Below are 57,456 nucleotides of genomic sequence, written 5' to 3'. Positions count from 1 at the left end.
ATTGATGTCCAGGGAGTCGTGATAGAACGCCGACAGGGCGCCGACTACGCCGCACATCACTGCCATGGGGTGAGCGTCGCGGCGGAAGCCGTTGAAGAAGGTCTTCAACTGCTCGTGAACCATGGTGTGGTTCTTGACGGTGCTGACGAACTGGGCCTTTTGCTCGGCATTCGGCAGTTCGCCATTGAGCAGCAGGTAGCAGGTTTCGAGGTAGTCGGACTGTTCGGCGAGTTGCTCGATCGGGTAGCCGCGGTGCAGCAGGATACCTTTGTCGCCGTCAATATAGGTGATCTTCGACTCGCACGAGGCAGTCGCCATGAAACCTGGGTCGAAGGTGAAGTGACCAGTGGCCCCTAACCCGCGGACGTCGATTACATCAGGACCAACGGTGCCGGTTAAAATGGGCAGCTCGACGGGGGCAGCGCCCTCGATGACCAACTGCGCTTTTTTGTCAGCCATGTGGCCTCCTATTAATGCTTGAAATCATCAGACAGACCCCCCACGCAGGGCCCGCACCACTATAGAGGGATAAATTCAGATGTCAATTTGCCTAAAGGCTTGTTGAATCAAGCATTCAAGCCTGATTTTTCCCGAAATTCTCGCCCATTTACGCCTTTTGTTCATTAAAGGCAATGCGCTATTTGGGCTACCCCGTCACGTTGTCATAAGCAGCCTAACTGTCTATACTCGGCACCCGACCGCCAGGGGCTTGCAAGCCCGAACTGCTGGGGGTCGCCGTTCCCTGGGTGGTGGGTACCTGACCAGTACACTTACCAACAACTTTGCCCTGATTCGCTAGGGGCTCTTCAGTGTGAAAAAAGCCGTGAAAAGCCAACGACCTGTAAACCTAGACCTAAGGACCATCAAGCTCCCCGTCACTGCGTACACGTCCATTCTGCACCGTATCTCCGGCGTCATCCTGTTCATCGGCCTTGCCATCATGCTTTATGCACTGGGCAAGTCGCTGGGTTCCGAGGAAGGCTTCGGTGAGGTGAAGGCGTGTCTGACCAGCCCGCTGGCCAAGTTCGTGACCTGGGGTCTGCTGTCCGCCCTGCTTTATCACCTCGTGGCAGGTGTTCGACACCTGATCATGGACATGGGTATCGGTGAGACGCTGGAAGGCGGCAAGCTGGGCTCGAAAATCGTGATCGTCATCTCCGTGGTGCTGATCGTTCTGGTGGGAGTTTGGGTATGGTAACCAATGTCACGAACCTGTCGCGTTCGGGCCTCTATGACTGGATGGCGCAGCGCGTTTCTGCGGTCGTTCTCGCGGCTTACTTCCTCTTCCTGATCGGCTACGTGGTCGCCCACCCAGGCATCGACTACACCCAGTGGCATGGTCTGTTCTCCAACAACGCGATGCGGATCTTCAGTCTGCTGGCCCTCGTTGCCCTGGGCGCTCACGCCTGGGTCGGCATGTGGACCATTGCAACCGACTACCTGACGCCTATGTCGTTCGGCAAGTCGGCAACTGCGATTCGTTTCCTGTTCCAGGCGGTATGCGGCGTTGCGATGTTCGCTTACTTCGTCTGGGGTGTGCAGATTCTCTGGGGTATCTGATCCATGGCTAGCATTCCAACCATTTCCTTCGACGCCATCATCATCGGTGGCGGCGGCGCCGGCATGCGCGCAGCGCTGCAACTGGCTCAAGGCGGCCACAAGACTGCCGTAGTCACCAAGGTCTTCCCGACCCGTTCGCACACCGTATCCGCCCAGGGCGGCATCACCTGCGCCATCGCTTCGGCCGACCCGAACGACGACTGGCGCTGGCACATGTACGATACCGTCAAGGGTTCCGACTACATCGGTGACCAGGACGCTATCGAATACATGTGTCAGGAAGGCCCGGCTGCGGTCTTCGAGCTGGATCACATGGGTCTGCCGTTCTCGCGCACCGAAACCGGCCGCATCTACCAGCGCCCGTTCGGCGGTCAGTCCAAGGACTTCGGTAAAGGTGGTCAGGCCGCCCGTACCTGTGCCGCTTCGGACCGTACCGGTCACGCGCTGCTGCACACCCTGTACCAGGGCAACCTGAAAGCTGGCACCACGTTCCTCAACGAGTACTACGCAGTTGACCTGGTGAAAAACCAGGACGGCGCATTCGTTGGTGTGATCGCCATCTGCATCGAAACCGGCGAAACCCTGTACATCAAGTCCAAGGCCACCGTGCTGGCCACTGGCGGTGCGGGCCGTATCTACGCTTCCACCACCAACGCCCTGATCAACACCGGTGACGGTATCGGCATGGCCCTGCGTGCAGGCGTGCCGGTGCAGGACATCGAAATGTGGCAGTTCCACCCGACCGGTATCGCCGGCGCTGGTGTACTGGTCACCGAGGGTTGCCGCGGTGAAGGTGGCTACCTGATCAACGCCCACGGCGAGCGCTTCATGGAGCGTTACGCGCCGAACGCCAAAGACCTGGCCGGCCGCGACGTGGTTGCCCGTTCCATGGTCAAGGAAATCATCGCCGGCAACGGCGTGGGCCCGAACAAGGACCACGTACTGCTGAAGCTGGACCACCTGGGCGAGGAAGTGCTGCACAGCCGCCTGCCAGGTATCTGCGAGCTGTCCAAGACCTTCGCCCACGTCGACCCTGTGGTCGCGCCGGTGCCGGTCGTGCCGACCTGCCACTACATGATGGGCGGCGTTGCCACCAACATTCATGGCCAGGCCATCACCATGGACGCCGACGGCCAGGATCACATCATCCCGGGCCTGTTCGCCGTAGGTGAAGTGGCGTGCGTATCGGTTCACGGTGCCAACCGCCTGGGCGGCAACTCGCTGCTCGACCTGGTGGTGTTCGGCCGTGCTGCCGGCCTGCACCTGGAGAAGGCGCTGAGCGAAGGCGTGGAATACCGCGACGCCAGCGACACCGACGTCGATGTTGCCCTGAACCGCCTGAACAAGCTCAACGAGCGTACCAGCGGTGAAGACGTTGCCAGCCTGAAGCGCGAGCTGCAGAGCTGCATGCAGAACTACTTCGGTGTATTCCGTACTGGCGAATACATGCAGAAGGGTATCGAGCAGCTGGCCGGTCTGCGTGACCGTATCGCCAACGTCAAGATCAACGACAAGTCCCAGGCCTTCAACACCGCGCGTATCGAAGCGCTGGAGCTGCAGAACCTGCTGGAAGTCGCCGAAGCTACCGCCATCGCGGCCGAAGCCCGTAAAGAGTCCCGCGGTGCTCACGCCCGTGAAGACTTCGAAGACCGTGACGACGAAAACTGGCTGTGCCACACCCTGTACTACCCGGGTGAGAAGCGCGTTGCCAAGCGCGGCGTCAACTTTGCGCCGAAGACTGTTCCAGCCTTCGAACCAAAAGTCCGGACTTACTAAGGGTGGCTGCTATGTTGAAAGTCGAAGTTTATCGTTACAACCCGGACACCGACTCGGCGCCGAAAATGGAGTCCTTCGACGTCGATACCGGCGGCAAGGACCTGATGGTGCTGGATGTATTGGCACTGATCAAGGAAAAGGACGAGGGTTTCTCGTATCGTCGCTCCTGCCGTGAAGGCGTCTGCGGTTCCGATGGCATGAACATGAACGGCAAGAACGGCCTGGCCTGCATCACCCCGTTGTCGGCGGTGGTGAAGGGCGGCAAGCTGGTTCTGCGTCCGCTGCCAGGCCTGCCAGTCATTCGTGACCTGGTGGTCGATATGAGCATCTTCTACAAGCAGTACGAGAAGGTGAAGCCGTTCCTGCAGAACGACACCCCGGCACCGGCCATCGAGCGCCTGCAGTCGCCGGAAGACCGTGACAAGCTGGACGGCCTGTACGAGTGCATCCTGTGCGCTTGCTGCTCGACTTCCTGCCCGTCGTTCTGGTGGAACCCGGACAAGTTCCTGGGCCCGGCAGCACTGCTGCAAGCTTACCGCTTCCTTGCCGACAGCCGCGATACCAAGACTCAGGAGCGCCTGGCGTCCCTGGATGACCCGTTCAGCGTATTCCGCTGCCGCGGGATCATGAACTGCGTAAACGTTTGCCCGAAAGGTCTCAACCCGACCAAGGCAATCGGTCACGTACGTAACATGCTGCTGCAAAGCGGCACCTGATACAAAGTGTTGTACCTGCAATAAGCCGAGGTGCGGGTGGTGAGCCCGCACTGAGGTAAAACCCGAACAAGGGCCCACAAAGCCCGCGTTCATTACCTATGAAGATATGAGACCAGCAGGGGCTTTCCGGGCTGGTACCCGGAAAATCAGCAGGATCCAGGTGGCGTGGTTCAGTCGCTGTTTTCGGACTTTTCCAGGTTTGCTGTGGCTCTCGCCGATCAGTCCCCTAATCGAGGGTGACCAAGCATGCAAGAAAGCGTGATGCAGCGCATGTGGGATAGCGCCCACCTTTCAGGTGGTAACGCTGCATATGTGGAAGAGCTCTACGAGCTCTACCTGCACGACCCTAACGCTGTGCCAGAAGAGTGGCGCACTTACTTCCAGAAGTTGCCAGCCGACGGCAGCACCGCTACTGATGTATCGCACTCGACAATCCGCGACCATTTCGTACTGCTGGCAAAGAACCAGCGCCGCGCCCAACCGGTTTCCGCCGGGAGCGTGAGCAGTGAACACGAGAAGAAGCAGGTTGAAGTTCTGCGACTGATCCAGGCCTATCGTATGCGCGGCCATCAGGCTGCCAAGCTCGACCCGTTGGGGTTGTGGCAGCGCCCTGCGCCAGTAGACCTGTCGATCAATCACTACGGCTTGACCAATGCCGATCTTGATACGACCTTCCGTGCCGGCGACCTGTTCATCGGCAAAGAGGAGGCGAGCCTACGCGACATCTTCGATGCACTCCAGAAGACATATTGTCGCACCATTGGCGCCGAATTCACCCACATCGTCGATTCCGAGCAGCGCAGCTGGTTCCAGCAGCGCCTTGAAAGCGTGCGCGGCCGTCCGGAGTTTTCCGCTGACGTGCAGGCCCACCTGCTTGAGCGCGTGACCGCCGGTGAGGGCCTGGAAAAGTACCTGGGCACCAAGTACCCGGGCACCAAGCGTTTCGGCCTTGAAGGCGGCGAGAGCCTGATTCCGATGCTGGATGAAATGATCCAGCGTTCCGGCTCTTACGGCGCCAAGGAGGTCGTGATCGGCATGGCCCACCGTGGCCGCCTGAACGTGCTGGTGAACACCTTCGGCAAGAACCCGCGCGAGCTGTTCGACGAGTTCGAAGGCAAGAAGATGAACGAGCTGGGCTCCGGTGACGTGAAGTATCACCAGGGCTTCTCCTCGAACGTGATGACCCCGGGTGGCGAAGTGCACCTGGCCATGGCGTTCAACCCGTCCCACCTGGAAATCGTTTCGCCGGTGGTCGAGGGTTCGGTGCGCGCCCGTCAGGACCGCCGCAACGACACCGTTGGCGACAAGGTGCTGCCGATCTCGATCCACGGCGACGCTGCGTTCGCTGGCCAGGGCGTGGTCATGGAAACCTTCCAGATGTCGCAGACCCGCGGTTTCAAGACCGGCGGAACCGTGCACATCGTGATCAACAACCAGGTTGGTTTCACCATCAGCAACCCGCTGGATGCGCGCTCCACCGAGTACGCGACCGACGTTGCCAAGATGATCCAGGCACCGATCCTGCACGTGAACGGCGATGACCCGGAAGCCGTGCTGTTCGTCACCCAGCTGGCCATCGACTATCGCATGCAGTTCAAGCGTGACGTGGTCATCGACCTGGTCTGCTACCGTCGCCGTGGCCACAACGAGGCTGACGAGCCTAACGGCACCCAGCCGCTGATGTACCAGCAAATCAGCAAGCAGCGCACTACCCGTGAGCTGTATGCCGAGCAACTGATCCAGGCCGGTCGCATCGACGCCGAGCGCGCTCAGGCCAAAATCGACGAGTACCGCAACGCGCTGGACAATGGCCTGCACGTGGTGAAGAGCCTGGTCAAGGAGCCGAACCGCGAGCTGTTCGTCGACTGGCGTCCGTACCTGGGCCATGCCTGGACCGCGCGTCACGACACCCGTTTCGACCTCAAGACCCTGCAGGATCTGTCGGCCAAGCTGCTCGAGCTGCCGGAAGGTTTCGTGGTCCAGCGTCAGGTGTCGAAGATCTACGAAGACCGTCAGAAGATGCAGGCCGGTGGCTTGCCGATCAACTGGGGTTATGCAGAGACCATGGCTTACGCCACCCTGCAGTTCGAAGGTCACCCGATCCGCATGACCGGCCAGGACATCGGCCGTGGCACCTTCTCGCACCGTCACGCGGTGCTGCACAACCAGAAGGACGCCAGCACCTACATTCCGTTGCAGAACCTGTTCCCGGGCCAGCCACGTTTCGACCTGTACGATTCGTTCCTGTCCGAGGAGGCGGTACTGGCCTTCGAATACGGCTACTCCACCACCATGCCGAACGCGCTGGTGATCTGGGAAGCCCAGTTCGGCGACTTCGCCAACGGTGCGCAAGTGGTGATCGACCAGTTCATCACCAGCGGTGAGCACAAGTGGGGTCGCCTGTGCGGTCTGACCATGCTGCTGCCACACGGCTATGAAGGGCAGGGGCCGGAGCACTCCTCCGCGCGTCTGGAGCGTTACCTTCAGCTGTGCGCCGAGCACAACATCCAGGTCTGCGTACCGACTACGCCAGCACAGATTTACCACCTGCTGCGTCGCCAGGTGATCCGCCCGCTGCGCAAGCCGCTGGTAGTCCTGACGCCGAAGTCGCTGCTGCGCCACAAACTGGCCATCTCGACTCTGGAAGACCTGGCAGAAGGCTCGTTCCAGACTGTGATCCCGGAAATCGACGCAATCGATCCGGCCAAGGTCGAGCGTCTGGTGCTGTGCAGCGGCAAGGTCTACTACGACCTGCTGGAAAAGCGCCGTGCCGAAGGCCGCGAAGACATTGCCATCCTGCGTATCGAGCAGCTGTATCCGTTCCCTGAGGACGATCTGGTCGAAATCCTCGCGCCTTACACCAACCTCAAGCATGCGGTCTGGTGTCAGGAAGAGCCGATGAACCAGGGCGCCTGGTACAGCAGCCAGCACCACATGCGCCGTATCCTGGGCCGCCACAACAAGGCACTGACCCTGGAATACGCCGGTCGCGACGCTTCTGCCGCGCCAGCCTGTGGTTACGCTTCGAAGCACGTCGAACAGCAGGAAAAACTGCTGCAAGACGCCTTCACTGTCTAACGCCTTCGCGCACCTGAAACCGAATTTAAGGAAACACAGATAATGGCTATCGAGATCAAAGCCCCAACCTTCCCGGAATCGGTTGCCGACGGCACCGTTGCCACCTGGCACAAGAAGCCGGGCGAAGCCGTCAAGCGTGACGAGCTGATCGTCGACATCGAGACTGACAAGGTTGTCCTGGAAGTACTGGCTACTGCCGATGGCGTGCTGGGTGACATCGTCAAGGGCGAGGGCGACACCGTCCTGTCCGACGAACTGCTGGGTTCGATCGTTGAAGGCGGTGCTGCCGCAGCACCAGCCGCGGCAGCCGCTCCTGCTGCTGCTCCGGCCGCTGCTGCCGCTGACGCCGGCGAAGATGACCCGATCGCTGCCCCGGCCGCGCGCAAGCTGGCTGAAGAAAACGGCATCGACCTGGCTACCGTGGCAGGTACCGGTAAAGGCGGTCGCGTCACCAAGGAAGACGTGGTTGCTGCTGTTGCCAACAAGAAGTCGGCACCTGCCGCTGCACCGGCTGCCAAGCCTGCCGCTGCTGCCGCTGCCCCGGTTGTCGTCGCCGCTGGCGACCGTACCGAGAAGCGCGTGCCGATGACCCGCCTGCGTGCCAAGATCGCCGAGCGTCTGGTCGAAGCCCAGTCCAACATGGCGATGCTGACCACCTTCAACGAAGTGGACATGACCGAAGTCATGGCCCTGCGCTCGAAGTACAAGGACCTGTTCGAGAAGACCCACAATGGCGTGCGCCTGGGCTTCATGTCGTTCTTCGTCAAGGCTGCTACCGAAGCGCTGAAGCGCTTCCCGGCCGTGAACGCCTCGATCGACGGCAACGACATCGTCTACCACGGCTTCGCCGACGTCGGTGTTGCCGTGTCCAGCGACCGTGGCCTGGTGGTGCCGGTGCTGCGTAACGCCGAGTCGATGAGCCTGGCTGAAATCGAGAACGGCATCGCTACCTTCGGCAAGAAGGCCCGTGACGGCAAACTGGCCATCGAAGAAATGACCGGTGGCACCTTCACCATCACCAACGGTGGTACCTTCGGTTCGATGATGTCGACCCCGATCGTCAACCCGCCGCAGGCCGCCATTCTCGGCATGCACAACATCATCCAGCGCCCGATGGCCATCAACGGCCAGGTCGTGATTCGCCCGATGATGTACCTGGCGCTGTCGTACGATCACCGCCTGATCGACGGCAAGGAAGCGGTAACCTTCCTGGTCACTATCAAGAACCTGCTGGAAGATCCGTCCCGCCTGCTGCTGGACATCTAATCGCGCAGCTGTAAGCTGCAAGCCGCAAGCTTCAAGCTGAAGCCTGCTGGTCTTGCGGCTTGCAGCTTGCCGCTTGAAGCTAAAAAGGAATCTTTTATGACCCAGAAATTCGACGTAGTGGTGATTGGTGCAGGTCCTGGCGGCTATGTAGCTGCCATCAAGGCTGCCCAACTTGGTCTGAAGACTGCCTGTATCGAGAAGTACACCGACGCCGAGGGCAAGCTGGCCCTGGGCGGCACCTGCCTGAACGTAGGTTGCATTCCTTCCAAGGCGCTGCTGGACAGCTCCTGGAAGTACAAGGAAGCCAAAGAGAGCTTCAACGTCCACGGTATCTCCACTGGCGAAGTGAAGATGGACGTCGCCGCGATGGTTGGCCGCAAGGCTGGCATCGTCAAGAACCTGACCGGTGGCGTTGCCACCCTGTTCAAGGCCAACGGCGTTACTTCGATCCAGGGCCACGGCAAGCTGCTGGCTGGCAAGAAGGTCGAAGTCACCAAGGCTGACGGCACCACCGAAATCATCGAAGCCGAGAACGTGATCCTGGCTTCCGGCTCGCGCCCGATCGACATTCCGCCGGCTCCGGTCGACCAGAACGTCATCGTCGACTCCACCGGCGCCCTGGAATTCCAGGCCGTACCGAAGCGCCTGGGCGTTATCGGTGCAGGCGTGATCGGCCTGGAGCTGGGCTCGGTATGGGCTCGCCTGGGTGCTGAAGTCACCGTGCTGGAAGCCCTGGACACCTTCCTGATGGCTGCCGACACCGCCGTGTCGAAAGAAGCCCAGAAGACCCTGACCAAGCAAGGCCTGGACATCAAGCTGGGCGCTCGCGTCACCGGCTCGAAAGTCAACGGCAATGAAGTCGAAGTGACCTACACCAACGCCGAAGGCGAGCAGAAGATCACCTTCGACAAGCTGATTGTCGCAGTCGGCCGTCGCCCGGTGACCACCGATCTGCTGGCTTCCGACAGCGGCGTGAACATCGACGAGCGTGGTTACATCTTCGTCGACGATTACTGCGCCACCAGCGTTCCGGGCGTGTACGCCATCGGTGACGTGGTACGCGGCATGATGCTGGCCCACAAGGCTTCGGAAGAGGGCATCATGGTCGTCGAGCGCATCAAGGGCCACAAGGCCCAGATGAACTACGACCTGATCCCGTCGGTCATCTACACCCACCCGGAAATCGCGTGGGTCGGCAAGACCGAACAGGCCTTGAAGGCCGAGGGCGTTGAGGTTAACGTGGGCACCTTCCCGTTCGCGGCCAGCGGCCGTGCGATGGCTGCCAACGACACCGGTGGTTTCGTCAAGGTCATCGCCGATGCCAAGACCGACCGCGTTCTGGGTGTTCACGTGATTGGCCCATCGGCTGCCGAACTGGTGCAGCAGGGCGCAATCGCAATGGAATTCGGCACCAGTGCCGAGGATCTGGGCATGATGGTCTTCAGCCATCCAACCCTGTCCGAAGCGTTGCATGAAGCAGCGCTGGCGGTGAATGGCGGCGCCATTCACGTGGCCAACCGTAAGAAGCGTTAATTATAAGAAACCACGGCGGGCTGCCCGTCGTGAGTCTTGCGTGCATGACTCACCGCGGAAAGTCCGCCGGACCGGATCACACGGGAAACCCGGGGTCAACGGTCACAGGTGGTGCGGCGCCACTGATGGCGCAGCGCCGAAGCGCAGTACCTAACGAAGACGGTAAAAAGCATGAATCTTCACGAGTATCAGGGTAAGCAGCTGTTCGCTGAATACGGCCTGCCAGTTTCCAAGGGTTTCGCAGTCGATACCCCTGAGCAAGCTGCAGAAGCCTGCGACAAGATCGGCGGGAACGAGTGGGTTGTAAAGGCCCAGGTTCACGCGGGTGGTCGCGGTAAAGCGGGCGGCGTAAAGCTGGTGCGCAGCAAGGAAGACGCCAAGGCGTTCGCTGCACAGTGGTTGGGCAAGAATCTGGTTACCTACCAGACCGATGCCAACGGTCAACCCGTCTCCAAGATTCTGGTCGAATCCTGCACTGACATCGCCAAAGAGCTGTACCTGGGCGCTGTAGTCGATCGTTCGAGCCGCCGTATCGTGTTCATGGCTTCCACCGAAGGTGGCGTGGACATCGAGAAAGTCGCTCACGAAACGCCTGAGAAAATCCTCAAGGCCACCATCGACCCACTGGTCGGCGCTCAGCCGTTCCAGGGTCGCGAGCTGGCATTCCAGCTGGGCCTGGAAGGCAAGCAAGTTCAACAGTTCGCCAAGATCTTCGTTGGCCTGGCCAAGCTGTTCAAGGACCACGACCTGGCGCTGCTGGAAGTGAACCCGCTGGTGATCAAGGCCGATGGCGACCTGCACTGCCTCGATGCCAAGATCAACATCGACGCCAACGCCATGTACCGTCAGCCGAAGCTGAAAACCTTCCACGACCCGTCGCAGGACGATGCCCGTGAAGCCCACGCTGCCAAGTTCGAACTGAACTACGTTGCCCTTGAAGGCAACATCGGCTGCATGGTCAACGGTGCCGGCCTGGCCATGGGTACCATGGACATCGTCAACCTGCACGGCGGCAAGCCGGCCAACTTCCTTGACGTTGGCGGTGGTGCTACCAAAGAGCGCGTAACCGAAGCGTTCAAGATCATTCTGTCCGACAGCAATGTCGCGGCCGTTCTGGTCAACATCTTCGGCGGCATCGTTCGCTGCGACATGATTGCCGAAGGCATCATTGGTGCAGTGAAAGAAGTCGGCGTCAAAGTTCCGGTCGTCGTTCGCCTCGAAGGCAACAACGCCGAACTGGGCGCTAAAGTACTGGCAGAAAGCGGTTTGAACATCATTGCGGCAACCAGCCTGACCGACGCTGCTCAACAAGTTGTCAAAGCTGCGGAGGGCAAGTAATGAGCGTCCTGATCAATAAAGACACCAAAGTCATCTGCCAGGGCTTCACCGGCTCGCAGGGTACTTTCCACTCCGAACAGGCCATTGCCTACGGCACCAAGATGGTCGGCGGCGTAACCCCAGGCAAGGGTGGCACCACCCACCTGGGCCTGCCGGTGTTCAACACCGTCAAGGAAGCCGTGGAAGCGACCGGCGCTGACGCTTCGGTCATCTATGTACCGGCTCCGTTCTGCAAAGACTCGATCCTGGAAGCGGCCTTCGGCGGCATCAAGCTGATCGTCTGCATCACCGAAGGCATTCCTACCCTGGACATGCTGGATGCCAAGGTCAAGTGCGACGAGCTGGGCGTTACCCTGATCGGCCCTAACTGCCCAGGTGTCATCACCCCGGGCGAGTGCAAGATCGGCATCATGCCAGGCCACATCCACCTGCCAGGCAAGGTCGGTATCGTTTCGCGTTCCGGCACCCTGACCTATGAAGCTGTGAAGCAGACCACCGACGCCGGCTTCGGCCAGTCGACCTGTGTCGGCATCGGCGGTGACCCGATCCCGGGCTCCAACTTCATCGACATCCTGAAGCTGTTCCAGGAAGACCCGAAGACCGAAGCGATCGTCATGATCGGTGAGATCGGCGGTTCGGCTGAAGAAGAAGCCGCGGCCTACATCAAGGCCCACGTCACCAAGCCTGTCGTTTCCTACATCGCCGGTGTTACTGCACCTGCGGGCAAGCGCATGGGCCACGCTGGCGCCATCATCTCCGGCGGCAAGGGTACTGCGGACGAGAAGTTCGCCGCCCTGCAGGACGCGGGTGTGAAGACCGTGCGTTCCCTGGCTGACATTGGCAAGGCCCTGGCCGAGCTGACTGGCTGGGAAGCCAAGAAGTAATACTGCTACACCCCCCACGCGCACAGAGGCCACCTTCGGGTGGCCTTTGTCGTATGTGGGGTTCGTAGGAGCGGGTTTACCCGCGAAGAGGCCGGTGCTGGCAATAGAGATTCTTCGATAGGTTTAATAGGAATTTTCACGCAGACGAATGTTTCAATCCGAGGATAATACTTGCCGTCCTCGGTCACACAGACGACAAACATGTACGCACATCGGACAAGCAGCACTGTGCCAGTGCGTTTGACTGACAAACCAGTTACATTACGCGTTCACTCTGTGCCCGTACCCCAAAAGGGAACGACACGCTAAACGGGTCTGGCCTATCAAGCCGGGCAGCATTTCCCCTTACCCAAAGGGAAATCCCCTCTCGAATCCCGATTTCAGCAGTGTGGTACTACCTTAAATGAAAGTTCTCAAAGGCCAGGATATCCTGGCGCTTGGCTTTATGACGTTTGCGCTTTTCGTGGGTGCAGGCAATATCATCTTCCCGCCTATCGTCGGTCTGCAGTCTGGCCCGCACGTCTGGATGGCGGCCTTGGGCTTCCTGGTCACTGCCGTGGGCCTGCCGGTCATCACCGTTGTCGCCTTGGCCAAGGTCGGTGGTGGCATGGATGCACTGAGCAGCCCGATCGGCAAGTTCTTCGGCGGCCTGCTGGCGGCTGTGTGCTACCTGTCGGTCGGCCCGCTGTTCGCCACCCCGCGTACGGCGACCGTGTCGTTCGAAGTAGGCGTTGCACCGCTGACCGGTGAAAGCCCGCTGGCGCTGTTCATCTACAGCCTGGTGTACTTCATCGTCGTGCTGGCCGTGTCCATGTACCCTGGCAAGTTGCTCGACACCGTGGGCCGCTTCCTGGCGCCGTTGAAGATCATTGCCCTGGCGGTGCTGGGTATCGCTGCCTTCGCGTTGCCCGCCGGTACCATTGGTGAAGCACAGCCTGCCTATGCCGCCGCTGCGTTCTCCAAGGGCTTCTCCGATGGCTACCTGACCATGGATACCCTGGGTGCCCTGGTGTTCGGTATCGTCATTGTCAATGCCATTCGTTCGCGCGGTGTCGAGTCGCCGAGGCTGATCACCCGCTACGCCATCATCGCCGGCCTGATCGCCGGTGTCGGGCTGGCCCTGGTCTACATCAGCCTGTTCCGCCTGGGTGCCACCAGCCACGACATTGCCGCTGACGCCACCAACGGTGCGGCGGTGCTGCATGCCTACGTACAGCACACCTTCGGTTCGCTGGGCAGCGGCTTCCTGGCCGTGCTGATCGCGCTGGCCTGCCTGGTGACTGCGGTTGGTCTGACCTGTGCCTGTGCCGAGTACTTCAGCCAGATCCTGCCGCTGTCGTACCGCGCGCTGGTGGTGATCCTCGCCGGCTTCTCGCTGCTGATCTCCAACCTTGGCCTGACCAAGTTGATCATGTTCTCGATCCCGGTGCTCACCGCCATCTATCCGCCGTGCATCGTGGTGGTCGGTCTGAGCTTCGTCAAAGACCTGTGGAACTCGCCAACGCGCATCCTGGCACCCGTGATGCTGGTCTCGCTGCTGTTCGGCATGGTCGATGCGATCAAGGGCAGTAGCCTTGCCCACATGTTGCCAGACTTCATGGCGCACCTGCCATTGAGTGATGCCGGTATGGCTTGGCTGGTACCGTCGGTGGTGACCCTGGTGGGTGCCGTGGCCTGCGACCGCATGCTCGGCAAGCCGCGCGAGGCGTTGGCCTGACCGTACAAGTCGAAGCCTGAGGGCGGCACCGGCCACAAGCCGTAGGGTGCGCGCCAAGGGTGAAAACAAGAGAGCCCCGTATCCGAAAGGATGCGGGGCTTTTCGTTGGTTGCCTGTTGCGGTCTCTTCGCAGCAGGTCAGGCATTTTTCACTGTGCAGGTGTGCCTTTTGCCGCTTGCCAGCGTCGAAATCCGGTCCCTATCCTTTAGGCACATGGCCCTTTCGGGAACCCTGCATGAACTTCATCCAAAGCAACCTCAACAACCTGCTGGCCATCGCCTGGTTCGCCCTTTGCTGGGGTGGCTATACCCGCTATGCGATCTGGAAGGGGCGCGACACCGCGTGCCTGGCCAGTGTGCTGCACCTGTACCGTGAAGACTGGATGCGCCGCATGTTGCTGCGCGACAACCGCATCGCCGATGCCAGCGTGATCGGTAACCTGGAGCGCAACGCCTCGTTCTTTGCCTCCAGCACCCTGATCATTCTGGCTGGCATCCTCACCGTGCTCGGTGCCTCCGACCGGGCACTGTCGTTGCTGGCCGACCTGCCGCTGGTTCAGCAAACATCCCAAGGCATGTCGGAGATCAAGCTGCTGTGCCTGGCCATGGTATTTGTCTATGCCTTCTTCACGTTCAGCTGGTGCATGCGCCAATACAACTTTGCCGCCGTGCTGGTGGGCTCGGCGCCGATGATCGGCGAACGGCTGGTCAACGAGCTGGAGCGCAAGGCGTTCGCTTCACGGGCGGCGCGGGTATTGTCGTTGGCGGCTAACCAGTTCAACCTGGGGCTGCGTTCTTATTACTTCGGAATGGCCATGTTGAGCTGGTTCATCAGCCCATGGTTGTTCATGGCGATGAGTGTGGGAGTAGTGCTGATTCTGTACCGTCGAGAGTTCCATTCGGATGTACTCGATGTGATGGTGTTCACACCGACCGAAAGTGTATTGTCGGAGCCTGCCAAGGAAAGCTCCGTAGCCTCTAACTGAAACGATTAATCGAAACTTTGCAGGCACAAAAAAACCCGACGTCGTCGGGTTTTTTTGTTTCAGCCAATTATTGCTTGGCGGGTTCTGCCGGAGTAGCTGGAGCCGCTTCTGGCGCCGGAGTAGCCGGAGCGGCTTCTTCGGCAGCCTTCTGCTCGGCTTCGGTCTGATCTTTGGCAGCTTCAGCGTTTTCCTCGGCTGCTTCGTTCATCTTATCCTGAGCTTCACCCATTTTTTCCTGGGCTTGCTCGGCGTGTTGCTGTGCGTCTTGGGCTTTGTCTTCGCTCGCTTTATCGCAAGCAGCCAGGCCCATGGCAGCGGCCAGCATCAGAGCAAAAGCAAAAGGTTTACGCATGGGGGTGTATCTCCTTGGTGGAATAAGTGACTTGTTCCTTCGAGTGCCACTACGCGGAATAAGTTCAACGAAGATTACAGATATATAACGCCTCATTCTATATAGACTTTTCAACGAATTCATGAAGCCGCCCTGCGGCCAATGGGAACAGCCAATGAGCGATTCAACCTTGATGGCAATGGCCGAGCGCTTTCTCTCGGCTTTAAAACATTGTCAGTTGTTGCAGATGCGCGTGGCGCAGGCTGATGGCGATGGCATGACCCTGGTCCTGCCGTGGTCGCCGGCCATTGTCGGCAACCCGCAAACTGGTGCTGTGCACGGCGGGGCGCTGACCACGCTGATGGACACCACCTGTGGCATGGCCACGTTGTGTGTGTTGCCGCGCTTCGAAGTGTGCCCGACGTTGGACCTGCGCATCGACTACATGCACCCTGCTGAGGCCGGCAAGGACATCTACGGTCACGCCCAGTGCTACCGTGTTACCCGCGACGTGATCTTCACCCGTGGCACCGCCTACCAGGACGACCCCGACCAGCCCATCTGCCAGGTGGTGGGCACGTTCATGCGCCTGGGCCAGGACATCAAGGGCGGCATCCGTTTCGGCGACAGTCTGAAGGAGGGCAAGGCATGATTCCGCGCGCGGTGCGCCAGCAGCTCAACGCCGCCCATGCGGTGGGCGACTATCGACCATTGCTGGCGCTGATTCCCTATGCCGGGCTGGTCGGCATCGAATGCGAGCGTCAGGGCGATGACTTGTTGTTCCGCCTGCCGGCCAGCCCTGACAATATCGGCAACCCGCTGTTACCGGCCATTCATGGCGGCGTGATCGCCGGCTTCATGGAGCTGTCGGCAGCGCTGTACCTGCTGATCTACAGCGAGAGCGCAAGCATTCCGAAGATCATCGACTTTTCTGTCGACTACCTGCGCGCCGGGCATTTTCGCGATACCTACGCCCAGTGCCAGCTGTGGCGCCAGGGCCGGCGGGTGACCAACGTGGCCATCACCGCGTGGCAGGGCGACAGGCAGTCGCCGATTGCCACGGCCCGTGCGCATTTCAAGATCGAACCGGAAAAGCCCTTGAAATCATCCGGGCAGCCCCCATCTGCATGACATCCGCCGTTAACGCTGGCCGAATCGGCCGCCAGGCGCCATCGCCATCAGATCGGAGTTTCGAAGACCATGACTGTGGAAACACAAAAGGAAACGCTGGGCTTCCAGACCGAGGTGAAGCAACTGCTGCACCTCATGATTCACTCGCTGTACTCGAACAAGGAAATCTTCCTGCGGGAGCTGATTTCCAATGCTTCCGACGCCGCCGACAAGCTGCGTTTCGAAGCGTTGGCCAAGCCAGAGCTGTTCGAGGGCGATACTGACCTGAAGATTCGCCTGAGCTTCGACAAGGACGCTGGTACCGTGACCCTCGAGGACAACGGCATCGGCATGAGCCGCGAAGACGTCATTACCCACCTGGGCACCATCGCCAAGTCCGGCACTGCCGACTTCATGAAGAACCTCACCGGTGACCAGAAGAAGGACTCGCACCTGATCGGTCAGTTCGGCGTGGGCTTCTACTCCGCGTTCATCGTTGCCGACAAGGTCGATGTGTACAGCCGCCGTGCTGGTCAGCCAGCGGCGGAAGGTGTGCACTGGTCGTCGAAAGGCGAGGGCGAATTCGAAGTCGCCACCATCGACAAACCACAGCGTGGTACCCGTATCGTCCTGCACCTGAAGAAGGACGAACAGGAGTTCGCCGATGGCTGGCGCCTGCGCAACGTGGTCAAGAAGTACTCCGACCACATCGCCCTGCCGATCCAGCTGCCGAAAGAGCAGGCCGCCGCCGAGGGTGAAGAGCAGCCGGCCGAAGAGTGGGAAACCGTCAACCGCGCCAGCGCCCTGTGGACCCGTTCGCGCACCGAGGTGAAGGACGAGGAGTACCAGGAGTTCTACAAGCACATCGGCCATGACTTCGAAAACCCGCTGGCCTGGAGCCACAACAAGGTCGAAGGCAAGCTCGAATACAACTCGCTGCTGTACGTGCCGGCCCGTGCGCCGTTCGACCTGTACCAGCGCGAAGCGCCGCGTGGCCTGAAGCTGTACGTGCAGCGTGTGTTCATCATGGACCAGGCCGAGTCGTTCCTGCCGCTGTACCTGCGCTTCATCAAGGGTGTGGTCGATTCCAACGACCTGTCGCTGAACGTGTCGCGTGAAATCCTGCAGAAAGACCCGATCATCGATTCGATGAAAACCGCGCTGACCAAGCGCGTGCTGGACATGCTGGAGAAGCTGGCGAAGAACGAACCCGAGCAGTACAAGGGCTTCTGGAAAAACTTCGGTCAGGTGCTGAAAGAGGGCCCGGCCGAAGACTTCGCCAACAAGGAGAAAATCGCCGGCCTGCTGCGCTTTGCGTCCACCCAGGACGACAGCGGTGAGCAGAGCGTCGCCCTGGCCGACTACCTGGCCCGTGCCAAGGAAGGTCAGGACAAGATCTATTACCTCACCGGCGAGTCGTACGCGCAGGTCAAGAACAGCCCGCACCTGGAAGTCTTCCGCAAGAAAGGCATCGAAGTGCTGCTGCTGACTGACCGCATCGACGAGTGGCTGATGAGCTACCTCAACGAATTCGACGGCAAGGCCTTTGTCGATATCGCCCGTGGCGACCTGGACCTGGGCAAGCTGGATTCGGAAGAAGACAAGAAAGCCCAGGAAGAAGTCGCCAAGGACAAGGAAGGTTTGGTCGAGCGACTGAAAGGTGCGCTGGGTGACACCGTGGCCGAAGTGCGCGTATCGCACCGCCTGACCGACTCGCCGGCAATCCTGGCCATCGGCGAGCAGGACCTGGGCCTGCAGATGCGCCAGATTCTGGAAGCCAGCGGGCAGAAAGTGCCGGAGTCCAAGCCGATCTTCGAGTTCAACCCGAGTCACCCGCTGATCGAGAAGTTGGACCACGAGCAGAGCGAAGACCGTTTCGCCGAGCTGTCGCACATCCTGTTCGATCAGGCGGCCCTGGCGGCCGGTGACAGCTTGAAGGACCCGGCGGCGTACGTTCGTCGCCTGAACAAGCTACTGGTCGAGCTGTCTGCTTGAGTTGATGCATAGGAAAGCCCGCTTCGGCGGGCTTTTTTCATGGCTGCCTTTTTGTGAAAAGTGCCAAAGGAGTGCTAGATGAGCAAAGTTATCGTCGAGTCGCTGGTTTATCACCTGTCCGGCAAGGCCTATGAAAGCCGTTTGGTCTATGAGCCGGGGGCGCTGGGCCGTCCGGGCCTGGTGATGGCGCCGAACTGGATGGGCATTGGCGAAGGTGCCGAGCGTATCGCCAAGGAAGTCGCCGAGAAGGGCTATGTGGTGTTGATTGCCGACCTCTACGGGCAATCGGTGCGCCCGTCCAATGCCGATGAGGCAGGCGTGGCGATGATGCCGCTGAAGAATGACCGTGACGAACTGCGCAAACGCATGCAGGAAGCCTTGGCGCAATTGTTGGGCCAGTCGAAGGCGCTGCTGGAGCCTGGCAAGGTGGCTACCTTCGGCTTCTGCTTCGGTGGCTGCTGCGCCCTGGAGCTGGCCCGTAGCGGCGCCGACCTGCGCGCGGCAGTGTCGTTCCACGGTACTCTGGATACGCCGAACCCGGAAGATGCCAAGCGCATCAAGGGTTCGGTGCTGGTGTTGCATGGTGCCTCCGACCCATTGGTGCCTAGAGAACAACTGCCGGCATTCGAGGACGAGATGAACGCGGCCAAGGTGGACTGGCAGTTGCTCAGTTATGGCGGTGCGGTGCACTCGTTTACCGACCCGAATGCCAACGTGCCGGGCAAGATGCAGTACGACCGGCGCACTTCCGAGCGAGCGTTCCGTTCGATGCATAATCTGCTGAGTGAAGTGTTCCAGCGCTGAGATTGCAGGGGGCTGCTTTGCAGCCCTTCGCGGGTAAACCCGCTCCTACGCGACGGCCTGCGCCCAATCACCAATGTGCGTTCACCCCTGATCAGGTGTAGGAGCGGGTTTACCCGCGAATACGGTGGCGGCGGCAACGGTGAACAGCGGGTGGAGATTGGCCAGCAGGGCCGGCCCTTTCGCGGGTGAACCCGCTCCTACGCGACGGCCTGCGCCCAATCACCAATGTGCGTTCACCCCTGATCAGGTGTAGGAGCGGGTTTACCCGCGAATACGGTAGCGGCATCAACGGTGAACGGCGGGTGGAAATTGGCCGGCAGGTCCGGCCTCTTCGCGGGTAAACCCGCTCCTACACGACGGGCTGCGCCCAGCCGTCGACCTGTGTCCACCCCCGATCACCGAGGTAACTCGATCCTGGAATGTTCCCCCGGCACCACCGGCCAATCCCCCGCAGCCCACCTGGCCCGGGCCCGCTCGATCAGCTCCGGGTCGCTGGCCACGAAATTCCAGTTCATCCGACGCGGCCCATCCAGCGGTGCACCGCCAATCAGTACCAATTGGCATTCACCCTCCGCATACAACGTCACCTCTTCCCCCTCCGGCAGTACTACCAGGCTGCACGGTTCCACGTCTTCATCGTTCATCGTCAACTCACCATCGAGCAGGTACAGCGCCCGCTGCACATGCTCATTCGGTACCAGCAAGGTGGTCGCCGGCTGCATCTGAACGTGCGCATAAAGGGTAGGGGACAGCACCGGCACTGGGGACTTCAAGCAGAACCCGCTGCCAGCAATCATGCAGATACGTACACCCAAGCTGTCACTGACGGGCAAGCTCGCGGCGGGGTGATGGCTGTAGCTTGCCGGGCCTTGCTCAAACTCGCGCGGCGATGCCAGCCATACCTGCAGCCCATGCAGGCGCGAGCCATGGGCCAGGGCATCCTCGGGGGTGCGCTCGACATGCGCGACGCCGCTGCCCGCAGTCATCCAGCTGACATCACCTGGCAGCACTCGCTGCGCCGAGCCAAGGCTGTCCTTGTGCAGGATTGCGCCTTCGAACAGGTAGGTCAGGGTCGACAAGCCGATATGCGGATGTTGGCGGATGTCCATGCCATGCCCCGGGGCATAGTCCGTTTCGAGCATGTGGTCGAAAAACACGAACGGGCCGACGCTGCGGCACTGGGCTGACGGCAGCGGGCGGAGGATCGGCTGGCCCTCGACCGATTCGGCACGGGGGTGAATGACCAGGGGGCTGCTCATGGGACGGCTCCAGGCGAGGTGACAGTGCTTCAAGCATAACGGTTTGCCTGCTGTGGCTGAACCGTCGCGTTGGCCGGCCGGTCTACTGTTTTCATACTCGGATAAGGAACCTGCCCATGATTGCCAGAGCGCTGGCCTGCGTGATGTTGTCTGCCTGTCTAAGCCAGGCGGCCCAGGCACGCGACTACCGCTACAGCGATGCCCATTTGCATTACGTGGACTTTTTCCAGGAAAGCGAAGGCATGCCGGCCCTGCTTGAGGCCATGGATGCTGCGGGTATCGAGCAGTCGATGATTTCCGGAATACCAGTGGCCAAGAAATGGCACGAAGACGAACCCAAGCGCCCGCGCTACTACGCCGGTGATGACGCTGATGCCTACTGGTACAGCGCTACCGATACTTACGTGGCGGCGGCGCTGCAGCAATTGCCAAGTGAGCAGCGCAAGCGCTTCCACCCATTCCTCAGCGGTTTCAACCCGGTGGACAAGAATGCGGTCAGCCATATCGAGCGCATGCTCGATTTGTACCCGGGCCTTTGGCAGGGCATCGGCGAGGTGTTTACTCGTCACGATGATCTGACAGCGCTGACCAGTGGGGACACGCCGCGCGCCAACAACGAGGCCATGACGCGCATCTATCATCTGGCGGCCGAGCGCGATCTACCGGTGCTCCTGCATTCCAACATCACTTCCAAGCGCGAGCGCAACCCGCTGTACCTGGCGGAGATCGAAGAGCCGCTGCGCAATCACCCGCATACGCGATTCATCTGGGCGCATGCCGGCAGCAGCATGGAGATACACCGCCACCAGACGCAGATGGACTTTCTACTGCCAGTACTGACGCGATTGCTGGAGGACTACCCGAACCTGTATGTCGATCTGTCGTGGAGTGTGCTGCAGCCGTATTTGCTGGATAAGCACGGCGTGCCGCGCAAGGAATGGCTGGCGCTGGTCGAGAAGTACCCGGAGCGCTTCATGCTGGGGTCGGATGTGGTGGGGCGGTTTGGCAGCCTGGGGGAACAGATGCACGGGTTCAAGCCGTTTCTGGATGCCTTGCCGGAGGCGGTGGCGCACAAGGTGGCCCGGGAGAACTTTCTGGCGGTGTTGCCCAAGGCGCGCGATTAGCCTGCAATGACCAAAAACACTGCAAATGACCTGTGTAGGAGCGGGTTTACCCGCGAAGAGGCCAGCACAGGCAACCCAAACAAAAACGCCCCGAACCAGTCGGGGCGTTTTCATTTACAGCAGCAGCGTCTTACTTGCCTTCCCAGCGCTTGAGTACCAGGGTGGCGTTGGTGCCGCCGAAGCCGAAGCTGTTGCTCATGACCGTATCGATCTTGGCGTTTTCTTCGGTTTTACGCAGGACTGGCAAGTCGGCGACTTCCGGGTCCAGCTCGTCGATGTTGGCAGAGCCGGCGATGAAGTTGTTTTCCATCATCAGCAGGCAGTAGATCGCCTCGTGCACGCCGGCGGCGCCCAGCGAGTGACCCGACAGGCTCTTGGTAGAGCTGATCTTCGGTGCCTTGTCGCCGAACACGGCACGCACGCCCTTGATCTCGGCCACGTCACCGACCGGGGTCGAGGTGCCGTGGGTGTTCAGGTAGTCGATCGGGGTGTCGACGGTGGACAGCGCCTGCTGCATGCAGCGGATGGCGCCTTCGCCGCTCGGTGCAACCATGTCGTAGCCGTCGGAAGTGGCACCGTAGCCAACGATTTCGGCGTAGATCTTGGCGCCACGTGCCAGGGCGTGTTCCAGTTCCTCGACCACGACCATGCCGCCACCGCCAGCGATGACGAAGCCATCACGGTCAGCGTCGTAGGCGCGCGAGGCCAGTTCCGGGGTTTCGTTGCGCTTGGTCGACAGGGCGCCCATGGCATCGAACAGGAACGACTGGCTCCAGTGCTCTTCTTCACCACCGCCGGCGAAGACGATGTCCTGCTTGCCCCACTGGATCTGCTCCAGTGCGGTGCCGATGCAGTGAGCCGAGGTGGCGCAGGCCGACGAGATCGAGTAGTTGATGCCCTTGATCTTGAACGGGGTGGCCAGGCATGCCGACACGGTGCTGCCCATGGTGCGGGTTACACGGTATGGGCCGACGCGCTTGACGCCCTTCTCACGCAGGGTGTCCAGCGCTTCCATCTGGTTCAGGGTCGAGGCGCCGCCGGAGCCAGCCACCAGGCCGGTACGCGGGTTGGAAACCTGCTCTTCGGTCAGGCCGGAGTCCTTGATCGCGTCCTGCATGGCCAGGTAGGCGTAGGCAGCCGCGTGGCCGACGAAGCGGTAAACCTTGCGGTCGATCAGTTCTTCGAGGTTGAGGTCGATGGACCCGGAAACCTGGCTACGCAGCCCCATTTCCTTGTATTCCGGGTTGAAACGGATACCCGGACGGCTGTTGCGCAGGTTTTCGGTGACGGTAGCTTTGTCATTGCCCAGGCACGATACGATGCCCAGACCAGTGATAACGACGCGGCGCATGCGAATAACCCTTAGAAATTGTCAGTGGAGGTGAACACGCCGACCCGCAGGCCTTCGGCAGTGTAGATCTCGCGGCCGTCGACGCTGACCGAGCCATCGGCGATGGCCATGTTCAGCTTGCCCTTCAGGACGCGCTTGATGTGAATGTTGTACGTGACTTTCTTGGCTTCAGGCAGTACCTGGCCAAAGAATTTCACCTCGCCCGAACCCAGGGCGCGGCCACGGCCCGGCAGGCCCTGCCAGCCGAGGAAGAAGCCAACCAGCTGCCACATGGCATCGAGGCCCAGGCAGCCCGGCATTACCGGATCGCCTTCGAAATGGCAGGCGAAGAACCACAGGTCCGGGTTGATATCCAGCTCGGCGACCAACTCACCTTTGCCGTACTTGCCGCCTTCTTCGCTGATATGGGTGATGCGATCGACCATCAGCATGTTCGGCGCGGGCAGTTGCGCATTACCTGGGCCGAACAGCTCACCGCGACTGCAGCGCAGCAGGTCTTCCCGAGTAAAGGCGTGTTGTTTGGTCATGCGAGCTCCTCAATAACCCCCTGCGGCAGGGGATGAATCTTCCCGGCCGGCCCGAAAACCAAGCGCTTCGAGACGGCAGCCTACAGGTAGACTATTGCGTTGTGGTGAAAGTCACAGCGCACCTGGTGAAAGAAGTACAGGTGTGCACTGAAACGTCTATTTTCAGGTCCGATGAAGGTCCTGTCCAGTGTTTAAGACTGCCGCACTTTAGCATTTATCGCCAGTCGCGGTTGTCTGACCGGGTAACCAGCGCTGCAGCACCTGCTGCAATTCGGTGCGGCGCAAGGGTTTGCTCAGGTAGTCGTCCATGCCGGCGGCCATGCAACGCTCACGGTCGCCCTGCAAGGCATTGGCGGTCAGGGCGATGATCGGTAGCCCTGCGCCGTTGGGCAACTGGCGGATGCGTCGGGTGGCTTCATAGCCGTCCAGGTGCGGCAGGCGGCAATCCATCAGCACGGCAGCAAAGCGCTGCCGGCCGACCAGCTCGACGGCTTCGAGGCCATCTTCTGCCGTGCATACTGCCAGCCCCAGGCTGCGCAGCATCGCTTCTACGACATTCCGGTTGACCGGATTGTCCTCCACCAGCAGTACCTGATCATTGTCCGTCACCGTCGTTCGTGCAGTCGTAGGCGGCGTCAGCGGGACGGGGACAGGGTTGGCGAGGGCCAGCGGCATCTCCAGGGTGAAGGTCGAGCCCAGGCCCTCGCGGCTTTCACCGCGTAGCTTGCCGCCCATGCGTTCGGCCAGGGTTCGAGCGATCGACAGCCCCAGCCCGGTGCCACCATAACGACGGGAAATCGAGCTGTCGGCCTGCTGGAAGGCGACAAACATCATTTCCAGGCGGTCGCTGTCGATGCCGATGCCAGTGTCGCGCACGCTGCAGGTCAGCCAGATCAGCTGCCGGTCGAGCACCTGCCAGCGTGCGTCGACTTGCACTTGGCCACGCTCGGTGAATTTCAGGGCATTGCCTACCAGGTTCAGCAGGATCTGACGGATGCGTGTGGGGTCGCCGTTCACCTGCAGTTGCTCGATGCCGGCCGGCAGCTGCAACTGCAGGTCCAGGCCGCGTTGCTGGGCGCTGTGCTGGAACGACTGGACACTGCTGGTGATCAGCTCGCCGAGGTTGAAGTCGATGTGTTCCAGTTGCAACGCGGCGCGTTCGATGCGCGAAAAATCGAGGATGTCGTTGATGACCTTGAGCAAATGCCCGGTGGACTCGCTGGCCACTGCCGTGTAATCGGCCTGTTCACTGCTCAGCGGTGTGGTTTCCAGAAGTTGCAGCATGCCCAGCACGCCATTCATCGGGGTGCGCAACTCATGGCTCATCATCGCCAGGAAATCCGATTTGGCGCGGTTGGCCTGTTCGGCCTCCTCGCGGGCCTGGATGAGTTCGGCAATGGCCTGCTTCTGTTCATCACTGGCCTGTTCCAGGGCGCTGGCCAGGTTGTTGATGTGGCGGGCCAGGTGGCCCAGCTCGCTGTCGTCGACTACCGGCAGGGGGGTGTTGTACTCGCCTTGCTGAATAGCCTTGACCGCATGCCCCATGTCACTGATCGGCTTGGCCAGGCTCAGGGCCAGGCGGCGAGCCAGCAAAAAGGTGAACAGCAGGGCGAACAGCGCCAGGATCCCGGCCTTGATCACGATTTCCTGCTGGCGCTGGCTGAAGGCGTCATCGGACATGCCGACGATCACCCGGCCCAGGTAGTCGTCACCGATGGCCGGGGTGGTGGTTTTGCCCTGTTGCAGGAAGTCGTTGTCCAGGCGGATTTGTTGCAGGCGAATCGGCGCCTGGAACACTTCGACCTGTTGCGCGCGGTTGGCGCTTTCGTCGGACTGCTCGACGTACACCAGGATGTGGTTGCGGCTGTCCTGCACTTCCAGAAAGCGCACGTGCGGGATGCTGAGGGTGGCGCGCATCAGCCCTTCGAGCACTTCGTTGTTGCCCGAAATCACCCCGTACTCCGACGCCGGTGCCAACTGGTTGGCGATCAGTTGCCCGGTGTGGTTGAGTTCCTGGCGCAGGTCCTGGATGCGCACGAAGGTAAAGAAGCTGATCAAGATCAAGGTCAGTAGCAGGGCGGGGCCGAGGCTGATGATCTGCGTGCGGGTATGAATGTCCCAGCTCAAGCGTTTGCTCATGGGGTGGGTTCTCCCTCGGCCAGGGCCTTGACGGCGGCGTTCTGATCGATCGGTTCAAGACCCAGGGCACGGGCCACCTGCTGGTTGCCACTGACCCCGTAGCGCACTGGGTACAGGCTGCGCGGCCAGCGCGTCGGCGGCTGGTCGAGCAACTGGTCGAGCACCCACAGCCAGTCGTCCTGGTCGCTGTAGGTGCTGGCCAGGGCGCCAGCGCGAACGAAGCCGGCGTTCGGGCCGATCAGCGCCATCTGCCGGCCATAACTGCTCAACAGCAGGTTCTTTGCAGTCTTGGAGTTGTACAAGTCAGGGTCGTCCAGGCCCAGTAGCACATCGCTGTTGCCCAGCAGGTGCTGCAGGGGCCGGTTGTCACGCGGGTCGGACCAGTCCTGAGCAACGATTTCCAGGCCTAGCGGCCGTGCGGCATTGCGCAGTTCGTCCAGCAAGAAGCGGCTGTGCTCGCCGTACAGCACGCCAATGCGCCTGGCCTGCGGCAACAAGTAGCGTGCCAGGCGCAGTTGCCGTCCCAACGGTGCGTCGCTCCACAAGAGTGTGAGGAACGCGGGGCGCGACTTTCCCAGGCGCTGTTCAGCCTGTACCCGGCTGACCCGCATGACCAGTGCCGGCGGGCCGGCGGTTTCCCCCAGGCGCCATTCCAGTGCTGCGCTGTCGAGCAGGATCAGGCGTTGGTCGGCTTTGAGCTTGCCTGGGCGTGGCAGGTTGGCGGTGGTGCGAAACTGCACATGATCGTGCGGTCGGCGGCTTTCCAGTGCGGCGATGAAGCTGCGTATACCGGGCTGGTCCTCGGCCCCCACCAGCATGATTTCGCTGGCGGACAAAGGCCCCAACGGCCACAGGCACAGCAGCAACAGGCGCAGCAGCAGGGCCATCAGAACTCCAGCTCCGCGCTCACGCTCAGGCGGTGACGGCTGTCGTAGCGGTTCTGCAGGGCCGAGGTGGGTTCATCGTCCAGGCGCTGCTGCCACAGCGCTGCCAGCTCCAGGTTGCTGCCATACACCCGAAAACGCTTGGCCAGGCGCAGGTCCAGACGCTCGTAGCGATACTGGTTGAGGGCATCGTCGCCGTAATAGAACAGTGCGCTCGACCAGCCGGCCCCCCATTCGCGCATCCACCCTGCCGAGCCGCTGTTGCGGGCGCTGAGGCGGCGGTCGTCGGGGTTGCTGGCCCAGGCATCGACGTAGGCATAGGTCAGGCGCAGGCGGTCGCGCAGGGTAGGGCGCCAGTCCATTTGCGCCTCGCTGCCGCTGAAACGGGCCTTGTTGGCGTTGCTGGCGATGTACTGATTGTTCCTCAGAGGCTCGCTGATCATGCCGGTGATCTCGTCGTAGAACAGCTTCACATCCAGGCTCAGGTCGATGTCGCTGAAGTAGCCGTTGTAGCCTAGCTCGCGCGAGCGCATGCGCTCCTGTTCAAGGTCACCAGGGCCACGGGTCTTGACGAAGTACTCACCGTTTTGCAGCCCGAATGCATTGGGGGTCAGGTTCTTGACTGTGTAACTCCAGTTGACGTTGTTCTCGAACATGTCGGGCGAGCGCACCGCTTCGGAGTACACCGCACGCAGGCCGTGGCGTGGCGTGATCAGGTAGTTGACCGCGACGCGCGGTGTCAGCGAACTGCCAGACAGGCGCGAGTCTTCGAACATGGCCCCACCTTGCAATATCCAGTGCTCGTCGGCCCGCCATTCCAGCTGGCCGAACAGGCGCCAGGTCTGGTCGTCGAGGCTGCCGTTGAAGTAGGTCTGCGAGTCGGCGCGGTCATAGCGGTAGTTCATGCCACTGAGCAGGCGCAGGCTGTCGGTCAGGCTCAGGGTGTCCTGGATTTCCAGGTCATAGCGGGTTTCACGGGTGCTCTGGTCGACATCGCCGCAGACCTGCTCCCTTCCACCCATCTCCCATTGTTGCTGCACTTTCTGCAGAAGCCCTTTCAGGGCCGGGTCGTCAGTGGAAAGGGGGGCGCCAGTCGCAATACCGCGCGCCACTTTCTCGGCGAAATCGGGGTTCATCTGCCAGAGCTGGGTCAGTTCGGGGCTGAACGACTGCAAGGCATCACAGGCACGCCACACTTGCTGGCGATCAAAATGCTGGGCTGAGCCCTGGATATAAAGGCTGTGCTCAGCGCTGAAGTCTTTGGTCCAGCGCAACGAGCCCGCATAGTCCTTGGCGTTGACGTCGGCATTGTTCCCGGACTCGTACTTCTGGAACACCGGCTGGTAGGTGTAGGGCCGTTGATTGCTGCCTTCCTTGGCCGCCAGTTGCCACTCCAGGGTCTGGTCGACCGCCAGGTTGTGGTTGGCGCTGAGGTTGAAGCGGGTCAGGCGGCGGCTGTCGCGGTAGTCCTGGCCGAACTGGTTCTCATCGAAGCCATCGTCCTGTTGGCCCGACAGCGACAGGCGCATGTCGCCACCGTCCCAACCGAAGCCGTGGCTGGCATAGAAGTCGTTGATGCCGTCCTGGCCGCGCGTCACTTTCAGCCGTGTGCCATGGCTGTCGGCGGGCTTGCGGGTGAGGATGTTGACCACCGCCATCAGCGCGTTGGCGCCATAGCTGACGGTGTTCGGGCCGCGGAACACCTCGATGCGCTCGATATCCTCCATGGCCAAGGGGATGTCGCTCCAGTCCACCGTGGCCAGGCCTGCGCGGTACACCGAGCGACCATCGATCAGTACCTGCATGCGCCGTGCATCGTTGACGTTGCTGCCGTGGTAGTTGACCGTGGGTTGATTACCGGCACCGTAGCCGATCATCATGCCGGGTACCAGGCGCAGCAGTTCGGGGATATCACGGGCACCGCTGGCGCGAATCAGTTCGCTGTCGAGTACGGTCATGCTGCCCGGTACAGCGGCGGGGGATTGTTTCAGGCGTGTGGCGGTCAGAATCTGCGGCAGATCGGTGTTGTCGATGAACAAGTCGTCGGCCACGGCCTGACCGCCGAGCAGGGCGGTCAATAACAGCAGGCGCGGGTACGGGGGCGTGCCAGGAAACACGGGGCGGCCTTTGTTTCAGGATTGAAACAGGCATGGTAACTGACCTTGGCGTATTTTCCAGTGATCTGCAGCGGTTTTGCAGCGTGTCTGTCTTGACGCTTTCATGGGGCGGACATCGAGCGCCGCGCGGGCGGTGCATCGCGAGCAAGCTTGCTTCTTCATTTGTTGCAACGTGTGGCCATGACCGTGTCATCTGCGTTGCTAGCCTTGGCGCATGGCAGGCGAGCCGTATAATAGCGGGGTCGCCACTTAACTTTTGGCTTTAATGGATTGGATATGACTGAACAGCAACCTGTTGCGGTGCTGGGCGGCGGCAGCTTCGGCACCGCCGTGGCGAACCTGCTGGCGGAAAACGGTGTGCCGGTGCGCCAATGGATGCGCGACCCGGCGCAGGCCGAGGCCATGCGCGTGAATCGCGAGAATCCGCGCTACCTCAAGGGTATCCGCTTGCACGATGGGGTTGAGCCGGTCAACGACCTGCTGGCCACCCTGCAGGCCAGCGAGCTGATCTTCGTTGCCTTGCCATCGAGTGCCTTGCGCAGTGTGCTGGCACCCCATGCCGAGCTGCTGCGCGGCAAAGGCCTGGTCAGCCTGACCAAGGGCATCGAAGCGCAAAGCTTCAAGCTGATGAGCCAGATCCTCGAGGAAATCGCCCCCGAGGCGCGCATCGGCGTTTTGTCGGGGCCGAACCTGGCGCGCGAAATCGCCGAACATGCACTGACTGCCACAGTGGTGGCCAGTGAGCACGAAGAACTGTGCCAGCAGGTACAGGCCGTGCTGCACGGGCGCACCTTCCGCGTCTACGCCAGTGCCGACCGTTTCGGCGTCGAACTGGGTGGGGCACTGAAGAACGTCTACGCGATCATCGCCGGCATGGCTGTGGCCTTGGGAATGGGCGAGAACACCAAGAGCATGCTGATTACTCGGGCCTTGGCCGAGATGACCCGCTTCGCCGTCAGCCAGGGCGCCAACCCCATGACCTTCCTCGGCCTGGCCGGTGTCGGTGACCTGATCGTCACCTGCTCCTCGCCCAAGAGCCGCAACTATCAGGTTGGCTACGCACTGGGTCAGGGCCAAAGCCTGGAAGAGGCGGTCAACCGCCTGGGCGAAGTGGCCGAGGGTGTCAACACGCTCAAGGTGCTCAAGACCAAGGCCCAGCAAGTGCAGGTGTACATGCCGCTGGTCGCTGGCCTGCATGCCATCCTGTTCGAAGGCCGCACGCTGAACCAGGTGATCGAGCACCTGATGCGCGCCGAGCCCAAGACCGATGTCGATTTCATTTCCATCAGCGGTTTCAACTGAGCCCTTGGCGGCTCTGACACGAGCAAGGAGCAACACATGAACGATACGCCCGAACGCGCCCAGCGCGAGTCGATCATCCTGCGGGTGCTGTGGATGCTGGTGTTCCTGGTGGTCTGGCAACTGGCCGAGGTGCTGCTGGGTGGCCTGGTGCTTGTACAGTTGATCTACCGACTGGTGTATGGGGCGCCGAGCGCCAGTCTCATGAACTTCGGTGACAGCCTGAGCCAGTACCTGGCACAGATCGGCCGTTTCGGCAGTTTCCACAGCGACCAGAAGCCATGGCCGTTCGCTGACTGGCCGGCCCCGCGTGCGCCGGAAGGTGAAGCCGCGCACGCCGTCGCGCCGGCCGCGCATCCAGTGCGTGACGAGGAACCCAAGCTGTGAAGCTGTGGGTGCTGCGCCACGGTGAAGCCGAGCCGCGGGCCAATAAAGACGCCGAGCGCCGGCTGACTGCCCATGGTCGCGAGCAGGTGTTGCACAGTGCTGCTCGCCTGATCGGGCAGCCATTGCAGGCGATTTTCGCCAGCCCTTACGTGCGCGCCCAGCAGACCGCCGCGTTGGTGCATGACACCCTGGGCTTCGCCGAACCGGTGCGCACAGTGCCCTGGCTGACGCCCGAGGGTGATGTGCAGCAGGTCATCGGCGAAATCGAGCGCCTGGGGTTTGAGCAGGTGTTGCTGGTCAGCCACCAGCCGTTGGTCGGTAACCTGGTCGGGGCGCTGGAGCACGGCCACAGGCAACAGCCGGCAGCCATGAGTACTGCCAGCCTGGCGGAACTGGAAGGTGAGTGGCCGCTGGCCGGGTTGATGACCCTTCGGGCCATCCACTCACCCGCTTGAACGTGCGATGGCTTGTGCAGGCCACTGTTTCGCTCGGACTTGAATGCTGGCGTGGGTAATGATCGATAAGGCAACTGGCATTTTTGTCAGTTGTCGCGCTTCACCAGCGCTTGCTAGCGTTGCCCCACGGCAAATATCAGGGAATGGCGAATGAGGGGTGAAATGCTGGAACTGTTGCGTTGCTTGGACCTGCAACCCACCCTGGAACAGGTTGACCAAGGTACTTCGCTGGATTTCGCCCAATACAGCCTGCTGCGCGAATCGGCCGATGCCAAGCTGTACCACCTGATGCGCAAGGTGAACGACAACCCCAGGCTGGAGCCCGCAGCGAGGCAACAATGCGAGCAGGACCTGCGTACATTGCAGGACGCCTGCCTTCGGGTCTCGCACCTGCTGCAAACCAGTTGTCTGGCCTTGCGCCGCCTGCAACTGGACTGCCAGGACCAGCGTCTGGCCCGCGAGGCGCTGGAGAGCCAAGTGGCCTACATGCAGGCTTGCCTGCGGCGGTCGTTGAGCAGTTTCGACCGTTCGGCATGACCTGATCCCCCTCGCCGATGACCTTTATGGACATTGCCGAACCGCTGCGCGATGCCGACAATGGGCCATCATTCCGCTCCGGACCAGGCGCCATGTCGCAGCAGATCTTCTTCGCTCATGCCAACGGTTTCCCATCGGCCACCTACGGCAAGCTGTTTGCAGCGCTGGCGCCGGACTATCAGGTGCAGCACCTGGCCCAGCATGCCCATGACCCGCGCTTTCCCGTGGACGAAAACTGGCAAAGCCTGGTCGATGAATTGTTGCATCACCTGGCGCAGCAGGACCAGCCAGTCTGGGGCGTTGGTCATTCGCTGGGTGGCGTGTTGCACCTGCACGCAGCATTGCGCTGCCCCGAGTACTACCGGGGGCTGGTAATGCTCGACTCTCCGGTGCTCACCCGCGCTGATCAATGGCTGCTGCGCACTGCCAAGCGCTTTGGTTTCATCGACCGCATCACACCGGCCGGGCGCACCCTGGGGCGTCGCGAAACCTTCAACGACCGCGACAGCGCCCGGGACTATTTCGCGGGCAAATCACTGTTCCGTCATTTCGATCCCGATTGCCTCGACGCTTATGTAGAACACGGCCTGCAGGCGGTGGAGCAGGGGCTACAGTTGCGCTTCGACCCTGCCACTGAAATCAGCATCTACCGCAGCATCCCGCATACCAGCCCCGCCCCTGCGCGCCAGTTGCAGGTACCGCTGGCCATGGTGCGCGGCAACCGCAGCAACGTCATTCGTCGCCACCACACCTTGGCTGTGCGCGGCATGCCCAAAGGTGAATACCACAGCGTACCGGGTGGGCACATGTTCCCGCTTGAGCGTCCGGCCGACACTGCCAGCCTGATCAAGGGCCTGTTCGACCGCTGGAGCCAGGCATGAGCGCGCACGTAGAGGAAATTCGCCTGAGCCTGGGCCATATCGAGCTGGCTGCACACCTGTTCGGCCCCGAAGACGGGCTGCCGGTGATTGCCCTGCATGGCTGGCTGGACAACGCCAACAGCTTTGCCCGCCTGGCACCGCAACTGAAAGGGCTACGCATCGTCGCCCTGGACCTGGCCGGCCATGGTTACTCGGAGCACCGCCCGCTCGGTGCCGGTTATGCCCTGGCCGACTATGCCCATGACGTGCTGCGCGTGGCCGAGCAACTGGGTTGGCAGCGTTTCGCCCTGCTGGGGCATTCGCTGGGCGCGATCATTTCGGTGCAACTGGCCGGGGCATTGCCCGATCGGGTCAGTCACCTGGCGTTGATCGACGGCGTCATCCCGCCGACCGGCGCCGAACAGGATGCCGGCGAGCGCTTAGGGATGGCACTGCAAGCCCAGTTGCGGCTGGATGGCAAACGCAAGTCGGTGTATGCGACATTGGAAGCCGGTGTGCAAGCCCGGATGAAAGGCATGGTCGCGGTCAGCCGCGAGGCGGCCGAGCTGCTGGCCCAGCGTGGCCTTATGCCGGTGCCCGGTGGCTACAGCTGGCGCAGCGACAGCCGCTTGACCCTGCCCTCACCGGTGCGCCTGAGCGAGGCCCAGGCCATGGCCTATGTGCGGCGGGTGAGTTGCCCGGCGCTGTTGGTGGTGGCTGCCGACGGCATGCTGGCGCGCCACACCGGGTTGCTGGAGCAGCTACCCTTTGAACAGGTGACGCTGCCCGGCGGCCATCACCTGCACCTGAATGATGCGCAGGGCGCGGTCCTTGTTGCAGACTGTATCAATCGCTTCTTTGGCTTTGCTTGACTTGCACCGGACAAGTGTCGAGGCTTGGCGGGTTGAACAGGGAGACAACCATGCAACTGCCAGACATCCTGGAGCTTCAATTCGGCGCTGAGCGCCGCCTGGTTCGCCAATGAGCGCGCCTGTTTCCATTCGCACTGCCCTGGCGGCCTGCCTGGTGCTCGCCAGCCCCGTGTTGTGGGCCGGTAGCCTGCCGGTACCGCAGGACGCCAAGGTGGTTGATCAACGCCCGGCCGTCGAGCAGGAGCGGGTCTACCCGATGGGCCCGTTGCGCAAGATCAGTGGCCGCCTGCGGGTCGATGACAAGGTCGAGAGCCGTGGTCAGGTCAGCTCGGTGACCTACGAATTGCCCGTTGAACGTACTGCCCGTGAGGCCTTCACCAATGCTCGCGAAGCACTTGTACGTGACGGTGGCTACCCGTTGTTCTGGTGCCAGGGGCGTGATTGCGGTGAGGCCAGCCTGTGGGCCAATGATGTATTCGGCAATGCCCGCCTCAACGGTGGCGATGAGCAGCAGGCGTTCATTTTGCTACGCCGCTCGGCAGAAGAGGCCGACACCCTGGTCGCGCTGTACAGCGTTACCCGTGGCAACCGCCGCGCCTACCTGCATGTGGAAGAGTTCATCGCAGGCAGCCCGCTGGGCGAGCTGCTGCCAACCGCGGCCACGGTGCTGCGCGAAATGCTCGACACCGGCAAGCTCGACTACCCTGACCTTGCCGCGCCGCAAGACACCTGGGTAAACCTGCTGGCCCGCAGCCTGAACCTCGACAGCAGCTTGCGCGTCAGCCTCAGTGGCGCCCAGGCTGAGGCCTGGCGCGAGGCGCTGGTCAAGGCCGGGGTGCGCAGCCGCCGCCTTGAAGTCGGCAGTGCGCCTGCAGACGGCCTGCACCTTGAACTGATCCGTTGAACGAGCACCATCATGGTTAACAATGATCGCCTGCTGGTCCAGATTCTGCTGGTGGCGTTGCTGGGTGCCGGCCTGTGGGTGATGGCACCGTTCATATCGGCATTGCTGTGGGGGGCCATCCTGGCCTTTGCCAGCTGGCCGTTGATGCGCTTCCTGACGCGCCTGCTGGGCGGGCGTGAGACGCTGGCAGCCGGCCTGCTGACCATGGCCTGGATCCTGATCGTGGCACTGCCGCTGGTGTGGCTGGGGTTCAACCTGGCCGATCACATTCGCGACGCTACGGCGTTTGTGCGTGACGTGCAGGTCGACGGCCTGCCCGATGCGCCGGCCTGGCTGGGTGGCATTCCCTTCGTTGGCGAGCGTCTGGTCAATAGTTGGCAATCGCTGGACCAGCAAGGCGCAGCCTTGCTTGCCTCGATCAAGCCTTACTTAGGGCAAGTGGGCAACTGGTTGCTGGCGCGCAGCGCGCAGATTGGCAGCGGCGTGCTGGAGCTGACCCTGAGCCTGGTGTTCGTGTTCTTCTTCTACCGCGACGGGCCGCGTTTGGCGGCATTCGTGCTGCGCTTGCTGCACCGGCTGGTGGGCGAACGTGCCGAATATTACCTGGAACTGGTAGCCGCTACCGTTCAGCGGGTGGTCAACGGGGTGATCGGCACGGCGGCCGCGCAGGCCCTGCTGGCGCTGATCGGCTTCCTGATCGCGGGGGTGCCCGGGGCGATCGTGCTGGGGGTGGTGACCTTCATGCTCAGCCTGATCCCCATGGGGCCGCCACTGGCATGGATCCCGGCCACCGCTTGGTTGGTGTGGAAGGGCGAATACGGCATGGCGGTGTTCCTGGGAGTCTGGGGCACGTTCGTCATCAGCGGCGTGGACAACGTGCTCAAACCGTACCTGATCAGCCGTGGCGGCAACCTGCCGCTGGTGATCGTGCTGCTGGGCGTGTTCGGTGGCTTGCTTGCCTTTGGCTTCATTGGCCTGTTCATCGGGCCGACCTTGCTGGCGGTAGGCTACAGCCTGTTGCTGGACTGGAGCCGTAACGCGGCGCAGCAGCCGCCACAACAGTAAGCCTGTAACGGCCCTTTCGCGGGCACGCCCGCTCCCACAGGTACCACACAGGCCTTGAAGGCTGTGCAGTATCTGTGGGAGCGGGCGTGCCCGCGAAAGGGCCGTTACAGGCAGACCACAACGCTGATTTTTACGCATTCTTTATACCCACCCCCACACCCCGCTCTCGCCCCTTTACGCCCCTCCCTCGGACAATTTCCCTAAAGCGGCCCAAGCCGTAACACGGGGAGAACCACACATGAACATGCTCGACGGGCTGTCACTGCTGCTGGCAGTGGCATTGGCGTTTTATCTGCTGGTGGCGCTGCTGCGCGCCGATCGCAGCTAGGGAGCGGCCATGCACAGTTACGATTTCGCCTTGCTCCTGGCATTCTTTGCCATCGTGCTGCTACCGGCACCCTGGCTCGGGCGGTTCTACTTCAAGGTCATGGAGGGCCAGCGTACCTGGCTGACGCCTGTGCTGGGGCCGGTCGAGCAGGGCTGTTACCGGCTGGCAGGTGTGAACGCCAACCAGGAGCAGAACTGGCGGCAATACGCTCTGGCCCTGCTGGCGTTCAACCTGGTCGGCTTCCTGCTGCTGTTCGCAGTGCTGCAGTTGCAGGGTTACCTGCCATTCAACCCTCAGCACCTGCCTGGCCAGGAATGGTCACTGGCGTTCAACACCGCCGTCAGTTTCGTTACCAACACCAACTGGCAGGCCTACAGCGGTGAGGCGTCGGTCAGCTACCTGAGCCAGATGCTTGGCCTGACCGTGCAGAACTTTGTCAGCCCTGCCACCGGCCTGGCTGTGCTGGTTGCCCTGTGCCGCGGTATCGCCCGGCGCAGTGCGACGACGCTGGGCAACTTCTGGGTCGACATGACCCGCGCCACCCTCTACGGCCTGTTGCCGCTGTGCGTCCTGCTGGCGCTGTTGCTGGTCTGGCAGGGCGTGCCGCAGACCTTTGCCGACTACGCCCACGCGCTGACCTTGCAAGGTGCCGACCAGACCATTCCGTTGGGGCCGGCCGCCAGCCAGATCGCCATCAAGCAACTGGGTACCAATGGCGGCGGCTTCTTCGGCGTCAACTCGTCGCACCCGTTCGAGAACCCTACGGCCTGGAGCAACCTGTTCGAGGTGGCGTCGATCATCCTCATTCCGGTGGCTTTGGTGTTCACCTTCGGTCACTACGTGAAGGATCTGCGCCAGAGCCGCGCCATCCTCGCCTGCATGCTTGCCCTGTTCCTGATCGGTGGCAGCACGGCGTTGTGGTCCGAGCACCAGCCGAACCCAGCGCTGGAAAGCACGCAGGTGCAGCAGACCGCCCCCCTGGAGGGCAAGGAAAGCCGCTTCGGCACCACCGGTTCGGTGCTGTGGGCGGTCACCACTACCGCCGCCTCCAACGGTTCGGTCAACGCCATGCACGACAGCCTGAACCCGCTGACCGGTATGGTGGCGATGGTCAACATGATGGTCGGCGAGGTGATCTTCGGCGGTGTTGGCGCCGGGCTGTACGGCATGTTGCTGTTCGTGCTGATCGCGGTGTTCCTGGCCGGACTGATGATTGGGCGCACGCCGGAATACCTGGGCAAGAAACTGCAGGCCCGTGAGGTGCAACTGCTGGTGGCAACCCTGCTGGTGATGCCGGTTGGTGTGCTGGTACTTGGCGCCATCGCCGCCAGCTTGCCAGGCCCGGCCGGGGCGGTCACCAACCCGGGGGCGCATGGATTCAGCCAGTTGCTGTATGCCTATACCTCGGGTTCGGCCAACAACGGCTCGGCCTTTGCCGGCTTTGGCGCCAACACCGTGTATCACAACCTGATGATCGGCCTGGCCATGCTCATCGGCCGCTTCGGCTACATCCTGCCGATACTGGCGTTGGCCGGCAGCCTGGCGGCGAAGAAAAGCGCGCCGCTGGGGCAGAACAGCTTCCCCACCCACGGCCCGCTGTTCACCGGCTTGCTGCTGGTGACCATCCTGCTGATCGGAGGCCTGACCTTCCTGCCGTCCCTGGCCCTTGGGCCAATCGCCGAACACCTTAGCCTGGGTTTTTGAGGACCGATCATGAACATGCCCATTCCTGAAGTGAATAGCCGGCACAGTGCCAAGGACCAGACCCGCTTCGCCGCGCTGTGGCGCCCGGCGCTGGTGCAGGCGTTCGTCAAGCTCGACCCGCGTCAGCTCAAACGTTCACCGGTAATGCTGGTGGTGGCCCTGACCGCAGTACTGACCACCGTGCTGTGCTTTGCGCCCGGCGGCGGCGTGAGCACCGGTGTTGCGGTGCAGATTGCCCTGTGGCTGTGGTTCACCGTGTTGTTCGCCAACTTCGCCGAGGCGTTGGCCGAAGGCCGTGGCAAGGCCCGCGCCGACAGCCTCAAGGCCGGCAGCCAGGGCCTGACCGCCCAGCGTCGTCTGCGTGATGGCAGCTACGAGACGGTGGCTGCCAGCGCGCTGCGCAAGGACGACGTGGTACGCGTGGTGGCCGGCGAGATTATCCCCGGCGACGGCGAGGTGCTTGAAGGCATTGCGGCCGTCAACGAGGCCGCCGTTACCGGTGAGTCCGCGCCGGTAATACGCGAATCAGGCGGCGACCGCTCGGCGGTGACCGGTAATACGCGGCTGGTCTCCGACTGGCTGCTTATCCGCATCACCAGCAATCCGGGCGAGTCGACCCTGGACCGCATGATCGCCCTGGTCGAAGGTGCCAAACGGCAGAAGACCCCGAACGAAATCGCCCTCGACATCCTGCTGATCGGCCTGACCCTGATTTTCCTGATCGTGGTGGTGACCTTGCAGCCGTTCGCCCACTTCGTGGGTGGCAGCCTGCCGCTGATCTTCCTGGCCGCGCTGCTGGTGACGCTGATCCCTACCACCATCGGCGGTCTGCTGTCGGCCATCGGCATCGCCGGCATGGACAGGCTGGTACGGCTGAATGTCATTGCCCGCTCCGGCCGCGCGGTCGAGGCGGCCGGGGACGTGCATACGTTGATGCTCGACAAGACCGGCACCATCACCTTCGGCAACCGCCGCTGCAGCGCACTGCATGCGGCACCGGGCATTACCGCCAAGGAACTGGGGGAGGGTGCCTTGCTGGCCTCGCTGGCCGACGACACCGCCGAAGGCAAGTCGATTGTCGAATACCTGCGCCAGTTGCACGACTTCGTCGACCCGCCTGCCGGGCACTTCGAAGCGGTGGCTTTCAGTGCCGAGACACGCCTGTCGGGCATCGACTTCGAGCAGCACCGCTACCGCAAGGGCGCCGTCGATGCGGTGCTGGCATTCGTCGGTATGCAACGCATGGATATGCCGGCGGCGCTGGCCCGCGAAGTCGATCGCATCGCGCAGAGTGGCGGTACACCGTTGCTGGTGTGCGTCGACAAGCGCTTGCTTGGCGTGATCCACCTCAAGGACGTGGTCAAGCCTGGTATCCGCGAGCGCTTCGCCGAGCTGCGCAAGCTGGGCATCCGCACGGTGATGGTGACCGGCGACAATCCGCTGACTGCGGCCGCCATCGCCGCCGAAGCGGGGGTGGATGACGTACTGGCCGAGGCCACACCCGAGAAGAAGCTGGCGCGCATTCGCCAGGAGCAGAATGACGGCCGCCTGGTTGCCATGTGCGGCGACGGTGCCAACGACGCCCCGGCACTGGCCCAGGCTGACGTAGGCATGGCCATGAACGATGGCACTCAGGCTGCACGGGAGGCAGCCAACATGGTCGACCTGGACAGCGACCCTACCAAGCTGCTGGACGTAGTCCAGGTCGGCAAGGAGCTGCTGGTCACCCGTGGTGCGCTGACAACATTCTCCATTGCCAACGACGTGGCCAAATACTTTGCCATCCTGCCGGCGCTGTTCGCTGCCATCTACCCGCAACTGGGCGTGCTCAACCTGATGCAACTGGCCAGCCCGCAGAGCGCGATCCTGTCGGCCATTGTGTTCAACGCGCTGATCATCATCGTGCTGATTCCGCTGGCGCTGCGTGGGGTGCGCGTGCAGGCGGTCAGTGCGGCGCACCTGTTGCGGCGCAACCTGCTGATCTACGGGCTGGGTGGCATTGTGGTGCCGTTTGCCGGGATCAAGCTGATCGACCTGCTGCTCAATGCCCTGAACCTGGTCTGAGGAGGCCACCATGACTGCTTATCTACGCCCGGCATTGAGCCTGGCTTTGTTCATGACCCTGGTGACCGGCGCCCTGTATCCGCTGGCGGTGACCGGTATTGCTCAGGTCGCTTTCCCGAACCAGGCCAACGGTAGCCTGGTACGCGATGCGCAAGGGCAGGTGCGGGGTTCGGCATTGATCGCCCAGGACTTCCAGGGCGATGGCTGGTTCCACTCGCGGCCCTCGGCAGGTGCCTACGCGACCGTGGCCAGCGGTGCCAGCAACCTGTCGCCGAGCAACCCGGCGCTGGCTGAGCGGGTAAAGGGCGATGCGGCCACGTTGTATCAGGCGCAGCAGGGGCCAGTGCCGCAGGCGCTGCTGACCACCTCGGGCAGCGGCCTGGACCCGCACTTGCCACCGGAGGCCTTGGCCTATCAGATCCCGCGGGTGGCGGCGGCACGGCAGCTGCCGGTCGAGCGCTTGCAAGCCTTGCTGGAACAGGCCACCCTCCACCCTTTGATCGGCCCGCCGGTGGTCAACGTGCTGGCATTGAACCAGGCCTTGGAAAAGCTCGCCATTGTCAGGTAATCGAAGCGCTGGCAGGAAGCCTGTAGGAGCGGGTTCACCCGCGAATGCGGTGGTGGTGCCACTGACGTATTCGCGGGTAAACCCGCTCCTACAGTCAAGGGGCTTTCCCTGAACTGGCCGACTGCTGGAAAAAGCAAAGGATGAAGCATGAGTGATTCCGCCCGCGCCGATGCGCTGCTGGCCAACCTTCCGCGAAATGGCCGGGGCCGGTTGAAGGTGTTCCTTGGCGCCGCCCCTGGCGTCGGCAAGACCTTCGCCATGCTCCAGGCCGCACACGCCCAGCAACGCCAGGGCGTGCAGGTGTTGGCCGGGGTGGTCGAAACCCATGGCCGCGCCGAAACCGAAGCGTTGCTCGGAGGGCTGCATCAGCAGCCCTTGTTGCGTAGCCAGTACCGTGGCGTCACCCTCGAGGAAATGGACCTTGACGGCCTGCTGCGTGCCGCGCCGGCCTTGGCCCTGGTGGACGAACTGGCCCACACGAACGCCCCCGGCAGCCGCCACGCCAAGCGCTGGCAGGACGTACAGGAACTCTTGGCCGCAGGCATCGACGTGTACACCACGGTCAACGTCCAGCATCTGGAAAGCCTCAACGACAAGGTCCGCGACATTACCGGCGTGCAAGTGCGCGAGACCCTGCCGGACTGGGTGCTGCAGGAAGCGTTCGAGCTGGTGCTGATCGACTTGCCTCCGCGCGAGCTGCTCGAACGCCTGCGCGAAGGCAAGGTGTACGTGCCCGAGCAGGCTCGGGCGGCCATCGATGCGTATTTTTCGCAAACCAACCTCACCGCCCTGCGCGAGCTGGCCATGCAGACCGCCGCTGCTCAGGTCGATGCCGACCTGGCCCACGGCTATCGTCAGCGTGGCCAAGAGGCGCCGGCCTTGCGTGGCCGGTTGCTGGTGGGCATCGAGGGTGACGACCAGGCCGAACGCCTGGTGCGCCATGCCTGTCGCGTGGCCCAGCGCCGCCACCTGCCCTGGAGCTTGGTGCACGTGGACAACGGCCGCCTGCGTGACGAAACCGCACGGCAGCGTTTGCAAGCCGCGCAGCAGTTGGCCGAGCGACTGGGCGGGGAGGTGGTGCAGCTGCGTGCTGGCGAAGTGGCCCGCACGCTGATCCAGCATGCTGCCGAGCGGCGGGCCAGCCTGGTGCTGGTCGGGCAGTCTCGCAATCGCCTGCGTCGGCGTTTGTTCGGCGCTGGTGTGGCGGCGCGGCTACTGCGCGAAAGCCATGGCCTGGAGATCAATGTGCTGGACCGCGAGGTGCAGCCGCCAGCGCCGCGTTCAGCGGTGCGGCGGGTGTGGGTGTGGCGTCATTACCTGCTGGCGCTGCTGGCCACCGTGATGGCTGCGGGGCTGGCCTGGGCGGTGTCCAGTGTGCTCGCGTTGCCCAATATCTCGCTGGTGTTCCTGGCGGCGGTGTTGCTGGTGGCGGTGCGCAGTAGCCTGGGACCTGCGCTGGCTTGCGCCGCACTGTCATTCCTGGTCTATGACTTTCTGTTCATACCGCCCAACTTCTCGTTCACCATCCAGCGCGAAGAAGACGTGCTGACCCTGGTGTTCTTTCTGTTGATGGCTGCGCTCACCGGCAACCTGGCCGCGCGCCAGCGTCGCCAGTTGCAGGCGCTGCGCGAGACCCAGGCGCAGACCAGCCAGTTGCTCGACCTGTCTCGCCGGTTGACGGTCGCCACCGACCGCCAAGCCATATTCAAGGCTGCCGGCCAGCACCTGGACGGCTGGCAGGACACCCAGGTGTGCTTGCTGGAGCGCAACGCCGAAGGCCAGTTGCAAGTGGCCAGTGGGGAAGTCCACACCTTCAGCGACACCGAACGGGCTGCTGCCGATTGGGCCTGGCAGCACGGGCAGGCTGCCGGCCACGGCAGCGATACCCTGCCAAATGGCCGCTGGTGGTGGTGGCCGTTGGCGGTGGACGATCAGCCTCTGGCGCTGCTGGGTGTGCGCCCGCGCACCGGACAGCCGCTCAGCGACCCGCGCCGGCGCCTGCTCACCGCCCTAGGCCAGCCACTGGCCCAGGCCTTGGCCCGCGCACGCCTGGCCGAACAGCTGGAAGCCGCACGCCTGCACGGCGAAACCGAGCAACTGCGCAGCGCCCTGCTGGCTTCCGTATCCCATGACTTGCGCACGCCGTTGACCGCCATGCGTGGCAGCATCGACAGCCTGCTGGCGTTGGGCGACGCGATCCCGGTTGAAGACCGCCGCGAGCTGCTGGAGGGCACCCGCAACGAGGCCGAACGCCTCGATCGCTACATCCAGAACCTGCTGGACATGACCCGCCTGGGCCATGGCGGCCTCAAGCTGGCCCGCGACTGGGTGGCCCCGGCGGACATCGTCGGCAGTGCGCTCAACCGCCTGCGGGTGGTGCTGGCGCCGCTGCGCGTGCACACTGACGTGCCGGCCGAGTTGCCATTGCTGTTCGTGCATGCGGCGTTGATCGAGCAAGCGTTGGTCAACGTGCTGGAAAACGCCGCACGCTTTTCGCCGGCCAATGGTCGGCTTGAGCTGCAGGTGGCCGTGCATGACGACCAGCTGCGCTTGACCGTCAGCGACCAGGGCCCCGGCATTCCTGAAGCCGACCGTGAGAAAATCTTCGACATGTTCTATACCGCCGCCCGTGGCGACCGCGGCGGGCAGGGTACCGGCCTGGGCCTGGCAATTTGCCAGGGCATGATCGGTGCCCATGGCGGGCAGATTCTGGTGGGCGAAGGCATCGATGGCCAAGGCACCAGCATCACTCTATGCTTGCCGCTGCCTCCTCAACCTGAAGCCGAAAGCGAAGCCCCATGAGCCAGTCCGCCACCCTGTTGGTCATCGATGATGAACCGCAGATCCGCAAGTTCCTGCGTATCAGTCTGGCCTCGCAAGGCTACAAGGTGCTGGAGGCTGCCACCGGTGCCGAGGGGTTGGCCCAGGCGGCACTGGGCAAGCCGGACCTGGTGGTGCTCGACCTGGGGCTGCCGGACATGGACGGCCAGCAGGTGCTGCGTGAATTGCGCGAATGGAGTGCAGTGCCGGTGATGGTGTTGTCGGTGCGTGCCAGTGAAGTGCAGAAGGTCGATGCGCTGGATGGTGGCGCCAATGACTATGTGACCAAGCCGTTCGGTATCCAGGAGTTTCTCGCGCGCGTGCGGGCTTTGCTGCGCCAGGTGCCACAAGCCGGCGGCTCGGAAGTGGCGGCCAGCTTTGGGCCGCTGACGGTGGATTTTGCCTACCGCCGGGTGACGCTCGACGGTGTGGAGGTGGCATTGACACGCAAGGAGTATGCGTTGCTGGCGCTGTTGGCCGGGCACCCTGGGCGGGTGATTACCCAGCAGCAGCTGCTCAAGGATATCTGGGGGCCTACCCATGCGGAGGATACCCACTACCTGCGGATCGTGGTCGGGCATCTGCGACAGAAACTGGGCGATGACCCCACGGCGCCGCGGTTCATCATTACCGAGGCGGGGGTTGGGTACAGGTTGGTAGCGCCGACAGCATAACCCGCTCCCTCAGCCCAAAGGGCTGGGCGGGCGCCTGCAGGGCAGGGACTCGCGCAAGGGGTATCAGGCCCTGGGTGGTTCCTTCTCGAACACCTGGCGCATGACTTCCAGGTAGCGGCGCGCGCCCAGGCCCAACGGGCGCGACTTGATCCAGATGATGTCTACCCACAAGCGCAGGCGGCTGGCCATGTTGTCGAAGCGCACCTCGGCCAGTGCGCCCGAGGTTATCAGCGGTTCGACCAATGGCTGCGGCAGGTAGGCCCAGCCCAGCCCGGACTGCACCAGGTCCAGCGTGGCCAGGTAGCTGTCGGTCAGCCAGATGCGCCGGGACAGCACCATGCGCGGGTCCGATCCGGTGGCCTTGCCCGAGGCCACGATGATCTGCCGTTGTTCGGCAAAGGCCTCCTCCGGCAGTGGCGTACCGCTGTTCTGCCCGGCCGGATGGCGCGGTGACGCTACGGCCACCAGCAGTTGGCTGCCGGCTTCGAGGAATGACTCGCGCTCGTCGATGCCGGGCCGTTCGAACACCAGTGCCAACTGCACACTGCCGTCATGCAGCAGGCGAATGGCCTCGGTCTGGGTGGCCGAACGTACCTCGACTTCCAGGCTGGGAAATGCCTGGGCGAGGATTTCCAGTGGTTGGCTCCAGCGGCCGGTTTGCAACTCGGGCGCCATGGCGATGGTCAGGCGTTTTTCCAGGCCTTGGTGCAGTTGCAGGGCCTGGGCGTCGAGCAGGTTGAGCTGGCAGATCACCTGCCTGGCCTGGGGTTCAAGGGCCAGGGCCGCGCTGGTGGGCAGGGCCTTGCGCGTGGCCCGGTCGAACAGCGGCAGGTCCAGTTCGGCCTCGAGCTGGGCGATCGCCATGCTCACGGCTGAAGGCACACGGCCCAGCTTGCGGGCGGCGGCGGAGAACGAGCCGGCATCGAGCACCGCGAGGAAAATTGCCAAGGAGTCGCTGCTAAAGGCCATTGTCAGTAAACCTGATGATGATCATCTTTTATTGCTAAAAATTATGAACATTAATGCACCTGCAGGACAGTCCTCTCAATGGAGAAAAGCGTGCACAGACCAACCGCTTGGCATATCACCCACTGGAGTTCCGACCCGTTCAGCCTCGGGGCCTACAGTTCCTTGCTGCCAGGAGGGTTGCCGCAGCATCGAAGCGCCCTTGGCCATGTGCTGCATGGGCGCTTGGTCATTGCTGGAGAAGCCTGTAATGCCAGCGCTCCGGCAATGACTCATGGTGCGTGGAATGATGGGCTGCGCGCCGCCGAGGCAGCCGTGAGTGCCGGGGCGAGCAAGGTGATCGTGATCGGTGCGGGGTGTGCAGGCCTGGCTGCCGCTCAACGCTTGCGGGAAAGGGGCGTCGATTGCACGGTGCTGGAGGCGCGTGGGCGAACGGGTGGGCGCGCCCACACTGTCGAGTTGGGCGGCGTGAAAGCAGATGCAGGTGCGGCCTGGCTTCAGCATTTTGCCGAGAACCCATTGGCCGCTGTTGCACTTCAACATGGCTTGGCTTGCGTCGAGACCGATTTCAGTTGTCCGCTTGCAGCAGCACGGGGCGGGGCGTTGCCGGATGTCGACGCCGCCTGGGATGCCTTGATCAGGCGTCTCGATCGGCAACAGCCTTTGTCTGACGCGATCAATGGCTATATGGCCACACTCGACCCCGCGCTCGCGCGTGCCACGCAGTTTGCCATCGACGCCAACCTTGTACTGGAAGCGTGTTTGCCCGTCGAGCAACTGTCGATCTGTGCCTTGGATGAGGAGGGGGTCGGGCATGGTGATCGTATGCTGCCAGGCGGCTACAGCGAGCTTGTTGACTTGCTGTCGAAGAACCTGGATATCCGCCTGGACAGTCCTGTCACCCACATCGACTGGTCGAGCGAGCGCGTCAAGGTGAATGACGAGGTATGCGACTTCTGCATTTGCACAGTCCCGGTGGGAGTGCTGAAAGCGTTGCACTTTGCCCCTGCGTTACCTGAAATACAGCAGGAAGCGCTGGCGCATCTAGGGATGGGCAAGCTGGAAAAAGTGATTCTGCAGTTCGATGAGCGATGGTGGCCGTGCTCACCCTCAGGCTACCTGCGCTGGTACGACGTACCCGCCAGTTGGGGGGAATGGCTAGACCTGACCGATGCTGTCGGCAAGCCCACCATTGCCGGGCTGATTGCCGCCGATGCGATCGAGCGGCAGTTCACCGGGCGTACCGATGAGCAGGTGGCCATGGCCGCGTGTGAGGCATTGCAGGCGTGGGCCGCAGCCGTCGGGCCCACGCGTTGACACTTACAGGCCTTCGCCCAGCACTCGGTCAATGCTGTCGACAAAGTAGTCCACGCTCGCACGGCTGGTGCACATCGGTGGCTTGATCTTGAGGATGTTCAGGTAGTCGCCGGTCGGCTGCATGAAGATGCCCAGGTCACGCAGGCGATCGCACAGTACCATGGTTTCTTCGGTGGCCGGCTCCAGGGTGGTGCGGTCGCGCACCAGTTCCAGCCCCAGGTAGAAGCCCGAGCCATGTGCCGCGCCGGCCAGCGGGTGCTTGTCGACCAGCGCCTGCAGGCGTGCCTTGAAGTAGCGCCCGGTGTCGCGGGCGTTGTCCCACAGGCCTTCCTCCTGCATGACATCCAGCACCGCCATGCCGATGCGGCAGCTGACCGGGCTGCCACCGGCCGAGGAGAAGAAGTAGCCCTCGGCCTCCAGCGCCTCGGCGATTTCGCGACGGGTGATGACCACGCCCAGTGGTTGGCCGTTACCCATGCCCTTGGCCATGGTAATGATGTCCGGCACCACACCCTGTTCCTCGAAGCCCCAGAAGTACTCGCCCAGGCGACCATAACCCACCTGCACTTCGTCGGCGATGCACACCCCGCCGCGGGCGCGGACCTTGGCATAGGCGTCGCGCAGATAGCCTGCAGGCAGTGAGATGCCGCCGGCATTGCCGTATACCGGTTCGCAGATGATGCCCGCCAGCTGACGGCCTCGGGCGTCGAGGTCGGCCAGCTTGGCGTCGACGTCTTGCAGGTAGTCGGCGGCGCTGTCGGCCCCGCGGAAACGACCGCGGAAGGTGTTCGGTGCTTCGACCGGGTGTACCCAGTCCGGGCGGGTTTCCAGAGCTTGCGGGTTGTCGGCGATCGACGTGGAGATGGCATCGGTGGCCACTGACCAGCCGTGGTAGGCCTCCAGTACGCTGAGCAGGTCGCGCCCGCCGCTGTAGGCCCAGGCCAGGCGAATCGCCAGATCGTTGGCCTCGGTGCCGCTGTTGACCATGAACACCCGGTCGAAACCTTCGGGGGCCAAGTCCAGCAGTCGTTCGGAGAATTCGGTGATCGCTGCGTAATGGAAACGCGAGTTGGTGTTCAGCAGCGACCATTGCCGCGCCGACTCGGCGACCATGCGTGGGTGGCCATGGCCCAGCACCGCGACGTTGTTGAGCATGTCCAGGTAGGAACGGCCCTGCATGTCGATCAGGTAGTTGCGCCAGCCGCGTTCAATGTGCGGCGGTTGCGCGTAGTAGTGCTTCTGCGAGCGGGCGAAGCTGGCATCGCGGCGGGCCAGTAGGGCTTGCGGATCGGGTAGCGGCTCGGCATCGCAATCGAAGCCCAATAATGCGGCTGGCGACGGGCACAGGGCCAGCCACGCAGCAGCCTGTGACGGCGTGGCGAAGAAGGGGGGCTGGATGCTGTTGTCCAGGCACAGTTGTACGCTGAGGCTACTGCCACTGCTGCCCAGGGACTGGCCTTTTTTCACGGCCTGGCCATCTGTCGGCGCATCTTCCAGGCCCTGTAGCCACAACGCCCAGTGTGCGGTGCGCAGGCAGCCCCGGCCATCGCCGTGACGCTGCCAGGTGCCGGCTGCCGGCGCTTGCACCTGGCTGCCGTTGGGCACATGCAGCTCGATGCCAAGGGCACAGGTGGCGGGCTCTTCGGGGCGGTCGATATGGGTTTGCGACAGGCGATATTGCCCGTGCAGGCTGCAGGCCGGGGCGGCCTGCGAGGTCAGCAGTTGCTGGTCGTAACCGGGTTGTTCCCAGTTGCCGGCCTCGAAGTGTTCGCTGAGTACCCCCAGGTCCACCCGTGTGACAGCCTGCCCGGCCAGCTCGGGGAGCAGGGGGGCGCAGCCGTTCAAGTCCGGCGCCGCGGGTTGCAGGCCCGCAGCCTGCAGAATGGCCGCCTCCATCAGGGCGAAAGGCACGGCGGTGGCCGTGTCGAAAATTTCCCATTCGTGGGCAATGTTGTCGCGGGTGTACTGGTTGCCCGGGTCGACGGTTAGCTGTTGTTCGCTGCTCAGTACCAGCACGGCAGCACGGTTCAGCACCAGCGGCCACAGGGCGCGCAGTTCGGCCTCGGTCAGCGGGTTGAGCGCCTGGTAGGCCTGCACGGCAGGCAGGATGCGCAGCGGGTCGCCCTCGGCGTGGTGCAACAGCGCAGCGCAGGTCACCGACAGGTCGGCGATACGCCAGGTGCGCAGCAGGTCGCCGAAATCGATTACGCCTTGCAGTTGCCATTGACGCTGGGCATCACGGGCCCACACGGTGTTGTCGTCGGTGATGTCCAGATGCACGGCCTGACTGGGCAGTTGGTCGATCAGCGGCACCAAGCGCTCGTTGGCCTGTCGCGTGGCGTGTTCGATGCGGGCGCGCTGCCCGTTATCTTTCAGCACTGGCAGCAGGTGATCGATCAGTGCCCCGGCATGCTGCGGGTCCCATTGCAAGGTACGCGCAAGGCCTGGGTGATCGAAATGGGCAAGCGCCTTGTCCAGCTTCGCACAGAGCCCGCCCAGCTCGGCCATCAGGCGTGGTTCCATGTGCTTGAGACGGGTCAGCGGTTGGCCTTCGATGTAATCGAGCAGGCGCAGGCGCAGTGGTTGCGCGTCGATGTCCAGTTCCAGCAACCCCATGCCGTTGTGGGCTGAGCGCACGGCGGGTACCGGCAAACCTTGATTGCGCAGGAAGGCCAGGGCGGCGTGCTGGGCTTCAAGCTCCAGTTGGGCGTAGCTGCCGTGGCAGGCCTTCAGCACATAGCCACCCTGCGGTGTGACCACGCGAAAGTTCAGGTCTTGCTGGCTGCCCAGTACCGAAAGGTTGCCGGCAAGGCCATAGTGGGCCTGCAGCACGGCGTGTGCCTGGGCTTCGCTCAGCGTTGGGCTGGGCTGGCCGGAGCGCTGGATCAGGGTGGCCAGGGCAGGGGAAGCGGGCTGGTGTTGTGGACTGGACATGGGCTCTACCGTGGGTACTGGGAGTTGACGGCGGAGAATTTATGCCCGATTCGGCTGATGATGGAAGACGATTATTGTCAGAAAAATTGATCACTGCCGCTTGATTCTGTTGGCGTGGTAACGAGCGGGGCTTTTCATAGGCTTGGCTTTAGGTGCAGGGCTGATCAATCCCGGATGATCGCCTTGCTGCCCTAGAAAGTCTGCTGGGCATACTCAGAGGAGGAACTTGAATGCTGAAAGCAGTTTCACTGTCTCGGGAAGCTTCTGCTGAAGCAGCCTGTCGAGATACTGCTGTACGCTGTGCGGTGGGTTCTTCAGCGATATTCGCTGCCGCTGGGCAGCTTCGAGGACTGCTGCCTTGTCCAGGTCCCAAAGGTCAGCGATGAAGTCGTCCGGATGCAAGGGTTCAATATCGAAGGCACCAAGAACCGCCTTGGGAAAATCCTTCAAATTGAAGGTGACGATGACCGAAGCGTTGCACTTGATTGCAGCTGCGAGAACATGTCGATCATCCCTATCTGGCAAGTCCAGCCCTTCGACCAGTGAATCGTAGTCAGTGACGAGTGCATCAGGCACCGCAGCATCCATCAGCGATGACGTGCGATCCAAATGTTCAGGCGTGAGGTCAGGTCGGTTGAGTAGCAGATTGCGCTTCCACTCGTCATGAATGCTCGCTGACCAACGTGCCCGGTAGATGCCCGTCAGCGCTAGGTTCATCAGGAAATCACGCAGTGGAGCAGGGTAAAGTACATTCGCGTCGTATATGGCCGTGAAGGGCGAGTGCTTCATTCGTACCCCATCTTCAATTCCTGAGCTTGGGCTGCCAGCGCATCCATCGCAGCGCGGCTCACCCCATCACGTTTGTCCTTGTAGGCAACCAGGTCGGAGAATTTGACACGACGATGGCGGCCTGTCTTGGTGTGCGGAAGCACCGCTTCGTCGAGCAGCTTTACCAAGTGCGGCCGGGAGACGTTAAGCAGGTCTGCTGCTTCCTGGGTAGTTAGTTCGGCGTGGATTGGAACGACTTTGACTGAGTTACCCAAGGCCAGTTCGCTGAGAATTTCGCCGAATAGGCGTAGGGCGAAAGTAGGTACTTCAACAACCTGGCGCTGATTTTCCTCGTTGAGCAGTTCGATCCGTTGGGTATCTGATTTTGTCGAGAGGAACGCTGCCAGCGTGCGGCTTGACTCGACTGCCACGGCAATTTCTTTCTCGTCAGGAAGCACATGGCTAGAGAGGTTGGCGGTGGTCATGGGCATCTCCAGAGCGGTATCGATTGCGGGGCTGTGGCGACGATGCAACAGCCTGAGTTCGAGTTATATTCGAAATATTCGAAAATCGCAATAAACGAAACGACCGATCAAAGGATGATTGCTTGGCGAACACGCACCCTTTCCCTACTAACCCCCAACCTCCAAAAACGCCGCCTCCAGCAACTGTCGGGTATACGGATGCTGCGGCGCATGGAAGATCGCCTGCGCGTCCCCTTGCTCCACCACATGCCCATGCTTGATCACCATCAACTGGTGACTCAACGCCTTCACCACCGCCAGGTCATGGCTGATGAACAGGTAGGTCAGGTTGTACTTTTGCTGCAGGTTACGCAGCAATTCCACCACCTGGCGCTGTACGGTGCGGTCCAGTGCGGACGTGGGTTCATCCAGCAGAATCAGTGCTGGCTTCAACACCAGCGCCCGGGCAATGGCAATGCGCTGGCGCTGCCCGCCGGAAAACTCATGGGGGTAGCGATGGCGCGTGCGCGGGTCCAGGCCTACTTCCTCCAGGGCCGCGATAATCGCCGCTTCCTGTTCCTGCGCGGTGCCAATGCCGTGAATGCGCAGCCCTTCACCGACAATGTCCGCCACGCACATGCGCGGGCTCAGGCTGCCAAACGGGTCCTGGAACACCACCTGCATTTCCCGCCGCAGGGGGCGCACGGCGTTCTGGTTCAGCCCTTCGAGGTTCTGCCCATGAAAGCGGATGCCGCCCTGGCTGGAAATCAGCCGCAGGATCGCCAGGCCCAAAGTGGACTTGCCCGACCCGGATTCGCCAACAATGCCCAGCGTCTGCCCCTGGGGCAAGCTGAAGTTGATCCCGTCCACCGCCTTCACATGGTCGACAGTGCGCTGCAGAAAGCCCTTCTTGATGGGGAACCAGACCTTCAGGTTATCCACCTCCAGCAACGGCGCGCCCACCGGGTTGTGCGCCGGCAGCCCGCTGGGCTCGGCATTGATGAGCATCTGCGTGTAGTGGTGCTGCGGGGCGCTGAACAGTGTGGCGCATTCGGCCTGCTCCACGATCTGCCCGTGCTGCATCACACACACACGATGGGCGATGCGGTGCACCAGGTTCAGGTCATGGCTGATCAGCAACAGGGCCATGCCCAGACGCGCCTGCAGTTCCTTGAGCAGCTCGAGAATCTTAAGCTGCACGGTCACATCCAGCGCTGTGGTCGGCTCGTCGGCAATCAGCAGTTCGGGCTCATTGGCCAGCGCCATGGCGATCATTACCCGCTGGCGCTGCCCGCCCGACAATTCGTGGGGCAGGGCCTTGAGGCGCTTGTGCGGCTCGGGAATGCCGACCATATCCAGCAGCTCCAGCGTGCGCGCAGTCGCTTCCTTGCCGGTCAGGCCCTTGTGCAGCAGGAGGATTTCGTTGATCTGCTTCTCGATGCAATGCAGCGGGTTGAGCGAGGTCATCGGCTCCTGGAAGATCATCGCAATGCGGTTGCCGCGAATGCGTTGCAGGGTCTTCTCGTTCTGCTGCAGCAAGTCCTTGCCTTCGTAGTGGATGCTGCCGCTGGGGTGGCGGGCCAGGGGATAGGGCAGCAGGCGCAAGATCGAGTGTGCGGTGACCGATTTACCCGAGCCACTTTCGCCCACCAAAGCCAGTGTCTCGCCTTTGCGAATGTCGAAGCTGACGCCGCCAACCACCCGGTTGACCTGGTCCCCGGTCACGAACTCCACGGCCAGGTCCCGCACTTCGATCAGGTTCTGTTCACTCATGTCACTTCCTCGGGTCGAAGGCATCGCGAGCGGACTCACCGATGAACACCAGCAGGCTCAGCATCAGCGCCAGCACGGCGAAGGCGCTGATGCCCAGCCACGGGGCCTGCAGGTTGGACTTGCCCTGCGCCACCAGCTCGCCCAGTGAAGGCGAACCGGCAGGCAGGCCGAAGCCAAGGAAGTCCAGGGCGGTGAGGGTGCCGATGGCGCCGGTGAGAATGAACGGCATGAAGGTCATGGTCGAGATCATGGCGTTAGGCAGGATGTGCCGGTACATGATTGCGCCGTTGCGCATGCCCAGCGCGCGGGCGGCGCGCACGTATTCCAGGTTGCGTCCGCGCAGGAACTCGGCGCGTACCACGTCCACCAGGCTCATCCACGAGAACAGCAACATGATGCCCAGCAACCACCAGAAGTTGGGCTGCACGAAGCTGGCCAGGATGATCAGCAGGTACAGCACAGGCAGGCCGGACCAGATTTCCAGAAAGCGTTGCCCGGTCAGGTCGACCCAGCCACCGTAGAACCCCTGCAGGGCGCCGGCGATGACGCCGATAATGGAGCTGGCTACGGTCAAGGTGAGGGCAAACAGTACCGAAATGCGGAAGCCGTAGATTACCCGTGCCAGCACGTCGCGGCCCTGGTCGTCGGTGCCCAGCCAGTTGTCCGCCGAAGGTGGGGCAGGCGCCGGGACACGCAGGTCATAGTTGATGCTCTGGTAGCTGAACGGGATGGGCGCCCACAGCACGAAGCTGTCTTTCTTCGCCAGCAGTTCGCGGATGTAGGGGCTTTTGTAGTTGGCTTCCAGTGGGAATTCACCGCCAAAGGTGGTTTCCGGGTAGCGTTTGAACGCCGGGAAGTACCATTCCCCGTCGTAACGTACGGCGATCGGTTTGTCGTTGGCGATCAGCTCGGCGCCCAGGCTCAGCCCGAACAGAATCAGGAACAGCCACAGCGACCACCAGCCACGGCGGTTGGCCTTGAAACGCTCGAAGCGCCGGCGGTTGAGGGGGGACAAGGCCATGTCAGTGCTCCCGGCTGGCAAAGTCGATGCGTGGATCGACCAGGGTGTAGGTCAGGTCGCCGATCAGTTTCACCACCAGCCCTAGCAGGGTGAAGATGAACAGGGTACCGAAGACCACCGGGTAGTCGCGGTTGATGGCCGCCTCGAAACTCATCAGGCCCAGGCCGTCGAGGCTGAAGATCACCTCGATCAGCAAGGAGCCTGTGAAGAAGATGCCGATGAAGGCCGAAGGGAAGCCGGCGATCACCAGCAGCATGGCGTTGCGGAACACGTGGCCGTACAGCACCCGGGATCGGCTCAGGCCCTTGGCCTTGGCGGTGACCACGTACTGTTTGTTGATCTCGTCGAGGAAGCTGTTCTTGGTCAGCAGGGTCATGGTGGCGAAGTTGCCGATGACCAGCGCGGTGATCGGCAGTACCAGGTGCCAGAAGTAGTCCAGCACCTTGCCGGTGGTGCTCAGTTCGTCGAAGTTGTTGGAGGTGAGGCCACGCAGCGGGAACCAGTCGAAGTAGCTGCCACCGGCGAACAGCACGATCAGCAGGATGGCGAACAGGAACGCCGGGATGGCGTAGCCGACGATGATTGCCGAGCTTGTCCACACGTCGAAGTGGCTGCCGTGGCGCACGGCCTTGGCGATCCCCAGCGGGATCGACACCAGGTACATGATCAGCGTGCTCCACAGCCCCAGCGAGATCGAAACCGGCATCTTCTCGGCGATCAGGTCGATCACCTTGGCATCGCGGAAGAAGCTGTCGCCGAAGTCCAGTCGGGCGTAGTTCTTGATCATGATCCACAGGCGCTCGGGCGGCGACTTGTCGAAGCCGTACATGCGTTCGATTTCAGCGATCAGCGCCGGGTCCAGGCCCTGGGCGCCGCGGTAGTTGGAGCCGGCAACGGAAACCTCGGCGCCGCCACCTGCAATGCGGCTGGTGGCGCCTTCGAAGCCTTCGAGCTTGGCGATCATCTGCTCGACCGGGCCACCGGGAGCGGCCTGGACGATGATGAAGTTGATGATGAGGATGCCGAACAAGGTCGGAATGATCAGCAGCAGGCGGCGCAGGATGTAGGCCAGCATCTTAGTTGGCCTCGTCCGCAGGCGCTTCGCTGACCGCCGGGGTTACCTCGGGCTTGATCCACCAGGTGTCGATGCCGATGTCGTACTTGGGCGACACGTTCGGGTGGCCGATGTGGTTCCAGTAGGCCACACGCCAGGTCTTGATGTGCCAGTTGGGGATCACGTAGTAGCCCCACAGCAACACGCGGTCGAGCGCGCGGCAGTGGTCGATCAGGTTCTGGCGCGAGTCGGCGTTGATCAGCTGTTCCACCAACTGGTCGATGGCCGGGTCGCGCAGGCCAATGAAGTTGCGGCTGCCGGGGTTGTCGGCGGCGGCACTGGACCAGAACTCGCGCTGTTCGTTGCCCGGCGAGTTGGACTGCGGATAACCGCCGACGATCATGTCGTAGTCCCGAGAACGCAGGCGGGTGATGTATTGCGAAACGTCGACCCGGCGGATGTTCAGCTCGATACCGAGGTCGGCGAGGTTGCGTTTGAACGGCAGCAGGATGCGCTCGAACTCGGTCTGCGCCAGCAGGAATTCGATGCTTACCGGCTTGCCTTGGGCGTCGACCATCTTGTCGTCGACGATTTTCCAGCCCGCGTCCTGCAACAACTTGTAGGCCTGGCGCTGTTGCTCGCGGATCATGCCGCTGCCGTCGCTGACCGGGTTGTGGAAGACCTCGCTGAATACTTGCTCGGGCACTTTGCCGCGCAGTGGTTCGAGGATTTTGAGCTCGTTGGGGCTGGGCAGTCCGTGGGCGGCCATTTCCGAGTTGTCGAAGTAGCTGCTGGTGCGGGTGTAAGCGCCGTTGAACAGCTGTTTGTTGGTCCACTCGTAGTCCAGCAGCAGGCTCAGTGCCTGGCGCACGCGAACATCCTGGAACACCGGGCGGCGAATGTTGAAGATGAAACCCTGCATGCCGGTGGGGTTGCCGTTGGGAAGCTCCTCCTTGATCAGGCGACCCTCGCGCACGGCGGGCACGTCGTAGGCGGTGGCCCAGTTCTTTGCGCTGACTTCCAGGGCATAGTCGAACGCCCCGGCCTTGAGTGCTTGGAGGGCGACGGTGGTGTCGCGGTAGGAGTCGAAGGTCATGACATCGAAGTTGTAGAAGCCGCGGTTGATCGGCAGGTCCTTGGCCCAGTAGTCCTTGACCCGCTCGTAGCGCACCGAGCGCCCGGCCTTGACCTTGGCGACCTTGTACGGGCCACTGCCCAACGGGATCTCCAGGTTGCCGCGGTTGAATTCGCGATTTTCGTACCAGTGCCTGGGCAATACCGGCAACTGGCCGAGAATCAGCGGCAGTTCGCGGTTGTTGGTGTGCTTGAACTTGAACAGCACCTTCAGCGGGTTTTCGGCGACCACTTCGGCGACGTCGGCGTAGTACTGGCGGTACAGCGGGGCGCCGTCCTTGATCAGGGCGTTGAAGGTGAACACCACGTCGTCGGCGCGCATCGGATGGCCATCATGGAAGCGCGCTTCGGGGCGCAGGTAGAAACGCACCCAGCTGTTGTCCGGGGCCTTTTCGATCTTGCCGGCAACCAGGCCGTATTCGGTGAACGGTTCATCCTGGCTCTGGCGCATCAGGGTGTCGTAGATAATGCCGATATTCTCGGCCGCCACGCCTTTGTTGATGAACGGATTGAGGCTGTCGAAGCCGCCGAAGCTGGACTGGCGGAAGGTGCCGCCTTTGGGCGCGTCCGGGTTGACGTAGTCGAAGTGCTTGAAGTCGGCGGGGTACTTGGGTGGCTCATCGTAAAGGGTGAGCGCGTGCTGCGGCGCGGCCAGCGCGGGAAGGCTCAGGCAGGCGAGCAACAGGCTGCCTGCCAGCTGGCGCAGACGATGCGTTGGCGTCATTGGGCTTTCTCCGAAGTCTTGATCCACCAACTGTTCAGCCCAAGGGTGTAGGGCGGCGTGGTGACGAAGGCGAACCGGTTGCGGTAGGCCAGGCGATGGTTGTCGAGGTACCAGTTGGGGATCATGTAGTAGTGCCATGAGAGCACGCGGTCCAGGGCGCGGGCGGCGGCGACCTGGTCATCGCGGGTGCGGGCGGCGAGCAGGGTGTCGAGCAGGTGGTCGATCACCGGGTCCTTGACCCCAGCATAGTTCTTGCTGCCCTTTGTCGCGGCCTGGCTGGAATGGAAGTACAGCCACTGTTCGAGGCCGGGGCTCAGGGTCTGGTTCAGGGTCATCAGAATCATGTCGAAATCGAACTGGTCCAGGCGTTGTTTGTACTGGGCGCGGTCCACGGTACGCAAGCGCGCATCGATGCCGATGCTGGACAGGTTTTCGACATAAGGTTGCAGGATGCGTTCAAGGTTGGGGTTTACCAGCAGCAGTTCCATGCGTAATTGCTGGCCCTTGCTGTTGACCAGACGCTGGCCGTGCAGCTTCCAGCCGGCCTCGGCGAGCAGGCCCAGGGCCTGGCGAAGGGTCTGGCGGCTGATGCCCCGGCCATCGGTGTGGCTGACCTTGTACGGCTCGCTGAACAGCTTGGCGGGCAACTGGTCACGGAACGGCGCCAGCAGCAGCCACTCCTTGCCGGTGGGCAGGCCGCTGGCGGCGAACTCGCTGTTGGGGTAGTAGCTGGTCGAGCGGCGGTAGGCGCTGCTGAACAGCGCGCGGTTGGTCCACTCGAAGTCCAGCATCAGCCCCAGTGCCTGGCGTACCCGCGGGTCGCTGAACGCGGCCCGGCGGCTGTTCATGAACAGGCCTTGTGTTTGCGTGGGGATGCTGTGCGGGATTTGTGTCTTGATCACTTCACCCCGGCGCACGGCAGGGAAGTTGTAACCGTTGGCCCAGTTTTTTGCCTGGTGCTCGATATAGATGTCGAACTCGCCGGCCTTGAAGGCTTCGAAGGCCACCGTCGCGTCGCGATAGAACTCGTATTCCACCCGATTGAAATTGTACTTGCCACGGTTGACCGCCAGGTCTTTGCCCCAGTAGTTCTTCACCCGTTCGAACACCAGGCGTCGCCCGGGTTGTACCTGGGTGATGCGGTAGGGGCCGCTGCCCAAAGGGGGCTCGAAGGTGGTGGCCTTGAAGTCGCGCTTCTGCCAGTAGTGTTTGGGCAGCACAGGCATTTCGCCCAGACGCAGGATCAGGAGCGGGTTGCCGGCGCGTTTGAACACGAAGCGGATGCGTAGCGGACCGAGGATGTCTACCCGCTGCACTTCCTGCAGGTTGGTGCGGTAGATCGGGTGGCCATCCTTGAGCAGCGTGCGGTAGGAGAAGGCCACGTCAGCCGAAGTGATCCGCTGGCCGTCATGCCAGCGGGCTTCCGGGCGCAGGTTGAACACCACCCAGCTGCGGTCCTCGCTGTATTCCACCGAGCGGGCGATCAGGCCATAGCTGGAGGTCGGCTCGTCACCAGACGGGTCGTACTGGCCAGTGCCGACCATCAGTGGCTCGTTCAGCTCGCTGATGCCGTACTGCTGGAAATTGGGCGTGGTAATCGGGCTCGACCCCTTGAAAGTGTAGGGGTTGAGCGTGTCGAAGGTGCCAAAAGCCATGGCCCGCAATGTGCCGCCCTTGGGCGCTTGCGGGTTGACCCAGTCGAAGTGGGTGAAAGTGGCTGGGTACTTGAGCGTGCCGAACTGCGCGTATCCGTGGCTTTCGCTCACCATCGCGGCTACGGGAAAGCTCAAGGCCAGGCTGAGTGACAGCAGGAGGGGACGTATCAAGTCGGCATCCGATCCAGAGGCGTTGGGCTTTGATCGAGTACAGTAACAGCTTGGTGGGGTTGGAAAAAGAGAGGGGCTGGGGTTTTCCAGTGGCTGGGTTTTCAGGCCCATTCGCGGGCACGCCCGCTCTCATCAAACAAAATGCAACCCACTGTTTTCTAAGCACTCAAGCGGCCACCAGCTGATACCCCAGTTTCCGGGCTTTGCGGAGCAAAGCCCGGACCTGCCGGTCTTGGCTTCTGGTTTCGAACTCCTCAAGACCTTTTTCAACATAAGCCTGCTTCTTGGTTAAAAGGTTGTACACCAGACGTGCCAACTGATGCGCAGTGGCCTTGATGGCGCAGCTGGTATCCATTCGAGTCAGCCTGGCTCGGTGCGATGCACCAATGAAACCCTTGTCGTTACGGGCATTGGATGCAGCCTGCTTGAGTGCTTGAGCTGCTC

General features: G+C 62.3%; 48 protein-coding genes and 1 pseudogene (1 of these 49 only partly in view). 31 read left to right on the top strand and 18 right to left on the bottom strand.

Features of this window, described 5'->3' with window-relative positions:
• Window positions 1-459, bottom strand: partial view of a citrate synthase gene (gene gltA / locus ACF8GF_RS11905; protein ID WP_021784847.1) — the 5' end (the start) only. Its footprint begins 831 nt before the window's first position; only the first 459 of its 1,290 coding nucleotides appear in the window; its start codon is at window positions 457-459; the stop codon falls past the left edge of the window.
• Window positions 460-811: 352 nt separating this feature from the next.
• On the opposite strand from gltA, the gene sdhC reads away from it, so the two are divergent.
• The 11 genes from sdhC to ACF8GF_RS11850 all read left to right on the top strand — a co-directional run bounded on the left by sdhC (window position 812) and on the right by ACF8GF_RS11850 (window position 14,853).
• Window positions 812-1,198, top strand: a complete 387-nt coding sequence (sdhC, locus tag ACF8GF_RS11900) for a succinate dehydrogenase, cytochrome b556 subunit (RefSeq protein ID WP_008091902.1) — start codon at window positions 812-814, stop codon at window positions 1,196-1,198.
• The gene (sdhD, locus tag ACF8GF_RS11895) at window positions 1,192-1,560 is read left to right on the top strand and encodes a succinate dehydrogenase, hydrophobic membrane anchor protein (protein ID WP_003254214.1); all 369 of its coding nucleotides are present in this window, start codon (window positions 1,192-1,194) and stop codon (window positions 1,558-1,560) included. Before sdhC ends, sdhD begins: the two co-directional genes overlap by 7 nt.
• 3 nt (window positions 1,561-1,563) lie before the next feature.
• The gene (gene sdhA / locus ACF8GF_RS11890; RefSeq protein WP_003254213.1) at window positions 1,564-3,336 is read left to right on the top strand and encodes a succinate dehydrogenase flavoprotein subunit; all 1,773 of its coding nucleotides are present in this window, start codon (window positions 1,564-1,566) and stop codon (window positions 3,334-3,336) included.
• An 11-nt stretch (window positions 3,337-3,347) separates the two neighbouring features.
• A complete protein-coding gene (locus ACF8GF_RS11885) occupies window positions 3,348-4,052 on the top strand; it encodes a succinate dehydrogenase iron-sulfur subunit (protein ID WP_003254212.1) in 705 nt (234 codons plus the stop codon).
• 246 nt (window positions 4,053-4,298) lie between these two features.
• Window positions 4,299-7,130, top strand: a complete 2,832-nt coding sequence (locus tag ACF8GF_RS11880) for a 2-oxoglutarate dehydrogenase E1 component (protein WP_021784848.1) — start codon at window positions 4,299-4,301, stop codon at window positions 7,128-7,130.
• Between the two features lie 42 nt (window positions 7,131-7,172).
• A complete protein-coding gene (gene odhB, locus ACF8GF_RS11875) occupies window positions 7,173-8,396 on the top strand; it encodes a 2-oxoglutarate dehydrogenase complex dihydrolipoyllysine-residue succinyltransferase (protein ID WP_021784849.1) in 1,224 nt (407 codons plus the stop codon).
• A gap of 96 nt (window positions 8,397-8,492) precedes the next feature.
• Complete coding sequence (gene lpdA, locus ACF8GF_RS11870) at window positions 8,493-9,929, top strand: dihydrolipoyl dehydrogenase (RefSeq protein WP_392487675.1); 1,437 nt, start codon at window positions 8,493-8,495, stop codon at window positions 9,927-9,929.
• A 171-nt stretch (window positions 9,930-10,100) separates the two neighbouring features.
• Window positions 10,101-11,267: an ADP-forming succinate--CoA ligase subunit beta gene (sucC, locus tag ACF8GF_RS11865; protein ID WP_003254205.1), complete on the top strand. Its 1,167-nt coding sequence runs from the start codon at window positions 10,101-10,103 to the stop codon at window positions 11,265-11,267.
• Window positions 11,267-12,151, top strand: a complete 885-nt coding sequence (gene sucD / locus ACF8GF_RS11860) for a succinate--CoA ligase subunit alpha (protein WP_003254203.1) — start codon at window positions 11,267-11,269, stop codon at window positions 12,149-12,151. The genes sucC and sucD overlap by 1 nt, the downstream gene beginning before the upstream one ends.
• A 403-nt stretch (window positions 12,152-12,554) precedes the next feature.
• On the top strand, window positions 12,555-13,868 hold the full coding sequence (gene brnQ / locus ACF8GF_RS11855; protein ID WP_176682172.1) for a branched-chain amino acid transport system II carrier protein: 1,314 nt from the start codon (window positions 12,555-12,557) through the stop codon (window positions 13,866-13,868).
• Window positions 13,869-14,103: 235 nt separating this feature from the next.
• On the top strand, window positions 14,104-14,853 hold the full coding sequence (locus ACF8GF_RS11850) for a DUF599 domain-containing protein (RefSeq protein ID WP_176682173.1): 750 nt from the start codon (window positions 14,104-14,106) through the stop codon (window positions 14,851-14,853).
• Between the two features lie 67 nt (window positions 14,854-14,920).
• Here the strand turns inward: ACF8GF_RS11850 and ACF8GF_RS11845 are convergent, their stop codons facing one another.
• Entirely contained in the window at window positions 14,921-15,205 is a 285-nt protein-coding gene (locus ACF8GF_RS11845; protein ID WP_392487674.1) for a hypothetical protein, read from the bottom strand.
• 154 nt (window positions 15,206-15,359) lie between these two features.
• Here ACF8GF_RS11845 and ACF8GF_RS11840 point away from each other — a divergent pair, with 154 nt between their 5' ends.
• The 4 genes from ACF8GF_RS11840 to ACF8GF_RS11825 all read left to right on the top strand — a co-directional run bounded on the left by ACF8GF_RS11840 (window position 15,360) and on the right by ACF8GF_RS11825 (window position 19,093).
• Window positions 15,360-15,836 (top strand): PaaI family thioesterase, encoded by a 477-nt coding sequence (locus ACF8GF_RS11840; RefSeq protein ID WP_010954945.1) that lies wholly within the window; start codon window positions 15,360-15,362, stop codon window positions 15,834-15,836.
• Complete coding sequence (locus ACF8GF_RS11835; RefSeq protein WP_392487673.1) at window positions 15,833-16,315, top strand: PaaI family thioesterase; 483 nt, start codon at window positions 15,833-15,835, stop codon at window positions 16,313-16,315. The genes ACF8GF_RS11840 and ACF8GF_RS11835 overlap by 4 nt, the downstream gene beginning before the upstream one ends.
• A gap of 69 nt (window positions 16,316-16,384) precedes the next feature.
• Window positions 16,385-18,289, top strand: coding sequence for a molecular chaperone HtpG (htpG, locus tag ACF8GF_RS11830; RefSeq protein WP_176682175.1), 1,905 nt, complete (start codon window positions 16,385-16,387; stop codon window positions 18,287-18,289).
• Between the two features lie 78 nt (window positions 18,290-18,367).
• Entirely contained in the window at window positions 18,368-19,093 is a 726-nt protein-coding gene (locus ACF8GF_RS11825) for a dienelactone hydrolase family protein (protein WP_176682176.1), read from the top strand.
• 395 nt (window positions 19,094-19,488) lie between these two features.
• On the opposite strand, the gene ACF8GF_RS11820 is transcribed toward ACF8GF_RS11825, so the two are convergent.
• Window positions 19,489-20,352, bottom strand: a complete 864-nt coding sequence (locus tag ACF8GF_RS11820; protein ID WP_176682177.1) for a pirin family protein — start codon at window positions 20,350-20,352, stop codon at window positions 19,489-19,491.
• A 116-nt stretch (window positions 20,353-20,468) separates the two neighbouring features.
• Between ACF8GF_RS11820 and ACF8GF_RS11815 the strand changes: the two genes are divergently transcribed.
• Window positions 20,469-21,476 (top strand): amidohydrolase family protein, encoded by a 1,008-nt coding sequence (locus ACF8GF_RS11815; protein ID WP_176682178.1) that lies wholly within the window; start codon window positions 20,469-20,471, stop codon window positions 21,474-21,476.
• 130 nt (window positions 21,477-21,606) lie between these two features.
• Here ACF8GF_RS11815 and fabB read toward each other — a convergent pair whose 3' ends face one another.
• The 5 genes from fabB to ACF8GF_RS11790 form a co-directional block, all read right to left on the bottom strand.
• Window positions 21,607-22,827 (bottom strand): beta-ketoacyl-ACP synthase I, encoded by a 1,221-nt coding sequence (fabB, locus tag ACF8GF_RS11810; RefSeq protein WP_176682179.1) that lies wholly within the window; start codon window positions 22,825-22,827, stop codon window positions 21,607-21,609.
• Window positions 22,828-22,838: 11 nt separating this feature from the next.
• On the bottom strand, window positions 22,839-23,354 hold the full coding sequence (gene fabA, locus ACF8GF_RS11805) for a 3-hydroxyacyl-[acyl-carrier-protein] dehydratase FabA (protein WP_003251509.1): 516 nt from the start codon (window positions 23,352-23,354) through the stop codon (window positions 22,839-22,841).
• Between the two features lie 207 nt (window positions 23,355-23,561).
• Window positions 23,562-25,493, bottom strand: coding sequence for an ATP-binding protein (locus ACF8GF_RS11800; RefSeq protein ID WP_176682180.1), 1,932 nt, complete (start codon window positions 25,491-25,493; stop codon window positions 23,562-23,564).
• A complete protein-coding gene (locus ACF8GF_RS11795) occupies window positions 25,490-26,380 on the bottom strand; it encodes an ABC transporter substrate-binding protein (RefSeq protein WP_176682181.1) in 891 nt (296 codons plus the stop codon). The genes ACF8GF_RS11800 and ACF8GF_RS11795 overlap by 4 nt, the downstream gene beginning before the upstream one ends.
• A complete protein-coding gene (locus tag ACF8GF_RS11790) occupies window positions 26,380-28,494 on the bottom strand; it encodes a TonB-dependent receptor domain-containing protein (RefSeq protein ID WP_176682182.1) in 2,115 nt (704 codons plus the stop codon). The genes ACF8GF_RS11795 and ACF8GF_RS11790 overlap by 1 nt, the downstream gene beginning before the upstream one ends.
• Before the next feature lie 276 nt (window positions 28,495-28,770).
• On the opposite strand from ACF8GF_RS11790, the gene ACF8GF_RS11785 reads away from it, so the two are divergent.
• From ACF8GF_RS11785 to ACF8GF_RS11720, 14 genes are all read left to right on the top strand, one after another.
• Window positions 28,771-29,796, top strand: coding sequence for an NAD(P)H-dependent glycerol-3-phosphate dehydrogenase (locus tag ACF8GF_RS11785; RefSeq protein WP_176682183.1), 1,026 nt, complete (start codon window positions 28,771-28,773; stop codon window positions 29,794-29,796).
• A 36-nt stretch (window positions 29,797-29,832) separates the two neighbouring features.
• Window positions 29,833-30,180, top strand: coding sequence for a DUF4389 domain-containing protein (locus ACF8GF_RS11780; protein WP_176682184.1), 348 nt, complete (start codon window positions 29,833-29,835; stop codon window positions 30,178-30,180).
• Window positions 30,177-30,635 (top strand): phosphohistidine phosphatase SixA, encoded by a 459-nt coding sequence (sixA, locus tag ACF8GF_RS11775; protein ID WP_176682185.1) that lies wholly within the window; start codon window positions 30,177-30,179, stop codon window positions 30,633-30,635. Before ACF8GF_RS11780 ends, sixA begins: the two co-directional genes overlap by 4 nt.
• A gap of 162 nt (window positions 30,636-30,797) precedes the next feature.
• Window positions 30,798-31,172: a hypothetical protein gene (locus tag ACF8GF_RS11770; protein WP_176682186.1), complete on the top strand. Its 375-nt coding sequence runs from the start codon at window positions 30,798-30,800 to the stop codon at window positions 31,170-31,172.
• 92 nt (window positions 31,173-31,264) lie between these two features.
• Window positions 31,265-32,053 carry an alpha/beta fold hydrolase gene (locus tag ACF8GF_RS11765; protein ID WP_209969870.1) on the top strand — a complete coding sequence of 263 codons (789 nt, stop codon included), beginning with the start codon at window positions 31,265-31,267 and terminating at the stop codon, window positions 32,051-32,053.
• On the top strand, window positions 32,050-32,904 hold the full coding sequence (locus ACF8GF_RS11760) for an alpha/beta hydrolase (protein WP_176682187.1): 855 nt from the start codon (window positions 32,050-32,052) through the stop codon (window positions 32,902-32,904). The genes ACF8GF_RS11765 and ACF8GF_RS11760 overlap by 4 nt, the downstream gene beginning before the upstream one ends.
• A 109-nt stretch (window positions 32,905-33,013) precedes the next feature.
• On the top strand, window positions 33,014-33,808 hold the full coding sequence (locus ACF8GF_RS11755) for a DUF4892 domain-containing protein (protein ID WP_176682188.1): 795 nt from the start codon (window positions 33,014-33,016) through the stop codon (window positions 33,806-33,808).
• A gap of 12 nt (window positions 33,809-33,820) precedes the next feature.
• Complete coding sequence (locus ACF8GF_RS11750) at window positions 33,821-34,873, top strand: AI-2E family transporter (protein WP_176682189.1); 1,053 nt, start codon at window positions 33,821-33,823, stop codon at window positions 34,871-34,873.
• A 238-nt stretch (window positions 34,874-35,111) separates the two neighbouring features.
• The gene (gene kdpF / locus ACF8GF_RS11745) at window positions 35,112-35,201 is read left to right on the top strand and encodes a K(+)-transporting ATPase subunit F (RefSeq protein WP_003251485.1); all 90 of its coding nucleotides are present in this window, start codon (window positions 35,112-35,114) and stop codon (window positions 35,199-35,201) included.
• A gap of 9 nt (window positions 35,202-35,210) precedes the next feature.
• Complete coding sequence (kdpA, locus tag ACF8GF_RS11740) at window positions 35,211-36,905, top strand: potassium-transporting ATPase subunit KdpA (protein ID WP_392488395.1); 1,695 nt, start codon at window positions 35,211-35,213, stop codon at window positions 36,903-36,905.
• A 9-nt stretch (window positions 36,906-36,914) separates the two neighbouring features.
• A complete protein-coding gene (gene kdpB / locus ACF8GF_RS11735) occupies window positions 36,915-38,969 on the top strand; it encodes a potassium-transporting ATPase subunit KdpB (protein WP_392488394.1) in 2,055 nt (684 codons plus the stop codon).
• Window positions 38,970-38,979: 10 nt separating this feature from the next.
• The gene (gene kdpC, locus ACF8GF_RS11730; protein WP_392488393.1) at window positions 38,980-39,537 is read left to right on the top strand and encodes a potassium-transporting ATPase subunit KdpC; all 558 of its coding nucleotides are present in this window, start codon (window positions 38,980-38,982) and stop codon (window positions 39,535-39,537) included.
• Window positions 39,538-39,684: 147 nt separating this feature from the next.
• Window positions 39,685-42,339: a sensor histidine kinase KdpD gene (locus ACF8GF_RS11725; RefSeq protein WP_176682193.1), complete on the top strand. Its 2,655-nt coding sequence runs from the start codon at window positions 39,685-39,687 to the stop codon at window positions 42,337-42,339.
• Window positions 42,336-43,031 (top strand): response regulator, encoded by a 696-nt coding sequence (locus ACF8GF_RS11720; protein WP_176682194.1) that lies wholly within the window; start codon window positions 42,336-42,338, stop codon window positions 43,029-43,031. The genes ACF8GF_RS11725 and ACF8GF_RS11720 overlap by 4 nt, the downstream gene beginning before the upstream one ends.
• Before the next feature lie 63 nt (window positions 43,032-43,094).
• On the opposite strand, the gene ACF8GF_RS11715 is transcribed toward ACF8GF_RS11720, so the two are convergent.
• Entirely contained in the window at window positions 43,095-44,000 is a 906-nt protein-coding gene (locus tag ACF8GF_RS11715) for a LysR family transcriptional regulator (protein WP_176682195.1), read from the bottom strand.
• Between the two features lie 78 nt (window positions 44,001-44,078).
• On the opposite strand from ACF8GF_RS11715, the gene ACF8GF_RS11710 reads away from it, so the two are divergent.
• Entirely contained in the window at window positions 44,079-45,314 is a 1,236-nt protein-coding gene (locus tag ACF8GF_RS11710; RefSeq protein ID WP_392488392.1) for an FAD-dependent oxidoreductase, read from the top strand.
• A 3-nt stretch (window positions 45,315-45,317) separates the two neighbouring features.
• Here the strand turns inward: ACF8GF_RS11710 and ACF8GF_RS11705 are convergent, their stop codons facing one another.
• The 9 genes and pseudogenes from ACF8GF_RS11705 to ACF8GF_RS11665 all read right to left on the bottom strand — a co-directional run.
• Window positions 45,318-48,248: an aminotransferase gene (locus ACF8GF_RS11705; protein ID WP_392460869.1), complete on the bottom strand. Its 2,931-nt coding sequence runs from the start codon at window positions 48,246-48,248 to the stop codon at window positions 45,318-45,320.
• Between the two features lie 213 nt (window positions 48,249-48,461).
• On the bottom strand, window positions 48,462-49,037 hold the full coding sequence (locus ACF8GF_RS11700; RefSeq protein ID WP_104886398.1) for a PIN domain-containing protein: 576 nt from the start codon (window positions 49,035-49,037) through the stop codon (window positions 48,462-48,464).
• Window positions 49,034-49,501, bottom strand: coding sequence for a helix-turn-helix domain-containing protein (locus ACF8GF_RS11695; protein ID WP_176682198.1), 468 nt, complete (start codon window positions 49,499-49,501; stop codon window positions 49,034-49,036). The genes ACF8GF_RS11700 and ACF8GF_RS11695 overlap by 4 nt, the downstream gene beginning before the upstream one ends.
• Before the next feature lie 147 nt (window positions 49,502-49,648).
• A complete protein-coding gene (locus ACF8GF_RS11690) occupies window positions 49,649-51,253 on the bottom strand; it encodes an ABC transporter ATP-binding protein (RefSeq protein WP_392488391.1) in 1,605 nt (534 codons plus the stop codon).
• 1 nt (window position 51,254) lies between these two features.
• Window positions 51,255-52,274, bottom strand: coding sequence for an ABC transporter permease (locus ACF8GF_RS11685; protein WP_021783281.1), 1,020 nt, complete (start codon window positions 52,272-52,274; stop codon window positions 51,255-51,257).
• Between the two features lies 1 nt (window position 52,275).
• Entirely contained in the window at window positions 52,276-53,349 is a 1,074-nt protein-coding gene (locus ACF8GF_RS11680; RefSeq protein WP_021783280.1) for a microcin C ABC transporter permease YejB, read from the bottom strand.
• A 1-nt stretch (window position 53,350) separates the two neighbouring features.
• Window positions 53,351-55,186, bottom strand: coding sequence for an extracellular solute-binding protein (locus tag ACF8GF_RS11675; protein WP_392488390.1), 1,836 nt, complete (start codon window positions 55,184-55,186; stop codon window positions 53,351-53,353).
• Window positions 55,183-57,012: an extracellular solute-binding protein gene (locus tag ACF8GF_RS11670; RefSeq protein ID WP_209967171.1), complete on the bottom strand. Its 1,830-nt coding sequence runs from the start codon at window positions 57,010-57,012 to the stop codon at window positions 55,183-55,185. Before ACF8GF_RS11670 ends, ACF8GF_RS11675 begins: the two co-directional genes overlap by 4 nt.
• Before the next feature lie 166 nt (window positions 57,013-57,178).
• Window positions 57,179-57,456: pseudogene (locus tag ACF8GF_RS11665) on the bottom strand (IS110 family transposase); the annotation flags it as partial.

The organism is Pseudomonas sp. yb_5 (genome assembly GCF_043103865.1).
Taxonomy (GTDB): Bacteria; Pseudomonadota; Gammaproteobacteria; order Pseudomonadales; family Pseudomonadaceae; genus Aquipseudomonas; species Aquipseudomonas putida_Y.
This window is presented reverse-complemented; position numbering and strand designations above follow the sequence as displayed.

What these genes read in the sequence shown, in the direction of transcription:
- ACF8GF_RS11675 (WP_392488390.1), bottom strand. Translation starts at nt 55,186, where the DNA reads ATGACGCCAACGCATCGTCTGCGCCAGCTGGCAGGCAGCCTGTTGCTC.
- fabB (WP_176682179.1), bottom strand. Translation starts at nt 22,827, where the DNA reads ATGCGCCGCGTCGTTATCACTGGTCTGGGCATCGTATCGTGCCTGGGC.
- ACF8GF_RS11850 (WP_176682173.1), top strand. Translation starts at nt 14,104, where the DNA reads ATGAACTTCATCCAAAGCAACCTCAACAACCTGCTGGCCATCGCCTGG.
- kdpF (WP_003251485.1), top strand. Translation starts at nt 35,112, where the DNA reads ATGAACATGCTCGACGGGCTGTCACTGCTGCTGGCAGTGGCATTGGCG.
- ACF8GF_RS11695 (WP_176682198.1), bottom strand. Translation starts at nt 49,501, where the DNA reads ATGACCACCGCCAACCTCTCTAGCCATGTGCTTCCTGACGAGAAAGAA.
- kdpB (WP_392488394.1), top strand. Translation starts at nt 36,915, where the DNA reads ATGAACATGCCCATTCCTGAAGTGAATAGCCGGCACAGTGCCAAGGAC.
- ACF8GF_RS11800 (WP_176682180.1), bottom strand. Translation starts at nt 25,493, where the DNA reads ATGAGCAAACGCTTGAGCTGGGACATTCATACCCGCACGCAGATCATC.
- ACF8GF_RS11815 (WP_176682178.1), top strand. Translation starts at nt 20,469, where the DNA reads ATGATTGCCAGAGCGCTGGCCTGCGTGATGTTGTCTGCCTGTCTAAGC.
- ACF8GF_RS11705 (WP_392460869.1), bottom strand. Translation starts at nt 48,248, where the DNA reads ATGTCCAGTCCACAACACCAGCCCGCTTCCCCTGCCCTGGCCACCCTG.
- fabA (WP_003251509.1), bottom strand. Translation starts at nt 23,354, where the DNA reads ATGACCAAACAACACGCCTTTACTCGGGAAGACCTGCTGCGCTGCAGT.
- ACF8GF_RS11725 (WP_176682193.1), top strand. Translation starts at nt 39,685, where the DNA reads ATGAGTGATTCCGCCCGCGCCGATGCGCTGCTGGCCAACCTTCCGCGA.
- lpdA (WP_392487675.1), top strand. Translation starts at nt 8,493, where the DNA reads ATGACCCAGAAATTCGACGTAGTGGTGATTGGTGCAGGTCCTGGCGGC.
- sdhA (WP_003254213.1), top strand. Translation starts at nt 1,564, where the DNA reads ATGGCTAGCATTCCAACCATTTCCTTCGACGCCATCATCATCGGTGGC.
- ACF8GF_RS11840 (WP_010954945.1), top strand. Translation starts at nt 15,360, where the DNA reads ATGAGCGATTCAACCTTGATGGCAATGGCCGAGCGCTTTCTCTCGGCT.
- ACF8GF_RS11885 (WP_003254212.1), top strand. Translation starts at nt 3,348, where the DNA reads ATGTTGAAAGTCGAAGTTTATCGTTACAACCCGGACACCGACTCGGCG.
- ACF8GF_RS11700 (WP_104886398.1), bottom strand. Translation starts at nt 49,037, where the DNA reads ATGAAGCACTCGCCCTTCACGGCCATATACGACGCGAATGTACTTTAC.
- kdpA (WP_392488395.1), top strand. Translation starts at nt 35,211, where the DNA reads ATGCACAGTTACGATTTCGCCTTGCTCCTGGCATTCTTTGCCATCGTG.
- ACF8GF_RS11755 (WP_176682188.1), top strand. Translation starts at nt 33,014, where the DNA reads ATGAGCGCGCCTGTTTCCATTCGCACTGCCCTGGCGGCCTGCCTGGTG.
- kdpC (WP_392488393.1), top strand. Translation starts at nt 38,980, where the DNA reads ATGACTGCTTATCTACGCCCGGCATTGAGCCTGGCTTTGTTCATGACC.
- ACF8GF_RS11765 (WP_209969870.1), top strand. Translation starts at nt 31,265, where the DNA reads ATGTCGCAGCAGATCTTCTTCGCTCATGCCAACGGTTTCCCATCGGCC.
- ACF8GF_RS11770 (WP_176682186.1), top strand. Translation starts at nt 30,798, where the DNA reads ATGCTGGAACTGTTGCGTTGCTTGGACCTGCAACCCACCCTGGAACAG.
- ACF8GF_RS11825 (WP_176682176.1), top strand. Translation starts at nt 18,368, where the DNA reads ATGAGCAAAGTTATCGTCGAGTCGCTGGTTTATCACCTGTCCGGCAAG.
- ACF8GF_RS11795 (WP_176682181.1), bottom strand. Translation starts at nt 26,380, where the DNA reads ATGGCCCTGCTGCTGCGCCTGTTGCTGCTGTGCCTGTGGCCGTTGGGG.
- ACF8GF_RS11835 (WP_392487673.1), top strand. Translation starts at nt 15,833, where the DNA reads ATGATTCCGCGCGCGGTGCGCCAGCAGCTCAACGCCGCCCATGCGGTG.
- sdhD (WP_003254214.1), top strand. Translation starts at nt 1,192, where the DNA reads ATGGTAACCAATGTCACGAACCTGTCGCGTTCGGGCCTCTATGACTGG.
- ACF8GF_RS11760 (WP_176682187.1), top strand. Translation starts at nt 32,050, where the DNA reads ATGAGCGCGCACGTAGAGGAAATTCGCCTGAGCCTGGGCCATATCGAG.
- ACF8GF_RS11720 (WP_176682194.1), top strand. Translation starts at nt 42,336, where the DNA reads ATGAGCCAGTCCGCCACCCTGTTGGTCATCGATGATGAACCGCAGATC.
- sucC (WP_003254205.1), top strand. Translation starts at nt 10,101, where the DNA reads ATGAATCTTCACGAGTATCAGGGTAAGCAGCTGTTCGCTGAATACGGC.
- ACF8GF_RS11715 (WP_176682195.1), bottom strand. Translation starts at nt 44,000, where the DNA reads ATGGCCTTTAGCAGCGACTCCTTGGCAATTTTCCTCGCGGTGCTCGAT.
- ACF8GF_RS11820 (WP_176682177.1), bottom strand. Translation starts at nt 20,352, where the DNA reads ATGAGCAGCCCCCTGGTCATTCACCCCCGTGCCGAATCGGTCGAGGGC.
- ACF8GF_RS11785 (WP_176682183.1), top strand. Translation starts at nt 28,771, where the DNA reads ATGACTGAACAGCAACCTGTTGCGGTGCTGGGCGGCGGCAGCTTCGGC.
- ACF8GF_RS11685 (WP_021783281.1), bottom strand. Translation starts at nt 52,274, where the DNA reads ATGGCCTTGTCCCCCCTCAACCGCCGGCGCTTCGAGCGTTTCAAGGCC.
- odhB (WP_021784849.1), top strand. Translation starts at nt 7,173, where the DNA reads ATGGCTATCGAGATCAAAGCCCCAACCTTCCCGGAATCGGTTGCCGAC.
- ACF8GF_RS11750 (WP_176682189.1), top strand. Translation starts at nt 33,821, where the DNA reads ATGGTTAACAATGATCGCCTGCTGGTCCAGATTCTGCTGGTGGCGTTG.
- ACF8GF_RS11780 (WP_176682184.1), top strand. Translation starts at nt 29,833, where the DNA reads ATGAACGATACGCCCGAACGCGCCCAGCGCGAGTCGATCATCCTGCGG.
- ACF8GF_RS11680 (WP_021783280.1), bottom strand. Translation starts at nt 53,349, where the DNA reads ATGCTGGCCTACATCCTGCGCCGCCTGCTGCTGATCATTCCGACCTTG.
- htpG (WP_176682175.1), top strand. Translation starts at nt 16,385, where the DNA reads ATGACTGTGGAAACACAAAAGGAAACGCTGGGCTTCCAGACCGAGGTG.
- ACF8GF_RS11845 (WP_392487674.1), bottom strand. Translation starts at nt 15,205, where the DNA reads ATGCGTAAACCTTTTGCTTTTGCTCTGATGCTGGCCGCTGCCATGGGC.
- sucD (WP_003254203.1), top strand. Translation starts at nt 11,267, where the DNA reads ATGAGCGTCCTGATCAATAAAGACACCAAAGTCATCTGCCAGGGCTTC.
- ACF8GF_RS11690 (WP_392488391.1), bottom strand. Translation starts at nt 51,253, where the DNA reads ATGAGTGAACAGAACCTGATCGAAGTGCGGGACCTGGCCGTGGAGTTC.
- ACF8GF_RS11710 (WP_392488392.1), top strand. Translation starts at nt 44,079, where the DNA reads ATGGAGAAAAGCGTGCACAGACCAACCGCTTGGCATATCACCCACTGG.
- ACF8GF_RS11880 (WP_021784848.1), top strand. Translation starts at nt 4,299, where the DNA reads ATGCAAGAAAGCGTGATGCAGCGCATGTGGGATAGCGCCCACCTTTCA.
- brnQ (WP_176682172.1), top strand. Translation starts at nt 12,555, where the DNA reads ATGAAAGTTCTCAAAGGCCAGGATATCCTGGCGCTTGGCTTTATGACG.